This is a genomic window from Lachnotalea sp. AF33-28 (genome assembly GCF_003477885.1).
Classification (GTDB): domain Bacteria; phylum Bacillota; class Clostridia; order Lachnospirales; family Lachnospiraceae; genus AF33-28.
This window is the reverse complement of record NZ_QUEE01000002.1, coordinates 288,358-346,028: the sequence shown is the minus strand read 5'-3', so window position 1 is coordinate 346,028 and position 57,671 is coordinate 288,358. Positions and strand designations below refer to the sequence as shown.

Sequence of the window (57,671 nt, the reverse complement as noted above, 5' to 3'; positions counted from 1 at the left end):
ATACCCACCCCGGTGGAATCCGCGGTCATCTTCATAAGAGACTGCTGAACGGGGTCAGCCGCCGCGATATCATCCGCAACAACAATCAAATTACATCCGATCGCGCCTACCCATGAACACCCCACTTGTCCGTGAACCAGACGGTTATCAATCCTTGTCAATAGAATATTCGGCATAATGTCTTCTCCTTTCGTCTGCTTGACACCTTCTATAACCAAATAATAATATTATTACAAGCGTTTGTCAATATGTAATTACAAACTTTCAAAAAATATGTGAAACCTATTGATTATTTCTGCGTCTTTGTTATAATAAGTGCATAAAAGTTTGTTATTACAATACGCTGTTGTAGGCAGCAAACCCGTCAATTTGTATATCATATGAAGGAGAGTGTGAATTATGCCAGAAAATGTTAAGGAAACCATGCTGACCTATGTTCAGGAATCGCCGGAGGCAGTAGCCGCTAATATAGAAACCAGCGAAGCGCTGACTGCCCCGCTGGTGGAAGAATATCTGAAGGGCGATTACAGAAATATCTGGATTGTGGCCTCGGGTTCTTCTTTCAACGGTTCCCACTGCGCCCGCCCGTTTGTGCGCAGGTATCTGAAAACAGAGGTAAAAGTAATATCACCGTTTACTTTTATCTGCAGTGAACACGACTTTACGGAACAGGATTTTGTGTTTGTAGTATCCCAGAGCGGCTACAGCACCAACTCCATCGAAGCGCTGAATGTGATTAAGGCTGCCGGCAGGCGCGCGATCGGCGTTACCGGCAATGTTAACAGTGATTTCAAGGATTATGCGGATATGCTTGTGGACTACGGCGTGGGCATCGAGACCGTGGGCTATGTGACCAAGGGTGTTACCACCTTCGCTCTCTTTCTGATGCTGTTTGCGCTGGAAGCCGGCGTTAAAAAGGGCGTGCTGTCCGGCAAAGAGGCAGAAGAGGTAAAGGCGGATCTGCGCCGTGTGCCCGAACTGCATAAGCAGGTACAGGCTGCCACTTTAAGATTCTATGACGATCATTTCAAGGCTATGACCTCCATGACCAATGCGTATTCCTGCAGCTGCGGCGCTAACTACGGCACGGCTTTGGAAGGAGCTTTAAAGATCGGCGAGACCGTTCAGGTTCCGTCCGTGGCCTACGAATCAGAGGAATACCTGCACGGTCCGGATCTGCAGCTGACGCCGAATTACACAGTATTTTTTGTGGACGGAGGCAATTCCAGCGACCGGATCCATACCATATTTGCGGCATCCCGTCTGGTGACGGACAAAGCGTTTCTTCTGACCAACAACCCGGCATATGAAGGCGACGGCGTGCTCTGCGTTCCATTCGACCTGCCGGAGCTCATCACCCCTCTGTGCTTCCTGCCCTTCTTCCAGATCATCGCCTATAAAGTGACGGAGGATCTGCACAGATGGCCGAAGCACCCCCTGTACCTGGCTTTAGACAAGGCTGCTGCCAGCAAAACAGAGAACTATGTGAGCGGCATCGAACACTAGGAGGATTTATATGGCAACAAAGGAAACATCCAATATGTGGAGGGAGATCCACGAACAGCCCGAAGCGGTAAGAAACTGCATTGAAAAAAACAGAGATGTCATGAAGTCCATCGCCGAACAGGTAAAGCAGAGGGATATCAAAACCGTTGTATTTGCCGCCCGGGGTTCCAGCGATCACGCCTGCCTCGTGGCCCGCTATGTATTTGAGATTTACTGCGGCATGGTAGCGAGCATCGCATGTCCCAGCGTCGTTACCCAGTACAGCAATACGATGGATTATTCCAATGTGCTTTTGATCGGTGTATCACAGTCCGGAGGGGCGGCAGATGTTTATGAAGTAATGAAAAAATGCCACGAGGAAGGCGGTGTCTGCGTTTCCATCACCAACGTGCGGGACAGCCTGATGACAAAAACCGGCAGTTTCTATATGAACAACGAATGCGGCCCGGAATTAAGCATCACCGCAGCCAAATCCTATCTGACACAAACCGCCATGCTGATCGGTATCGCAGCTTACATCAGCGGAAACGATGAATTGATGGACCTCTTGACCAGACTTCCGGATATCGTAGCCCATTCCATGGAACTGGAGTCTCAGGTTGAAAGTATCCTGCCGATTTACCGCAATGTGGAGCATCTGATGATCTACGGACGCGGCTATCTGGCCGCTTTGGGAATGGAAACAGAGCTCAAGATTCAGGAAACCAGCTATCTGGATGCCCGCTGCTATGCGTCCAGCGACTACCGCCACGGCCCCATCGCGACGGCTCAGCGTTTTGTGCCCTGTATCTTCTTTATAGCGGACAAAGAGACTAACAAAGGTGTGATCGAACTGCATCAGCGCCTGAAAGAAGAAAAGAAGATATATTCCACCATCGTAACCAATGACAAAGAAATTGCCGCCATGGGAGACACTTCTGTGCTGATTTCCGGGGATTGCGACGGTCTGGCCGCTGTATTTCCCTGCGCCGTATTCTCGCAGATGTTCGCCTGCCTGTGCTCGATGAGCAGAGGCTACAATCCGGATAATCCGGACGGAGTGAGCAAAAACACAGTTACGATCTAGTGATAGAGCGGGAATGAATGCTTTGTTGAAAAGCCATTCATTCCCGCTCTTTTTGTCCATTAGGAAAATACGACTATGTATACTGCTATCTCACAGTGATCTTCATTACACTGCAGGCGGGGATCTCAAAGGAAATCCGGTTGCCCATACAGCTTACGCCGTCAAAGGCTTCTACTCCGACCCTGTTTCCCTGCGTGAAGTCATTATAAGTATCCATGCTGCCGGCAAGTATGAGCGCTTCCGCAGATACCGCACCTCTGCCGACAATCTCACATTCCAAGGGATATGCCTTGTCCGCCGACAGGTTCGCCGCGGTGATATGCAGCACGCCATTTGCATCCTCGGATACGGATGCGCTTAAGTTCGGCACCTGATGTTCCTCCGCCACCCCGATCTTTTCGGTGTCCAGATAGCTCTCCACAAGCGTTGCGTCCTGATGATCTTTGTACAGATCGAACACATGATAGGTGGGGGTAAGCACCATCCGGTTTCCTTCCGTCAATATTACCGCCTGAAGCACATTTACCATCTGAGCGATATTCGCCATGACGATGCGGTCGCTGTGCTCATTAAAGATATTGAGATTTACCGCCGCCACAATCGCGTCCCTCATGGTATTCTGCTGGTATAAGAATCCCGGATTGGTCCCCGGCTCCACGTCATACCAGGTCCCCCACTCATCCACGATCAGGCCCACTTTATGCTCTGGATCAAAACGGTTCATGATCTGCAGGTGGTTATTTACCAGTTCCTCCATATGAAGCGCTTTATGAAGTGTCAGATAATAGGTCTTTTCATCGAAATCGGTGGCGCTTCCTTTGCCGTTCCAGTCCCCCGGCACCGTGTAGTAATGGAGCGACAGCGCATTCATATGTTTCCCCGCGATTTCCATCACTTTTTCTGTCCAGCGGTAATCCCCGGAGTTGGGGCCGCAGGCAATCTTAAACACCTTATTGTCGCCGTAATTTCTGACATAGGTCTGGTACCTTCTGTACTCATCCGCGTAGTATTCCGGACGCATACAGCCGCCGCAGCCCCAGTTTTCATTGCCCACGCCGAAATATTTGATCTTCCAGGGCTCTTCTCTTCCGTTTTCCCTGCGCAGCTGGGCCATGGGAGAGATGCCGTCAAAGGTCATATATTCCATCCATTCGCTCATTTCCTGCACGGTGCCGCTGCCCACATTGCCGTTAATATAGGGTTCACAGCCCACCTGACGGCAGAATTCCAAAAACTCATGTGTTCCGAAGGAATTGTCCTCCACAACCCCGCCCCAATGGGTATTGACCATTTTTTTGCGGTTTTCTTTCGGCCCGATGCCGTCCTTCCAATGGTATTCATCCGCAAAGCAGCCGCCCGGCCAGCGCAGCACAGGGACCTTAATCTGCTTCAGTGCCGCAACCACATCGTTGCGCATGCCGTTTGTATTGGGAATTTCCGAATTTTCGCCCACATAAATCCCCTGGTAGATGCATCTGCCCAGATGTTCCGAAAAATGGCCGTAGATATTCTTGTTGATTTTACTCTTTTTATTCAGAGTGTTCACGATCAGTTTGCTCATATACGCTTCTCCTTTACCTGTTTGCCGGCCCGCGTTATGCGGCAGGCCGTTTATCTGTAGCATAACATCACAGGCGGTATTTTCAATGACATTTACTCCGATATATTTGACATTTCTTCCGGCCGTGCGCCTATGCAGACCGCAACGGAGCGCGGCTGCATGGTGAGGTTTCCTTCCGCGCGGGGCATATCCCGGTACTCCTCATAATAACAGCCTTCTCTTCCGGTATCCACCGCCTGAAGCCATATATATCCCCGGGGCAGTTCCGGAAGCTTAGGGTATTCCGTTTCCCAGTTGGCATTTACAGCCAGATAGACGATGTCATCCCCTCCGCCCTCCTCTCTCTTGCCGTCAAACAGCACCGCGATCATCCTGTCATCCCAGTGGAATTCATGCTTCCACGGTGTCCTTCCATGGGTGCTCATATCCGGAAATCCGCAGGAAGAAGGGGCGGTTTTTCCTCTAAGCACCGGATGCTCCTTACGGAAACGGATCATATAACAAAAGAAGTCAAACAGCTTCGCATTCTCTTTTTGCAGGCTCCAGTCCAGCCAGGAAATCTCATTGTCCTGGCAGTAGGTATTGTTGTTGCCATACTGGGTATTGCCAAACTCATCACCGGCCAGAAACATCGGCGTGCCTCTGCTGCACATCAGCACGGCGAACGCATTTCTGATCAGCTTTTCCCGCAGAGACAGCACCTGTATGTCCGAAGTCTCGCCCTCCGCCCCGCAGTTCCAGCTCAAGTTATTGTTTTCCCCGTCGGTGTTATTCCAGCCGTTGCCTTCATTATGCTTCACATTATAAGAATAGAGATCCTTCAGCGTAAAACCGTCATGACAGGTGATAAAATTGACAGATGCCGTTTCCCCCCGGTAGGCCGGATCGTAGAGATCTCTGGAGCCCATGATGCGGTTGAGCGCCGCCTGGGCCTTTCCTGCGTCGCCCTTTAAAAAGGCCCGCAAATCATCCCTGTATTTCCCATTCCACTCCGACCATCGGTTCCAGGCCGGAAAGCTGCCCACCTGGTACAGCCCGCCTGCATCCCAGGCCTCTGCAATCAGCTTCGTCGCGCCCAGAACCGGATCAAAGGCAAGGGCCTGCAGCAGAGGAGGTTTGCTCATAGGCGAACCGTCTTCATTGCGCCCCAGTATCGTGGCCAGATCGAATCGGAATCCGTCCACCCGGTACTCGGTCACCCAATAACGCAGACAATCCATGATCATGCGCTGCACGATGGGATGGCTGCAGTTTAAGGTATTGCCGCAGCCGCTGAAGTTGTAATACTGTCCGTCAGGCGTCAGCATATAGTAAATATTATTGTCAAAGCCTTTAAAAGAAAAGAAAGGCCCCTGTTCATTGCCTTCCGCCGTATGGTTAAACACCACATCCAGAATCACCTCTATGCCGTTTTCATTCAGGGCCCTGATCAGATGCTTCAGCTCCTCCCCCTCCCTGTTGTCCTCCTTCCTGGAGGCATAGCTGGTATTGGGCGCAAAAAAGCTGACGGGGTTATATCCCCAATAATCCAGCAGTTTCCGCCCGTCCACCACTCTGGCGTCCCGCATCTCATCAAATTCAAAGATGGGCATCAGCTCCACCGCGTTGATCCCCAGCCGCTTCAGATAAGGGATCTTTTCCTTCAGACCGTCAAAGGTGCCGGGGTACTTCACTCCGGATGAGGCATGGCGGGTAAAGCCTCTCACATGAAGCTCATAGATAATCATATCCTTCATATCCAGTCCCGGCTGTCTGAATTTTCCCCAGTCAAAATCATTGCTGACCACCCTGGCCCTGTAAGCGCAGTCACAGGCCGCCTTCTGTCCCCAAACGCTCTGGCCGGCCACCGCCCGGGCATAGGGATCCAAAAGAATCTTCTGCCGGTCAAAAATAAGGCCTTTTTTCGGGTCATAGGGGCCATCCACACAGTAAGCATACTCAAACTCCGCTATATCCAGGCCGAAGACAATCATAGAATACACATTTCCGATCCGGTAGGACTCCGGAAAGGGCAGCACTGCATAGGGATCGCACTCCGCCCGCCGAAACAGCAGCAGCCAGACAGCCGTCGCATTATGGGAAAAAACGGTGAAATTTACACCTCCCGGAAGTGCCATGGCTCCGTTTTCCAGATAAAAACCGGGGCGCACCGGAAAGCCGTTAATCGTATCCAGGGGTATCATCTGCATCCCGCTTTTTTGTTCCATTCCATTCTCCATTTCCGCGCTCGCTTCGGTGCGCACTCTTATTTTATGCAGCCTTTTGTTCATGATAGCACAGCTTTGCATTGCTGTATACAGGTTCACAGCTGCCGTAAACTTCCCGCGCATGGCGGGGCAGAGTGTGGTCCTCATTGGGACACGCTCTCGCTCCGTGAAGCGCGCAGCGGTTCTAACGCTGCAAACTACGCAGCGAAAGAACCGGCGGGCTTCAAGGGATCCCTATGAGGACCACACTCTGCCCCGCCATGCGCTGCTTTACCGGCAGCCGTGAATAGTAACTGTATACAGGTCCGCCGGAAGAATTTCCTGCGATTTATACTGGAAAAAACGGATGTATTCCGTTATAATAAAGGACAGCGGCTTACCTCCGGCAGTTTAAAGAGGCGGCCGCGTAAAATTAAGGAGCTGCGGGACAAACATGTTTGAAGAAATATTGACTACGGTTGTCACTTATCTGATTCATATCCTGGAATGCATGGGGATACTGGTTATTACCATCGGCGCGGTGAAAGCATTTGCGCTCTATCTCAAATCAGGCTTCCACTCGGATCACCATGACATCAAACTGGACTTCGCCAGAACGCTGGCATTTGCCCTGGAATTTAAACTGGGAGGCGAAATTTTAAGAACGGTTATCACAAAAACATTCAATGAGATGTATGTGCTGGCTGCGATCATCGTGCTGAGGGCGATTCTCACCTTTGTGATACATTATGAAATTAAATTTGATTCACAGAATTAAACGGAATTTAACCGGCACTGTCCAAACCGGAGGGGCTGCGGCCAGGCAAATTTGTTTTGCCTGGCCGCAGCCCCTTCTAATCTCTGAACTGTATCAGGCCTTCGTCAATGCTGTCGATAATCGCAAGAGATTTCAGATTCACACCGCGGCCGCGTATGATCTCCCCGCCGTCCTGAAATCCCTTTTCGATCACGATGCCGCAGCCGGCAAGCGCTGCGCCGGATTGGTCCACGATGTCGATCAGGCCTTTCAGTGCCTCTCCCCTGGCCAGGAAATCATCGATAATCAGCACTTTATCCGCGCCTGTTAAAAATCGGGCTTCAATCTGGACATCGAATACCGTGCCTTTCGTAAAGGATCTCACCTGAGTCATATAAAGTTCCCCGTCCAGATTTTTGGACTTCGCCTTTTTGGCGAATACAACGGGCACATTGCCAAAATACTGTGCTGCGATTGCTGCGATGCCGATCCCCGATGCCTCAATCGTCAGAATCTTGTTAATATCCGGGTCCGGGAAAAGCCTTCGAAACTCCCTGCCGATTTCCTGAAGGAGCCCGATATCCATCTGGTGATTGAGAAAATTATCCACTTTGATGATATTTCCCTCTTTGACCCTGCCGTCCTTTCGTATCCGTTCCTTTAATAATTCCATCTTCTTTTGTCCTTTCCGATCTGTGTTCGGCGAAGCTTATGATACCTGCACTGCCTGTTTTCTTTCATCATAACATCTGGGAATGCATAAGTCCAGCCTTGACTTTCGGATTTATCCGGCCTGTCAGGCGCTGCTTTATCGGCGCTCTAAGCAGTAACCGTGCGCCAGCCTGACGCGCAAATAAGCAGCGCAGACTACCGTCCGCGCTGCTTACCGCACTCTTCTTTCACACTATTTAGCTACAATATTGATAATCCTGCCCGGCACATAAATCTCTTTGACCACGCTGCCGGTCAGCCTGTCGCCCAGCGCCTCTTTTCCAGCGGCAATGGCATCCTCTTTGGAGATGTCTGCAGGCACGGTCACCACACATTTGGTCTTACCGTTGATCTGAACTGCGACCTCGATCTCATCATCCTTCATGGATTCCTCGTCGTAGCTCGGCCAGCTGTTGGTTTTGTCAAATACGCTGGTCTCATGTCCCAGCTGTCTCCACAGCTCTTCCCCGATATGCGGTGCGAACGGAGCCAGCATGGTCACCGCTGTTTCCAGCGTCTCCTTATCGATTCCGCCCTCTCTCTTAGCCAGGTCGATCATTTTATTGTTGTATTCCATAAATCCGCTGACAACGGTGTTGAGGCTGAATGCCTCCAGCCGGGTTGTGATGTCGTATACCATCTTGTGGCGGATTTTGATCATTTCCTTGGTTGCCTTAACGTTTTTCTCCCTGTTGTCCATCACCAGATTCCAGAACCGGGTGATAAAGCGGTAAACGCCTTCGATTCCTCTGTCATCCCATTCAGAATCCAGTTCCGGCGGCCCCACAAACAGCTCATACAGCCTTAGGGAATCACAGCCGTAATCTTTCACCAGATCGTCGGGGGATACGACATTTCCCTTGGATTTGCTCATCTTAATGCCGTTTTTGCCGGTGATCATGCCCTGATTAAACAGCTTCTTAAATGGCTCCTGGAAATCCACGGCACCGATATCATACAGGAATTTCGTATAAAATCTGGAATACAGAAGATGCAGCACCGCGTGCTCCACACCGCCGATGTACATATCCACAGGCAGGTATTTATCCGCCTTTTCCTTATCCACCAGCGCTTCTTTATTCTTATTATCCACATAGCGCAGGAAATACCATGAAGAACCCGCCCACTGGGGCATCGTATTGGTTTCTCTCTTGGCAGGCGCGCCGCAGACAGGGCAGGTTGTATTCACCCAGTCCTCGATATCCGCTAACGGTGATTCGCCGGTACCGGTAGGCTGATAGGATTCCACTTCAGGCAGCAATAACGGCAGCTGGTCCTCCGGCACCGGAACCGCGCCGCAGTGAGGGCAGTGTATGATCGGGATCGGTTCACCCCAGTAGCGCTGTCTGCTGAATACCCAGTCGCGCAGCTTATAATTGACGGTCTTTTTGCCGATGCCTCTTTCCTCCATGATATAGGGGGCCTTCTGCTTGATATCCTCGGAGTCCATCCCGGTCCATACGCCGGAATTGATCATGATGCCGGGATCCGTATAAGCTTCCTGCAGATTCTCTGCTTCCGCTCCGTCTTTGGCGATGACCTGTATGATCGGTATATTGAATTTCTTTGCGAATTCAAAGTCTCTGTCATCATGGGCGGGCACGCACATGATCGCCCCGGTGCCGTAATCCGCCAGCACATAATCCGAGATCCAGATCGGAATCAGCGCCTGATTCATCGGATTTATGGCATAGCTTCCGGTGAATACGCCGGTCTTCTCTTTATCCTGGAGTCTGTCCACGGAGGATCTCATGGAAGAACGGAAAATATAGTCATCCACCGCCTTTTCATTGTCCGCTGTGGCCAGTTTCTTCGCCAGAGCATGTTCCGGTGCCAGCACCATGAAGGTAGCGCCGTAAAGCGTATCGGGCCTCGTGGTATATACCTTGATCTTATCTTCCATGCCCTTTACTTCGAAATCAATTTCCGCCCCATAGCTCTTGCCGATCCAGTCGGACTGCATTTTCTTAACCTTTTCCGGCCAGTCCAGCTGATCCAGATCGTTTAACAGGCGCTCAGCATAACTGGTGATTCTTAACATCCACTGTTTCAGGTTTTTCTTCGTGACGGGAGCTCCGCAGCGCTCGCAGCAGCCGTTTACCACCTCTTCATTGGCCAGTCCGGTCTTACAGGACGGACACCAGTTAATGGGCATCTCTTTCTCATAAGCCAGCCCCGCTTTAAACATTTTCACAAAAATCCACTGAGTCCATTTGTAGAAATCCGGGTCCGTGGTATTTACTTCCATATCCCAGTCATAGATCGCTGAAATTTCGTTCATCTGGCGCTTGATATTGGCGATGTTCTCTGCGGTCGATTTGGCCGGGTGCACGCCCATCTTAATCGCATAATTCTCGGCGGGCAGGCCGAACGCATCCCAGCCCATGGGATGAATCAGGTAGTACCCCTGAAGCATCTTGTAACGGCTCCATACATCGCTGATTACATAGCCTCTCCAGTGGCCAACGTGCAGGCCGCTGCCGGATGGATAAGGGAACATATCCAGACAGTAATACTTCGGCTTTGTCCCGTCATCCACGTTGATTGGATGCTCCTGCCATTCTCTGCGCCATTTTTTCTCAATCTCCTTATGATTATAAGGTGTCATTTTTTTTCCTCCTGTTTTGTAATAAAAACAGCCCCTCTCTCTGCTGCTATAGAGACGAAGGGCTGAAATCCGCGGTACCACTCTATTTCATATCCGCCGCAAAGCGGATATGCACTTTAAAAATCTGTAACGGGATCCCCCGCCATGGCTTACTTGCATCTGCCGGCCGCCTCATAACCGGCGGTTCTTATAATGGTTCTGCCATGGAACTCCGAGGCGAGTTGGGCCGTTTTCGGCACTGCCTTTCACCCTCCGGCAGCTCTCTGAAACCTCTTGCGGCTTAATACTCCTCTTCAACGTCTTTTTCAATTCAATTTGACGACATTATACCATAAACGATACATTTGTCAAGACTGTCGACGTTTTACTTGAAATTTTGTTTCTACCATATTATAATGTGTTAGTGTTTTGTTGACTGCATTCTTTCATAAAGAACGTTTCCGCCCGGAATGACGGTGAAACGTATTACATAAAATGATAGGGCAGCGCCAGAAACCGGAGCAGGCAGCCCCTGCGGACCGGTATGCCGCTGTCAGAGTGTACCGTTAAGATAGGAGGTAGGCAGTTCTGCCGCAATTATATGAATAATTTTTACACATTAGGTATTGATATCGGTTCCACAACCGTTAAGATTGCCATCTTAGATGATCAGCACCGGATCCTGTTTTCCGATTATGAGCGCCACTACGCCAATATTCAGGAAACGCTGGCCGCTCTGGTGGAAAAAGCGGCCGATCATCTGGGCGATGTCACTTTATCCCCGATGATCACCGGATCCGGCGGTCTCACCATATCCAAACATCTGGAAATACCGTTCGTTCAGGAAGTGGTAGCGGTTTCCACCGCGCTGCAGGATTACGCTCCCAAGACCGATGTAGCCATAGAGCTGGGCGGCGAGGATGCCAAGATTATCTACTTCACCGGCGGCATCGACCAGCGAATGAACGGCATCTGTGCCGGCGGTACCGGTTCCTTCATCGACCAGATGGCCACGCTGCTGCAGACAGACGCAGCCGGACTGAATGAATATGCAAAGAACTATAAGGCGATTTATCCCATTGCAGCCAGATGCGGCGTGTTTGCCAAATCCGATATCCAGCCGCTCATCAACGAAGGCGCTACCAAGGAAGATTTGTCCGCGTCCATTTTCCAGGCGGTTGTGAACCAAACCATCAGCGGCCTGGCCTGCGGCAAGCCGATCCGCGGAAACGTGGCCTTTTTAGGCGGCCCTCTTCATTTCCTGTCTGAGCTGAAGGAAGCGTTCATCCGCACGCTGAAACTGACGGATGACGCGGTAATCGCGCCGGAGTTTTCCCACCTTTTCGCCGCCATGGGCGCCGCTATGAACTACAAGCAGGATACCAAAATCGGAATCCGGGATTTACATAAAAAACTGACTTCCCATATCAAGATGGAATTTGAAGTGAAACGCCTTGACCCACTGTTTCGCAATCAGGCGGAATACGACGAGTTCACGGCGCGCCACAACCAGCACTGCGTGGCCACCGCGGATCTTGACACCTATGAGGGTGACTGCTTCCTGGGCATTGACGCAGGCTCCACTACCACCAAAGTCGCTTTGGTGGGGGAAGACGGAACCCTGCTCTATTCCTTTTACTCCAGCAATGACGGGAGCCCTCTGGCTACCACGATCCGCGCCATGCGCGAGGTGAGCGAGCTGCTTCCCGACACCGCGCGCATCGCTTATTCCTGTTCCACAGGCTATGGCGAGGCGCTGATTAAAGCCGCGCTCCTTCTGGATGAGGGCGAGGTGGAAACCGTTTCCCACTACTATGCCGCCTCTTTCTTTGAGCCGGATGTGGACTGCATCCTGGATATCGGCGGCCAGGATATGAAATGCATTAAAATAAAAAACAACACAGTGGACAGCGTGCAGCTCAATGAAGCCTGCTCTTCCGGATGCGGTTCCTTCATTGAAACCTTTGCAAAATCCCTCAACTACAGCGTCATGGATTTTGCAAAAGAAGCGCTGTTCGCCCCCAATCCCATCGATCTGGGCACGCGTTGTACGGTTTTCATGAACTCCAATGTGAAGCAGGCCCAAAAGGAAGGGGCAACCGTGGCAGATATCTCCGCAGGGCTAGCCTACTCCGTTATAAAAAACGCCCTGTTTAAGGTCATCAAGATCACCAGCGCCGAGGATCTGGGCCGCCGCGTGGTCGTACAGGGCGGGACCTTTTACAACGATGCGGTGTTAAGGAGTTTTGAACGCATCGCGGGCTGTGAAGCCGTGCGTCCGGATATCGCGGGAATTATGGGCGCGTTCGGAGCCGCTTTAGTCGCCAGAGAGCGCTGGGACGGAACATCCGAAACCTCCATGCTGCCCATTGAGAAAATCCTGAATCTCTCCTATGACACTTCGATGGCGAGATGCAAAGGCTGTACCAATAACTGCCTGCTGACCATCAACCGTTTTTCGGGCGGACGACAGTTCATTTCCGGCAACCGCTGCGAAAGAGGCCTGGGCAAGGAAAAGAACAAAGACAATATTCCGAATCTGTTTGAATATAAAAACAAGAGGATGTTCCACTATGAGTCTCTGACTCCCGATGTGGCATCCAGAGGAGATGTGGGCATTCCCAGAGTCCTGAACATGTATGAGAACTTCCCGTTCTGGGCGGTTTTCTTCCGTGAGCTGGGCTATCGAGTGGTTCTCTCCCCCCAGTCCACCAGAAAGATCTATGAGCTGGGCATCGAATCCATTCCCAGCGAATCGGAATGTTATCCGGCCAAACTGGCTCACGGACATATTTCCTGGCTGATTAAACAGGGGATAGATTTTATCTTTTATCCTGCCATACCTTATGAGCGGAATGAAACGCCGGACGCACAGAACCACTACAACTGCCCCATCGTCACATCCTATTCAGAAAACATCAAAAATAACGTGGAAGAGCTGCATGACAAAAAAATCCGTTTTCTGAATCCGTTCATGGCATTTACCGATGAGGAGGTCCTGACACAGCGTCTCACGGATGTTTTTGTTGCGGAATGCGGCATCCCCGCCGAGGAGGTGCGCAAAGCCGCCCATGACGCGTGGGCCGAGCTCATCGCATCCAGGGAGGATATGCAGAAAAAAGGGGAGGAAACCCTGCAGTGGATGAAGGAGCATAACCGCCGGGGCATCGTGCTGGCGGGCCGTCCGTATCATGTGGACCCCGAGATCAACCACGGCATTCCGGAGCTGATCACCTCTTATGGCATCGCTGTGCTGACAGAAGACTCCGTCTCCCATCTTAGCAGACCGGAGCGGCCGTTAATGGTGATGGACCAGTGGATGTACCATTCCAGGCTCTATGCGGCGGCTAATTATGTAAAAACCCAGGACAATCTGGACCTGATTCAGCTCAATTCCTTCGGATGCGGCCTGGATGCGGTCACGACCGACCAGGTAAACGATATACTGACAAAATCGGGCAAAATCTATACCGTTTTGAAAATAGACGAGGTGAACAATCTCGGCGCGGCCAGAATCCGTATCCGCTCCCTCCTCTCCGCCCTGCGCGTCAGGGAGGGCAAACACATTGAGCGCAAGGTGATTTCCGCCGCCTATAACCGTGTAGAATTCACCAAACAGATGCGTAAGGACTATACGATCCTGTGCCCCCAGATGTCGCCGATTCATTTCAATATCCTGGAGGCCGCGCTGCGCTCTTCCGGCTATAATATTGAGATTGTTCCCGGTGACAGCAAGAGCGCCGTTGACGTGGGGCTAAAGTATGTGAACAACGACGCCTGCTATCCTTCCCTGATCGTTGTGGGCCAGCTGATGGAAGCGCTGCTGTCCGGCAGATACGATCTGAACAAAACAGCCGTGATCATGACGCAGACCGGCGGAGGATGCCGCGCTTCCAACTATGTCGGCTTTATACGGCGCGCGCTTGAAAAGGCCAATATGCCCCAGATACCGGTCATCTCCTTAAGTGTGCAGGGCTTAGAGCGCAACGAGGGATTTACCTATAACCTGCCCATGCTGATGAAAGCCATGCAGGCCGTGGTATACGGGGATATCTTTATGCGCGTGCTCTACCGGACCAGACCCTATGAAATCACTCCCGGATCTGCCAATGAGCTTCACCGAAAATGGGAAGCCAGATGCATTGACGCGGTTTCCGGCAAAAATGCGTCCTGGACTGCCTTTAAGAAAAATGTGCGGGGAATCATCCGCGATTTTGACAACCTTCCTCTCAACGAGGACCTGAAGAAACCCAGAGTGGGAATTGTAGGAGAAATCCTTGTGAAGTTCTCCCCTCTTGCCAATAATAATCTCGTGGAGCTGCTGGAAGCGGAAGGTGCGGAGGCCGTAATGCCGGATCTGCTGGATTTCCTGCTCTACTGCTTCTATAACAGCAATTTCAAGGCAGAAAACCTGGGAGCCAAATCCTCCACCGCCCGCTTCTGTAATATCGGCATACAGGTGTTGGAATTCCTCCGAAAGACAGCCAGAAAGGAGCTGGAAAAGAGCAGACACTTCGCTCCGCCCGCCCGCATCGAAAAGCTGGCGGATTACGCCAAGGACTTCGTTTCCCTGGGCAATCAGACCGGCGAAGGCTGGTTCCTTACGGGTGAAATGCTGGAGCTGATACACAGCGGGGCCACCAATATCGTATGCACCCAGCCCTTCGGCTGTCTGCCGAACCATGTGGTGGGCAAAGGCGTGATCAAGGAACTGCGCAGACAGTATCCCGGAGCCAATATCATCGCTGTAGATTATGATCCGGGCGCCAGCGAGGTAAACCAGCTCAACCGCATCAAGCTGATGTTAGCTACCGCGCAGAAAAATCTGAATAAAGCTCAATAGCCAGAGATTATTCATAACAGTCAGAAATGGGGCCGGCTGATCTTCATGGATCAGCCGGCCCCATTTCTGACTTTAGAATGTGTCCCCATTCCTCATTAAATTCAGTTCTGACTGTTGATATAATTAATCAGCCCGCCAGCTGTTATGATTTTCTGCATAAACTCCGGAAAAGCCTGCCCTTTAAACTGAGTGCCCCTGGTCCGGTTATAGATCATACCGCTGTCAAAATCTACCTCTACCTCATCCCCTGCCCCGATGCCGGCGGACGCTTCCGGGCATTCGATAATGGGAAGGCCGATATTAATAGCATTGCGGTAAAAAATTCTGGCGAAGGTTTCAGCGATCACGCAGCTGACGCCGGACGCCTTGATTGCGATGGGCGCATGCTCTCTGGAGCTGCCGCAGCCAAAATTCTTATCAGCTATGATGATATCACCTTTCTTTACCTTTTTAACAAACTCGGTATCTATGTCCTCCATACAGTGGGAAGCTAACTCCGACGGCTCCGATACATTCAAATATCTCGCGGGAATGATCACGTCGGTGTCTACATTGTCTCCATATTTAAATACAGTTCCCTTTGCTTTCATAAAACAACCTCCGTTCCTGTCACCAACCAAAGGTTGATGACCTACGCACACTTCAGTGTGCCTCCTATTTTTCCTGTCACCAACCGAAGGTTGATGACCTACGCACACTTCAGTGTGCTTCCTATTTTCCTGTCACCAACCGAAGGTTGATGACCTGTGTACAATTATCTTCCGCCAGATATCCCAGCTCATAGCTCACATGGACAGGATATCCTGCCGGTTACCGCGCTGGCTGCCGCAACAGCAGGGCTCGCCAGATAGATCTCCGAAGTCACATGGCCCATGCGTCCTACAAAATTGCGGTTTGTGGTGGAGACGCAGCGCTCGCCTTCCGCCAGTATGCCCATATATCCTCCCAGACAGGGACCGCAGGTAGGGGTGCTCACCACCGCGCCGGCCTCTACAAATATCTGCACCAGGCCTTCTTCAATCGCCTGCAGATAGATCTTCTGAGTGGCGGGAATCACGATGGTGCGAACGCCTTTGGCCACCTTTCTGCCCTTTAAAAGCCCCGCCGCAATCCTTAAATCCTCCATGCGGCCATTGGTGCAGGAACCGATCACCACCTGGTCGATCTTAATGTCTCCCACCTCATCAATCGTCCTGGTGTTCTCCGGCAGATGCGGGAAGGAAACGGTAGGCTTCAATGTGCTTAAATCCACGGTAATCACCTGTTCATATTCCGCATCTGGGTCCGCCTCGTATACCGTAAACTCACGCTTGGAATGCTCCTTCATATAGGCGGCAGCTTTCTCATCCACGGGAAAAATCCCGTTCTTTCCGCCCGCCTCTATCGCCATATTGGCAATGGTGAAACGGTCATCCATGGACAGATACGCGATGCCGTCGCCCACAAATTCCATGGATTTATACAGAGCTCCGTCCACTCCGATTTTCCCGATAATATGTAAAATGATATCCTTGCCGCTGATCCACTCGGCCGGTTTGCCGGTCAAAACAAATTTGATGGCGGAAGGCACTTTGAACCACGCCTTGCCCGTAGCCATCCCGGCAGCCATATCCGTGCTTCCCACTCCGGTAGAAAATGCTCCCAGAGCTCCGTAGGTACAGGTATGGGAATCCGCGCCGATGATCACATCGCCTGCCACAGTCAGGCCTTTCTCCGGCAGAAGGGCATGCTCAATCCCCATCTCTCCCACATCAAAATAATTCGTAATCTCATGTCTGCAGGCAAATTCACGGACACACTTGCACTGCTGCGCGGATTTTATGTCCTTGTTCGGCACAAAATGATCCAGCACCAGCGCTATTTTATCTTTATCAAAAACGGTCTGCTTTGTCATCTTATTTTCCATCTCCCGGATAGCCACAGGAGAAGTGATATCATTGCCCAAAACCAGATCCAGGTCGGCTTCGATCAGCTGCCCGGCTTTCACCTCCGGCAGCCCCGCATGTGCAGCCAGTATTTTCTGCGTCATTGTCATCCCCATAATGAATGCCTCCTTTGCGATTCCATTTTATCCACTGTTGCCATTTTAGCACCATATTTGATATAATTGAAATACATAATAAGAATATTTATTATAATCTTAAGTTATAAAGGAGTACGATATCATGGACCAGTCACTGTCTTCTTATCGGATTTTTTATGAGGTAGCCCGCACGGAAAATATCTCCCGGGCCGCCAAGGAACTCTATATCAGCCAGCCCGCTATCAGCAAATCCATCAGCAAGCTGGAGGACAGCCTGAACGTTCCGCTGTTTGTGCGCAGTTCCCGCGGCGCACAGCTCACAGAGGAAGGACGCGTCCTCTACGAACACGTCCGCGCCGCGTTTGAACAGCTGGATATGGGAGAACAGGAAATCCACCGCATACACACCCTGGGGATCGGGCAGATCCGCTTCGGGGTCAGCACGACCCTCTGCAAGTATATTCTGGTTCCGTATCTGAAAGATTTTATCCCCATGAATCCGCATATTCGGATCAATATTTTAAGCCAGTCCACCATGAAAACGCTGGATCTGCTGGAACAGCGTCAGATTGATATCGGTCTGGTGGCCGAGCCAAAGAATCTGAATGATCTGGAATTTTTTCCGGTAACAGAAATTGAAGACGGATTCGTGGTCAGCAAAAACTATTTGGAGAATCTAAGGCTGCGGGAACATACGGACGTCATGGATGCCGGCATATTAGAGATCGGAAACATCATGCTGCTGGACCGCCAGAATATAACCAGGAAATTCATCGAAGCCTATTTCAGCGAACATCATATTGAACCCGCACAGGTTCTGGAGGTCACCTCCATGGATCTCTTAATCGAATTTGCCCGCATCGGGCTGGGGATCGGCTGCGTGATCAAGGACTTCGTCAAAGAAGATCTGGCATGCAAAAATCTGGTGGAAATTCCTCTGACACCTCCCTTAGCAAAACGTACCATCGGTTTTGTTTACCGGAAAAATACGCCTCCCACCAGGGCGATGCATGCTTTTATTAGCTTTTACAGGGATAAATTTCCAAATATCCCGCCGTCTGAACGGTTATAAATATTTTTTTGTTTTGCAATAAAACCTCTTTCCCATGCATTACTATGATGTAATCAGATGTCGGACTTCCGAGCACTGAACGTATGAAGGAGATCTCCCATGATAGTAACTTTTTTATTAACAGCAATCCAAAATATCGGACACCCAGGAGGATGCAAACCCGATGAAGCGCTGATCTGCGCGGTCGCAGACGGCAGCATGGCCGCATTTCAGGAATTGTATGAGCAGGCTTCACGCGCCGTTTACGGCTATGCACTGTCCATCGTCAAAAACAGATACGATGCTGAGGACATCATGCAGGACACTTTTATCAAAGTCAGGGAAGCCGCGCATCTCTACCGTGCCCAGGGAACACCGATGGCCTGGCTGCTCACCATCACGAAGAATCTGGCCTATATGAAATTCCGCGCGGATGCCAGAACCGTATGTTCCGAACAGCCAGAGCCTGAAGATGAACCGGATCTGTCCGGCATCGGTGATGCGCTGGACCGGATGGTTTTAAAGGCTGCCCTGTCACAGCTGGATGAACAGGAACGGCAGATCGTCATACTGCATGCCGTATCCGGTCTGAAATACAGGGAAATCTCCGATATGCTGGGGCTTCCGCTGGGCAGCGTGTTGTCCAAAAGCCACCGCAGCCTGAAAAAGCTGCAGCAATATCTGTCATAGGGAAGAGAGGTAAAAAATGAAAAAAAGAGAAATAGAACAGCGTATCCGCTCCGCGGTAAATGACATCACACCGGATGTTTACGAAAAGGCGGCGTCAGCCGACCTGCACCGGGCGGCGCAGTCCGGACAGGTCCTACACAAAAACAGAAAGAGATTGCCGCGACGCATCCTGGCCGGAGGACTGGCAGCCGCCCTGCTGCTGTTGGCCCTGTTTGCGGGCGGCAGCCGTTTTATCCGCAGCAATGCGGAAGTATCCCGGATCGGCATCGACGTTAATCCCAGTCTGGAGATCACATGCAACCGCCAGGATAAGGTGCTGGATGTAATCGCGCTGAACGATGACGCGGACGTCATACTGGAGGATATGGATCTGAAAAAAGTGGATCTTAACGTAGCGGTCAACGCGCTCGTCGGATCCATGGTAAAACACGGGTATATCAACGAAATCAACAATTCCATCCTGATTTCCGTGCACAGCAGCGATAAGGAGAAAGAAAGTGCGCTGCAGGCCGCAGTTTCTGACGATGTTAATCAGATACTGGCGCAGAGCGCTTTAAATGCCACCGTAATCAATCAGGATTTAAGCGACGACGATTATATTCTGGATTTTGCGCAGACCTATCAGATATCCGAAGGCAAGGCAGCGTTTATCTGCCGGCTCCTAAAACAGGATCCAGGCCTGGATGCCGCTGCTCTGGCCTCCATGTCCATCGGCGAGATCACCGCTTCTGTCAGCCGCAATGCCAATGTCAATATGAACACCTTTGCCACCGATGCTTCCGCCTATATCGGCATTGACGCCGCCAGTGAAATCGCGCTGGCCAGGGTACCCGGCGCTTCGTTAAAGGAGATTGAGCTTGAATATGAATATCCCGTAACGGTATATGAGGGAGAACTGATCAGGGATAACATGGAATACGAGTTTAAAATAGACGCTTACACCGGAGAAATCGTAAAATGGGAAGAAGAAGTGAGTGATCATCATCAGTATCCTGCTGAAACGCCGCAGACAGCGCCGACCGCTTCCGAATCCGCACCGGTTGAGACGTCCGCACCGGCTGAAACACAGGGCAGCGTCAAGGTCACTGAAGAAAGCGTGCGCGCGCTCGTAATGGAAAAGCTGCCCGACGCGGTCATTAAAAACTTATCCTATGACTACGAGGACGGCAGACCGGTATATGAGATAGAAGCTTATGTGGGATACGTTGAATACGATATCGAGATTGATGCAAATACCGGCAGCATTGTGAAGTGGAAAGAGGAAACAGAGGATGACGCCGCCGTGCACCAGTCGAATGCCGCGGCAGGCAGTGCCGGAATTATCTCGGATGCAGATGCCAGAGCGCTTGTTTCGTCCAGGGTTCCGGAAGCTTTGATCACAGAATTAAAGCTGGACCACGATGACGGCGTGCAGCTCTATGAAGGAGAAGCAAAACAGGGGGTTTATGAGTACGAGTTTGAAATCGATGCTTATACAGGTGAATTCCTGAAATGGGAAGAAAAAATCGACGACTGATTTTTCATATCACAGGAAGCAATTTTGCAGGACTACTTTTGAAAAATGCGGTAGGGGATCCGCTGCGCGGATCCCCTACCGCATTTTATATTCTGTCTACCGACACGCGATGCGGCTTTTGCATCAGCCGGCATAAGAGATGGATCAGTTATCGATTAGTTTGTTCTTGTTGGTCCAGGACATCATCTTACGAAGCTCTTCGCCAACAGTCTCCAGCTGATGATTTGCCTCCATCCTTCTCATAGCGTTGAAATTCGGGCATCCGCACTGATTCTCTAACAGCCAGTTCTTCGCGAATACACCGGTCTGGATATCCTTTAATACCTGTCTCATAGCGTTCCTGGTATCTTCGGTGATGATCTTCGGTCCGGTGATGTAATCGCCGTATTCCGCCGTATTTGAAATGGAATATCTCATTCCCTTGAATCCGCTCTCGTTGATCAGGTCAACGATCAGTTTCATCTCGTGGATACATTCAAAATATGCACTTTCAGGCTCATAACCGGCCTCAACCAGCACCTCAAAACCAACCTTCATAAGTTCGGTCACACCGCCGCACAGAACCGCCTGCTCCCCGAACAGATCCGTCTCTGTTTCTTCTCTGAACGTGGTCTGTAAAACGCCTGCTCTCGCTCCGCCGATTGCCAGTGAATAAGCGAGCGCTTTTTCTTTGGCCTTTCCTGTATAATCCTGATGAACAGCCACCAGACAGGGAACGCCCTGGCCTTCCTGATACTGGCTTCTTACCGTATGCCCCGGTCCTTTAGGAGCGATCATCGTTACGTCCACGTTCTTCGGAGGAACGATCTGTCCGAAATGGATAGCGAATCCATGTGCGAACATCAGCATATTGCCTTCCTCCAGATTGGGCTCGATGGATTCCTTATACATCTTCGCCTGCTTCTCATCATTGATCAGGATCATAATGATGTCCGCTCTCTTAGCTGCCTCTGCTGCAGTATATACTTCAAAACCCTGTGCCTCCGCCTTAGCCCAGGATTTGCTGCCCTCATAAAGGCCGATGATGACATTGCATCCGGACTCCTTTGCATTGAGCGCATGGGCATGGCCCTGGCTGCCATAGCCAATGACAGCGATCGTTTTGCCTTCCAGCAATGATAGGTTACAGTCTTCTTGGTAATAAATTTTCGCCATGATTCTATCTCCTTATTTTTGATTTTCCGGCAGCAGCTGCTGCCTTATGTATTCAAAGGGGCTGCCTCATCTTCTCTCCTATTTCTGCCGGAGCGAGGCCCGGCTGCGAGTTTGGATGGAGTAACTGCCTAGAATTACCCTTGTTAAATGATGGACGGACCTTCTGTCTCTTCCAGATTCATCCCTCTGCCAAGACCTGTGATGCCGGTTCTCGCCAGCTCTAAGATGCGGTACTGTCCTAAAAGATGGATGAATGCATCCAGCTTAACCTGATTTCCCGTGAGCTCCACCATCATAGAATCTTCCGCCACATCCACAATCTTTGCTCTGAAGATATCCGCTACAGCAATAATCTGCTGCCGCTCTTCCGGTTTAGACTGCACCCTCACCAGTATCAGCTCTCTGGTAACAGAAGCGTGTTCCGGCAGTTCCTTGATGGATATTACATCGATCAGTTTGGACAGCTGCTTTTCAATCTGTTCCAGGATCTCGTCATCGCCTCTAGCCACTACGGTCATGCGGGACAGGTTTGGATCATCTGTCACACCTACGGTGAGGCTGTCGATGTTATAACCGCGCCTGCTGAACAGTCCGGCAATACGGCTTAGGACGCCTGCCGTGTTCTCTACCAATAATGATAATACAATCCTTCGCATTATGTAACCTCTTTTATATTTTTGGCTTTTATTCTATCACAATGAATTTTCAATTTCAACTACTAGCTTTAATTTCTGTCGAATATTCTGTTATCACGTTACTATTCACGGTTGCCATAAACTTCCCGCGCATGTCTGGACAGAGTATGGTCCTCATCGGGACACGCTCTCGCTCCGTGAAGCGCGCAGCGGTTCTAACGCTGCAAACTACGCAGCGAAAGAACCGGCGGGCTTCAAGGGATCCCAATGAGGACCATACTCTGTCCAGACATGCGCTGCTTTATCGGCAGCCGTGAACATTAATGTTATCACATATATTTCGTGAAATAATTATTTTTGATGTTATAAATATACAGCTGATGCGTTTCTAATGATAAAACAGCAGAGTATCTCTGTCACAAAAATATATCACGAAAGGAATGATTCTATGGCAATTCGCTGGCAGCTGCGGCGGGCTCGGGAACAGAACGGGCTGACGCTCAAAGAGGCCGCAAATAAGCTGAAGATCAGCTACAGCTGTCTGGTCCGGCTGGAAAACGGTGAAAAGCACAAGATTTCTGTGGAACTGCTGCAAAAGCTTTGTATACTCTATCACGTCCCTCCTCATATTCTGCTCGGATACAGACTTCCCGATTTCTGCTACCTGTTCTGTCACACACCGCATTTCATACGTCCGTCCTCTTTTTACTCTCCCCGCAGAAACCATCTTCTCTCCTATCTCGAAGGCAGGGATTATCTGGATATCAAACGGCTGATCCAGATGTTTCACTGTCTGGATCACCGCGGAAAATATTTCATCGCCTCCATGATAGAGAATGAATTCAACCGATGTAAGAATACATCTCTGCCAAACATCTGAAAGTCTATTTTCACTCTGCCCCGCATATATTTTATGAGTACTTCGGCAATAAACTGGTCCGCTGCCCGGCAGCATGAAGGAGGGGGATTATGAATGAACATCCAATCATCATCAACAGGCTCTCACTGACTGGTGAGCTGTGTTACCAAAGCACCACACTTCTGACCTATCAGATTGACTATCCTCAGATGAAATCTGTCCGTTATGCGCAGACAGTACCATCGATCAACCAATTCTACCAAACAGAAGCGACTGAATTCGAAAAGTACTGCCGGCTGGAACTCTATCCGGATGCGCTGAACCAGTTTCATTATTCACTGGAGCACGCGCTTACCGTAATACCATATGAGGCTATGGTGACTTATAAAGTAACCTATAACGCCAACGGAATCGTCAGCCTGTATTTCGACCGTTATCTGTTCACCGGCGGGGCTCACGGCACCACAAAACGCTATTCAGACACATGGGATCTGAAAACCGGCAGGCGGCTGAAACTAAAAGATTTTTATCCCGAAGGGACTGACTGCAAGGCGCGGCTGCTCGCTGAAATCGCTCTCCAGATATCCCGTGCGCCGGACCAGTTCTTTGAGGACTATCATAAACTTCTGCAGGAATCATTCAATACAGCAGATTTCTACATGACTGACGAAGGTATTGTCATCTATTTTCAACAATATGATATAGCACCTTATTCCAGCGGTATCCCGCAGTTTTTGATTCCGTTCGGGCAGAAACACTCTTGAATCTGTTGCAGCCTAACCGCTCCGCTGTTATAATGGGGTAACAACCGTTAACCGCATCTGCAGAGAGGATGGTTTCTATGAATTTTATACACAGTTCCAACAAAATTTCACTTTTTGACAGCGGCCGCCGCCTTTTAACGGAAGTGACTTTCCCTGATATTGACGACAATACAGTAGATATCAATCATACCTTTGTGGACGATTCCCTTAGAGGCCAGGGCATCGCAGGGCAGCTGATGTATGAGGCCGCAATAAAGCTACGCCGGGAGCATAAAAAGGCAGTGCTTTCCTGCTCCTATGCCTCCGCCTGGTTTCACAAGCACCGTGAAGAATTTGCAGACGTCTTAAAAGAGGACTGATAAAGAGCCGGTGCCGCACGCAGTATGACGTGCGGCACCGGCTCTTATCATCACTTTCTACTCTTCTTCCAGATATCATAACATCCGCCCAGCGCCATGCCGGTGCAGAGACCGAGCAGCGGGTTATTCATCGCAAAACCGGCCAGCAGCCCCAGGCACAGCCCCGCAAGCAAACCAATACACTGAATCCCCTTCATCACTTTCTCCTCCATAAATATCTATGAAACCGTTCAGGCGTTGTCACGAACCAGGCTCTTGCTCTTCCAGCGGCCTGAATAATAACGGACTACCGGGATGATACAGCCGCAGGCCCAGGATAACGGGGTTGCCAGCCAGATTCCCCAGACTCCGAACGGAATGGTTAACGTGTACGCAAATATGATTCTGCCGGCCAGTTCTGACAGGCCGGTCACCACGGTGACTCCCACATCCCCGGAACCACGGATCACATTCAGATAGCTGTTCATCACGCCGGCAATCATATATGCGATCCCTATGATAGACAGATACTGGCTCCCATAGGCGATGGAGGCGCTGTCCGTACTGGGATTTAAAAATATGGACAGAATCGGCAGTCGGAAGCAGAGCACCAGCATCGCCAGCACCACGCTGGAAGTCACCATCAAAAACAGCGTTTTGCGCAGCCCGTCACGGATCCTTTCAAAGTTGCCCGTGCCTATATTTTGTCCGGTGAAGACGGACATCGCCGCGCCTATGGAGGTGATGATCTGTATGGTTACCGAGTCGATCCGAAGCACCATTGTGTAGGCGGCCATAACCGTCGTGCCAAAGGTATTGACCAATCCCTGCACACTCATGCCGCCCAGGGAAATCATAGAGCTCTGCAGCGCGGTGGGAACCCCCATGCGCAGCAGGATCCGAATCATCGACCGGTCACTGTGAAGGTATTTTCTGCTAAGATGCAGCTGCTCTCTATGCCTGTAAATATGTACGATGCAGATCAGAGCCGAAAACAGCTGCGCGATCACGGTCGCATACGCTACGCCGGCAACTCCCATATGAAATACCAAAACAAAGACCAGGTTTAAAGAGATATTGGTAAAGGACGCGACAATCATCGCATACAGCGGGGTTTTGGAATCCCCAACGCTCCTAAGCAGCGCGCCTGACGCGTTAAATGCGGCGGAAAATACCAACATGGAGGCACAGATGCGCAGGTATTGAACCGAATCACCCAATATCTCCTCCGGCACCTGAATGAGCCGCAGGATTGACGGCGCGAATACCGTTCCGATGACGGAAACCACCAAGATTAGTACCGCTTCGATTTTGACCAGCGCCGCCACTGAGCGGTTCATATCTTCATAGCGTTTACTCCCCCAATACTGGGCGATGGTCACGCCCGCACCGTTGCACATGCCCATGATCACTGTGGAAAGAAAAAATATAACATTTCCGGTAGTTCCTACCGCCGCCAGCGCGTCGGAACTGATACAGCGCCCCACCACAGCCGTATCCACCAGATTGTATAGCTGCTGGAATAAGTTTCCGATCATCATCGGAATGGCAAAACGAATCAGAAGCTTCATCGGCTTTCCCTTTGTCATATCCATTACCATTTCTGATCACCGCTTTCATTATAATATCCCTTATTCAAGTCTGTTCCACCTTTCTGTCCATGTATTATAAATGTTCCTATCTGCAATGATACGGATCTATAATGCCGCAAAACGCACTATAAGCCCAATTTTGTATTATAGCATCTGTTCGAAGCGCATTCCATAGGAAATATCGACTATTTTATGTATTTAAACGACTTATTGCATTTTTTTCAAAATGTGATATTGTAGAATTATGCATGGCACAGTGAGCCAGCAATAAAGAATACGAAAGGATCCAACCATGTATTTCTGTTACAAAATTCAAACCATACCCAGGATTTCCCGAATGAACCGTACGGTGACAACCGGGGACTGGATGCTTCCCACCAGAGTACAGGACGAATACGTGATGATCATTTTAAACGGCGGACACCTTTATCTCCAGGAAAACAACCGCCAGGTATGCTTAAAGCGCGGAGATGTGATCACGCTGCGGCCGGGTACAGTCTACCAGAGCTACCGCCCGGGCAGCTGTGATTATTATTTCATACATTTAAACGGGGAAAGCTTTGAGGAACTCGACTGCGCAGAACATGTAAGCGTACATCAAATCATCGCCCAAAATCAGACCATGGCCTTTAAATGCGATCCTTTAAACGATGAACTCTATGAAAAATCCATGCTCTTTCTTCCAAAGGATATGCATATCCATGATGAACAGCTGATGGAGCGCATCGGCAGCAGTATGCAGAGGGCCATACAGGCCTGCGCATCCAGGGAGCTGAACTATAAGCTGGTCTGTTCCCTGAAATTTCTGGAAATACTGTCTGAACTTTCCGCAAGCTTTGCAAAACAGGTGTTAAAGGAAGACACCGATGGGCGCAGCCGCGCGCTTCTGCATACGACGGAGCGGACACAGAAGATCATCGATCTGTTGTATCGGGAATACCCGAACAAGATTACCGGCAATTCCATCTCCAGGGAGCTGGATATGAATTTTGATTATTTGAACAGGATTTTCAAGCAGCAGATGGGGGTCACCATATTTGAATATCTGAATATTGTGAGAATCACCAAGGCACGGGAACTGATGATCGACGGCAGCCAGAAGCTTTATGAGATCGCCGCCGCCACCGGTTTCTGCGATGAATATCATTTCAGCAAGGCCTTTAAAAAGATGATCGGATGCTCCCCCAGACACTATTTAAACCGTAAAGCGGCATCCGGCCAGTAATCATAAACATGCGGCGCCGGCCGGGAAGGCTTCGCAGAAGCTCTGGCCGGGCGCCGCTATGAGAGCCGCGTACAGGACGGCAACCGGTACGCCTGGGAGGAGCAGGGACTCTTTGCCGTACCCAGTTATGTGTGCGGCCGCCGCTCTGCAAAGTCCCAAAACGGCGTCATGGTATCCGCCCGGGAACTGGAGGAATTTCTAAGCTCGCTTAGGAATTAGCCCAGCACTACAGTGCAAACTGGCTCTGATACAGGTCTGCATAGAAACCGCCCTTTTTCAGGAGTTTCTCATGTCTGCCCTGTTCGATGATCTTTCCGTCCTTCATGACCAGGATCACATCCGCTGTCTGTATGGTGGACAGGCGGTGCGCAACTATGAAGCTGGTGCGTCCTTCCATCAGTTTTAAAAAGGCCTCCTGAATCTTGAGTTCAGTTCTGGTATCGATGGAGGAGGTAGCTTCATCCAGTATCAGCATCGGGGGCAGGCAGAGCATGACTCTGGCAATGCACAGGAGCTGCTTCTGCCCCTGTGACAGGCTGCCTCCATCCTCATTGATCCATGTATCGTAGCCGTTGGGCAGACGCTTGATAAAGCTGTGTGCGCGGGATTCCTTCGCCGCCTGCACGATCTCTTCCATGGAGGCATCCGGCCGGCCCATCGCGATATTTTCTCGGATTGTGCCGGTCTTAAGCCAGGTATCCTGAAGCACCATTCCGTAACCCCTTCTTAAGCTTTCTCTGGTCATATCGGTGATATCCACGCCGCTCACGCTGATGCGGCCGCTGTCCGGATCATAAAACCGCATCAGAAGGTTGATCATCGTGGTCTTACCGCAGCCGGTGGGTCCCACAATGGCCACCCGCTGTCCCTTCTGCACATGCAGATTAAAATTCTCAATCAGCTTTTTATCGGGTACATAAGAAAAACATACGCGGTCCAGCTCCACTCTCCCGTCATATTCCTTAAGCACCACCGCATGATCCGGTTCCGGCGTCTGCGGCTGTTCGTCAATCAGTTCAAAGATGCGCGCGGCACAGGCGATGGCGTTCTGAAGCTCTGTGATCACGCCCGATATTTCATTAAACGGCTTCGTATACTGATTGGCATAGCTTAAAAAGCTGGTCAGTTTCCCGACGGTGAGAAGGCCTCCCACCACAGAAACAGCGCCAAAACCGGCCACACCGGCATAAACCAGGCTGTTCACAAACCTGGTGGCGGGATTGGTGATGGAGGAAAAAAATATTGCCTTGACAGAACAGGCACTTAGACGGTCATTGATCTCATCAAACCTCTCCAGTGACTTCTCTTCACGGCCAAAGGCCCGCACCACCTTCTGCCCGTTAATCATCTCATCAATATAAGCGGTCTGCTCCCCTCTCGTCTCGGACTGCAGGCGGAACATCGTATAGGTCCTTTTGGAGATAAACGCCGCCACAAACAGCGACACAGGAGTCAGCACAACCACCACCAGCGCTATATAAGGGTTGATGGCAAACATAAATCCCAAGGTGCCGATGATCGTCATAACACCCGTGAAAAGCTGAGTGAATCCCATAATCAGCCCGTCAGCAAACTGATCCACATCGGCGATCACTCTGCTGACGGTATCCCCATAGGAATGGCCGTCGATATATTTGAGAGGAAGAATCTCAATCTTTTGGATTGCCTCGTTACGGATATCTCTCGTAACCTGATAGGCGATCTTGTTGTTACAGATATTCATCAGCCACTGGGCAGCGGCCGTGATGCCGATCACAGCGGCAATCTTAACCAGGATCGCCCATATGGCGGCAAAATCCACCTTACCGGCCTCTGTCATACAGTCAATGGTATCGCCGATCATGATCGGCAGATACAGGGTAGCCGCCACCGTTATGACCGCGCAGACCAGGGAAACGGCCAGATACAGTTTATATCTGGCAATTCTCTGAAGCACTTTCTTGACAGTTTCCTTTTGATAAGTATTTTTCATCACGCCTCGCCTCTCTTTCCTCCGGCCATTTTGTCAGGTGCGGCCGGATCCTGTTTGGGGAACTGTGAATAATAGATTTCCTGATATACGGCGCAACCCTTTAAAAGCTCCTCATGAGTGCCGATTCCCGCCATTTCTCCGTCCTCCAGCACGATGATCTGATCTGCGTACATCAAAGAAGCGGCTCTCTGTGATACAATAAACACGGTGGGAGAACCGTTCATGTCCCGGATGGACCTGCGCAGCTTAGCATCCGTAGCGAAATCCAGTGCGGATGCGCTATCATCCAGTATGAGTATCTCCGGCTTTTTTACCACTGCCCGGGCGATGGTCAGCCTCTGCTTCTGGCCTCCGGACAGATTTTTGCCGCCCTGTTCCACAAAGGAATCCAACCCGCCTTCTTTTTTCTCCACGAATTCTCTCGACTGGGAGATGTCAAGCGCCTCCATGAGCTCCTCTTCGGAAGCCTCCTCCCTGCCCCAGCGCAGATTGTCCCGGATGCTTCCCTTAAACAGCATCGCTTTCTGCTGCACGATCCCTACCTTACTGTTTAACGCTTCCCGCGTGTAGTCCCGCACATTTCTGCCGTCCAGCAGCACTTCTCCCTTTGTCGCATCGTAGAAACGCGGAATCAGGCTCACCAGAGAGGTCTTGCCGGAACCGGTGCCGCCGATCACACCGACAGTCTGCCCCCTCTTTACCCGAAAGCTGATATCCGTCAGAGATTCCTCACCCGCCTTCTGATAGATCAGACTGACATTTTTAAATTCCAGAACCGTATCCTGGCTGGGCGCTTCACTGGCGGCCGCGGCGGCCGTTCCTTCCGCCATGCTGCTCTTGACAGCGAAAACATCGTCTATGCGGTTTGCACAGGCTAAAGCTTTGGAAACGCTGATAATCAAATTGGCCAATTTAATCAGCTCCACCAGAATCTGGCTCATATAATTATAAAGCGCAACCATCTGCCCCTGTGTCAGATCGCCCGCATCCACCCTGAAGCTCCCGCTCCAGAGTAAAAAGATAACCGCTCCGTTTATGATACAATAGGTGAGCGGATTCATGAGCCCGGAAATCCGGCCCACAAACCGCTGCATACGGCTTAAGCTCTCGTTGGCCTGAAGGAACTTTTCTTCTTCCTCATCCTGCTGGTTAAACGCCCGGATCACTCTCGCGCCGGTCAGGTTCTCTCTAGTGATGCCCAGGATCCGGTCCAGCCCGGCCTGGACCTTCTTATAGAGCGGATTCGTCAGATACATGATCCCAAATACCACAACCGCCAGTATCGGTATGACTATGGCGAAGATCACAGCTTCTTTTACATCTATGGTAAAGGCCATAATCATGGAACCAAACACGATGAAGGGCGAACGCAGAAACAGCCTTAGCACCAGGTTCACACCGTTTTGCACCTGATTGATATCGCTGGTCATCCTGGTAATCAGCGTGGATGTGCCCAGAGTATCCATCTCCGTAAAAGAGAGGCTTTGTATATGGGAAAACAGATGATGCCGGAGGGCGGCAGCGCTTCCCACCGCAGCCTTCGCAGCGAAATACTGCGCGGTAATGGAGCAGGCCAGGCCGATTATAGCCAGACCCACCAGCAGCAGACTCATCTTCACAATATACGGGGTGTCGCCGCCGTCTATGCCGCGGTCGATGATGACCGTCACTACCAGGGGCACGAACAGCTCAAACAATGCTTCCAGCATTTTAAATGCCGGCGCCAGCGCGCTCTCCTTCTTGTAGGACTTCAGATACATCCATATTCTCTTCATAAAATTACCTGTCTTTCCTTCTGTAATCAATTGCACAGCGTTCCTATTATATCATCACTTTATCCATATTAATATTACTAAATTGATATATTTACCATATTGGTTTAATATAGTGGTAACAGTGTTGCCACAGAACGGAGGAAATTATGGAACTGAAACACCTAAGAAATTTTGTAGTCATCGCCAATGAAGGAAATATTTCGGGCGCCGCCCGCAGGCTGCATATGGCACAGCCTCCTCTCTCCACACAGATGCACCAGCTGGAAAAAGAACTGGGCTGTACGCTGTTTGAACGCGGGGCCCGTTCCATCACGCTGACGGAGGAAGGCAGGCTGCTCTACAGCCGCGCCAAGGCAATTCTTAATATCACGGATCTGATCGGCGAAGAGATTCATGATATCAAAAAATCCGCCTACCGCTTAAGGATCGGCGTCATTTCCTCCGCCAGTATGTTCCTTCCTCAAAGATTATTGCCGGATTTTCACCGGCAATTCCCGGACACCTTCTTTGATCTTCATGAAGGAAATACCTATCAGCTGATGGAACTTTTGCGTTCCGGCGTCATTGAACTGGCAATCGTCCGCACGCCGTTTGACCGCGAACAGTTTCACTGTCTCATGCTGGAGGAGGAAGGCATGTACGCCGTGGGAAAAGCTGCCTTTTTTGAACCGGCCGGCCCTGCGGATGCCATACGCCTGGAGGCGCTGGCCCATAAGCCTCTGATCCTTTACAGGCGCTGGGAACAGGTGGTGGAAAACCTTTTTTACCAAATTGGCACGGTGCCGAACTACCTGTGCAAAAATGACGATGCCCGCACAACGCTGTACTGGGCGGAGTGCGGCTACGGCATAGGCATAGTGCCCGCCTCCATCCTCCCGCGGGCCGAAGGAAAGGATCTTGTACGGCTCCGGATACTGGATCAGCAGCTGTCCACCAGCATCACCGTGATCTGCCTTAAAAATGTGCGGTTAAGCCCGATCGCAGAGAGCTTTCTGGAATATTGCAGACGCAAAAACACCGGCAGCAGTGTCTAACTGCCGTCGGTGTTCTAATGTCTATTTTTATTTTCTCCTGTTTTCCTGACTTGCGCCATTTCTGATTATGTATTATACTATTGAAAAGCATAAAATATAATAATATTATCATATGTGATCTATATCATATTTTTATATCAAGCCTAATTTTCAATAAGAATACAAATTAGAAATGAGGAGAACGATGTCCGCCAATTTTGAATACTATAAAGTCTTTTATTACGTTGCGAAATACCGGAGCTTTACTCAGGCCGCCGGCATACTGATGTCCAGCCAGCCTTCCATATCACGGACCATGAAGATCCTGGAGGATGAGCTGGGCTGTACCCTGTTTACGCGCACTCAGAAAGGCGTTGTACTGACAGCGGAAGGCCAGCAGCTCTATACCCATATCAGCCGTGCCTGCGAAGAGATCTTCGCAGGTGAAAAGCTGTTGGAAAGCACTATGGAGCGCAGGAGCGGCGTGGTGCGCATCGGCGCCAGCGAAACTGCGCTGCACGGATTTCTTCTAAAAAAACTGGAAAGCTTCCATAACGTTTATCCAGGCATTAAGCTCAAGGTGCAGAACAGCTCCACACCGGGAGCGATCGAGGATCTGAAGGAGGAGCGCGTGGATTTTGCCGTGGTCACCACACCTACAGGCGCGTCCCGCCCGCTGGTGGAGACGCACCTGTGCCCCTTCCAGAATATTCTGATCGGAGGCCATCAGTTTGAATCTCTGAAGGGAAAGGTCCTCCGCCTGGAGGATCTGAAAAACTATCCTCTGATCTGCCTGGCCAAGGGTACCAAAACCTACGCATTTTATGAGGAACTCTTTCTCTCCCACAAAGTCAGTTTAACTCCCGACATCGAGGTAGCAACAGCAGATCTCGTGCTGCCGATGGTAACTCACAATCTGGGCATCGGGCTGATTCCGGAAGGGCTTGCACGGCAGGCGCTGGAAAATGGGGAGGTATTTGCCATCCGTCTGGCGGAAACGATACCTCCCCGCAGCATCTGCATGGTGGAAAACAGCGAAAAGCCGTTGAGCATCACCGCTGCGCTTTTAAAAAACGCTATTCTTTCTCCATCAGAATTTCCATGATGTTATTTCTGTTGATCACAAATACTGCCGCCGCACTGCCCACCAGATAACAGACGAGAAAGCGGAGGGCGCTTTCCAGCACCAAAGATACCGTAAATCCCGCAGGATGAAGTCCCGCCGCAATCAGAATCAGGGCGGCCGCACAGCCGGCCAGAATGCCGGCAAAAGCCTGTAGAATCTGTTCAGCCAATATCATCGCAGAGGTATACAGCCGTCCGTTTCCCATGCTCCGGTACAGAGCAAGCTCCGCTTTCCTGGTGCGCACAGTCAGATAGGACACCACAAATCCCACGGCCAGCACCAGCACAATGAGCGCCGGATACAGCGTATTCATAAAAGTAATCTGATCGTTCAGGCTGGAAATGGTATCCGTAAGCGCCGTATCGTTGATCACGAGGGAAACTCTGGCACTGCCTGCCACCCCCACCGGTGTAACCCCCATCTGCTCCATTTCATCCCTGAATTCAGCCAGCTGCCCTGTCTGCTTCAAGTCATAATTGGCCGTCATCTCATAGCCCGCATCCGGAACATAGCCGGCTGGCGTCAGCAGATTGGTCACATATGGCACATAGATGCTGTCCCTGCCCTTAAGCGGCAGAAAGGTCCCGGCGATCTTAACATCCAAGACGCTGGAAAAGTAATAGTCAGAGAGCAGGATCGTTTCTATGCAGATGCTGTCCCCGATTTTAAGCCCATATGTATTTAAAAAGTTTTCTGTCACCAGACATTCGGTATGTTCTGCGGCAAATTCCTGAAGCTTTTCGGCCGCCTCATACATCTTACTGCGGTTCCCGGTACTGGCATTCCTTTGCTCAATAAGCTCCGCCGGAACCGTGATTCCAAAATTCACAGGCTCTCCATCCTCACCGTAACTTACTTCCGGTAACAGGTTATTAAAAAACTCCGGAGCGCGCGCCATATCCTCGGTAAAGTATATCTTATCCGACCATTTACGCACATCTGCCCTCCTGCGCTCCTGCGCATACGGGCTCATTCTATAGAATGCCTCCGCCACATCTATTCTTTCTGCATCCGTTATCTCATCGGACTTTCCAACATAATCGTAATACAGGCTGCCCGTTTTATAGGTGGCTAAGATAAAGGGCGATTCATCCATATAGGACTTAAGAAACTCCGGCAGAAACATCATCGAATAGCCGGTGCCGCCGTTTGTCGCAAAATAAGCGGTCACCGGCACATCCTCATATACTGAATCCAGGCGTGACTGGCTGGAAGCAAGAAATCCCGCATAAACCGCCAGAAATAATGTGATGACCATGGCAATCAAAGCCGCCAGCATACAATGGCGTTTATTTCTGACCATTGAACGCAGAATCTGTTTAAAAAAGAATCCCGCCCGCAGACTCTTTTTCCCACTCAGCGCGGCATAATCTGAAGACTGTTTAAGCACAGCGGCAGCAGTGGACAGTTCTTCCGGCTGCGGTACGGCCGCCGGTGCGGCATTCATCTTAGGGGCGGACGGTTTCTTTTTTTTATTTTCAAACCAGCCGCCGGATGCTTCCTGTCTGCGTATGAAAAGAGCCGCCAGGACGCCGCCGATCACAAGTGCAGCTGCCAGGATCAGAGCTGCGGAGACTGCCGGGATATATCCCGCGATATGAATCTGTTCCGACAGGGTACGCTGTTCGCCTATAGTTTGGATGCTGTAGCGCAGATCCTGGCTGTGACGGGCCACAGCTTCTGCGTATGCCTGTCTTGCGAGTTTTTCCGACAGCCACGCACCCAGTCCGCCTCCAAACAGACAGCCTGTAAAAGCAGTTATCCCCGTACAGCCCACCAGATATCGCCAGGTTTTCTTCCTTCCGCTGCCTAAGGACAGCATGATCTTCATAGTTTCCTGCTGTTTACCGACGGATATACCGCCAAACAGCGCCAGAACCGCAAGACCGCACAGCGCGCAGACTGCGGTCAGGATCCAGGCGGAACGCTGCAGGGCAAGAATCGGAGCTGCCGCCTGGGCATATCCCTGATCAAATACGCTAAGCTTATATTTTTCCGGCAGCCTTCCGGTATTCTCAGCCTGATATTCCCTGGCAGTCCGGTTATCCAGCCTCACCGTGCCCATATAATAATGGATGCCCGTATCCGGCAGCGGACACAAAGGCGTTCTGGGAATATAGACACAGGTCTCCACATCGGACCGGTATGACTGATAAATTCCCACAATCGTATATTCCTCCGGCTTTCCTGCTTCTCCCAGGCAGCCGCCGTAGAAAAACAGAGGGTCTTCGGAAGGGATGAGGTCCATAGTCAGTGTATCGCCGACTTCCAGCTTCAGCACCCCGGCCACATTCGTACTCACAATACAGACATTTCCTTCTTCACCGTATTCTTCCGGCGTAAACATCCTGCCGCTCTTTACCGTCTTCTCTCCCAGATAAAAGCCCGGATAGAGGGAAAGATCGTCCGCAGCTGCCACCGGCAGAGAGCGGTTAGCGTTCTCATAGAAACGCACGACCTGCTGCCAGTACGGCCAGGATGGAAGCGCAGTGATATCCGCAGTATCCGTCACATCCATGATGCAGGATGCCTCCGGCTCATCTATACGGTCCGCAAATTCGACCTCCATAGGCTGGAAATAATAGCTCCCGCTGATCCTTTTCATCTGGCCGTGGGCAAGATAGATATGCCCCTGTTCATAATTAAATCCGCCGGGCTGGTCCGCATCCGCGGGCAGTATATCAAAATTAATCTCTTTTTTATCGTCATAATAGTAGGCACTTCTTACCAGTGTTGCGCGGACATTTTCTCCGTCCACATACATCACCTTGAAACGAATCACGCTGCGCTCCAGATAAGGCATGGAGAAGTTAACATTAGGCTTCAGCCCTTCTATGCCGGCCAGTCCCGTTGAAATACCCGCATATCCTTTCACCGTGTCATCCTCAAGGAAGCTGCTAACATTCAGCTCTTTTATATGATCCGCCGTTTCCTCATCAAAGGAGGTCTCATCCGGATAAGCTCCGCCCACATATTCAAGCATTCCCACTGTATTAAAAATCTGATCCGCCTTTTTAAGAAGCTCGCTGCTTCCCTGCAGGAGACCCAGACCCAGAGTCAGAAAACAGGTGGTGAGTGTGATCAGCAGGATGAACAGAACCGTCTTTCCGGGAGTCCTTACCGTATATTTGACGCAATTTTTTCCGACCATACGATTCTCTCCCTATTGTCCGTTTCTGTTTAAGGTTTCACCGGCAAGGCAGCCATCCTGCATCCGGATTACCACATCTGCCTTCCCCGCTATATCCGGATCATGAGTCACCACGATCACACAGTATCCGCGCTTATGACAGAGATCAAACAGCAGATCGATCACACGGTCAGAATTTTCCACATCCAGATTGCCGGTGGGCTCATCCGCGAAAATGATTTTAACATCCGCAGCCAACGCTCTGGCAATAGCCACTCTCTGACGCTCTCCGCCGGAAAGCATGGCCGGATATCTGCGGTAAACCACATCGGTCAGCCCCACTGCTGCAATCATCTCCTTCGCACGTTCCTTCGCCTGCTGTCCGCCGATTCCCCGCAGTTGTAGAGGATACATCACATTCTCCAGCACATTCAGCATCGGAAACAGATTAAAGGTCTGGTAAATGACCGCCACCTCATCACGGCGGTAGCGGTCCCTGTCCATGTCTTTCGTGCTCCTGCCATTATAATAAACCTGTCCCTCCCCAGGCAGGGCCAGGCCCGCCATCAGGGACAGGAGTGTGGTTTTCCCGCTCCCGCTTTTACCTACTATGGCATATACCTTTCCCCGTTCAAACTCATAATTCACATTTTTTACCGCTTCCACCGACTGGTATTTATTTTTATACCGGTAAGTTACACCCTCAAGCTTCAAAATCGGCATACTCTTTCCCTCCTTATGCCTGCCTTATAATCCGTGTTCTGCAAGGCCGCAAAGTATTATTATTTTATCATATATGCATCCATATTGATATGACAAACTGTATTCTCATTCTCCGCTTTTCAGGCATACCAATTAATGGTATATTATAGCTAAGGAGGACACAGAATGAAACATCCGGACATTCTTTATAAGATCGAAACTCTGCGATGTGAAAGAGGCTGGAGCATATACCGCTTAAGCAAGGAAAGCGGAGTCCCTGCTTCCACCATATACAATCTCTCCCGATGCAAGACGGAGCCCCGGCTGCAGACGCTGGAAGCTCTCTGCACCGCTTTCGGTGTCCGTCTGTCAGATTTTATTGCAGAGACATCGGCCAACACTGAACTTTCCGCCAAGCAGCAGCTCTGTCTCAAATACTTTGACGCATTAGACAGCGCTAAACAGGAAAAACTGCTGGCCTATATGGAGGGGCTCACCTGGAGTACTTACCAGTAATAGACATAGTCCTGCATTTCTTTCTGAAAACCGGCTTTTTTTAAAGCTTCCGCCGCATCGGCGGGATACTCTTTCACCATCAGCCTTTTGGCACCGGCATAGATCCGACCGCACCTAAAGTCATGTACAAATGCCTCCATCGCCCGGTCAAGCAATGCCCCGTCAAAGACGCGCAGCACCCGGCCCTGGCGCTCCATCACGGCGATCACCTCTCCGCCGGCCAGCGCCACAGCAGTGCCGGCCACATTCAGGAAACTGCGGCCGGCCCGGTGGGGCAGCGATTTTCCCCATACCTGAGCCGGGTCGGACGCCGTCAGCCAAATGATCTCTTCCTTCTCCTCGCGTTCCAGAGCAGCGGTCACTCCGGCAAAATCCCTGTCTCTGATAAACTGTGCTCCGGACATCCCTTCAATATAGTATCCGCGGCGGGCTCTTCCTGTATATTCCCAGACACGAAGTGTTTCCAGAGCTTCCTGCCACGGCAGGTCCTGCTGTGCGGCAGTTTCCCGGCAGAGGATCACCGCCCTGTCAAAGGCACGGTCCAGCAGCTGATCCATGGACTGTCTGCCAAGGGGCCTGACCACATCCCACCTTCCCGCATTCATGGCTTTTACGCGGGCGCTCACCCTTTGTTTAGCCGGGGATTTTTTCATCGCGTCCTGTTTGAGCCACTGCCTCACCGGCTGGAAACTGTCGGCACAGACCAGACCTTTTTTGGCAAGCTCCATCAGTATGTCGAAAGGAGAACGTTCCTTCGCAAAGCCGGCAAGGGACTGCAAAAAGCTGGCTCCCCGTTTAACAAGAGCCCGGTAAACCGCTCTCTCCTCTTCATCCGCAAGTTCCTCTGAACGGTCAAACTCAACATCCCAGTCAAGCTCCTCAAAGGTATGGAATTCCAGGTTTCCGTCCCGGCCCATCCGCCAGAAAAACTCACCGCAGGAAAGAATTTCATCCAGCACAGCCCCTCTGTAATCGCGCACGCGCGCGGGAAACAATACGGTCTCCCACAGCGCAGCCGGACAGGCGCTTCCGCTGAACATCTGAAGCGTTTTTTTGAGCTGTTCCCTGGGGGAAGCCGCCGTTTTTACGCGGCCGGCCATGAGTGCGGCATAGCGTCTTCCCGGCAGAGTGCTCACCTGCCTGCGCCTGTTCTGAATGGTTCTCTGGCGCGCACGTCCATAGAGCTCCCCGTGATAATATACGCCGTCCTGCTCCACCGCCGCACTCATCCGGCACAGCTCCATAAGCAGCGTCTCCGCTTCTTCTTCTGTAACAGCATAGCGCTGGGAAGCCTCCTTTGCCGTATGAGGACCGCGGTAACGCAGCATACGTCTTAGGATATGCAGAGAGGCCTCTCTGTCCCTTTCCTCCAGTGCTCTTAAGTATTCCTCCTGCTGCTCCATCGCTATCCAGAGACCTGGTTCGATATAGGCGGCTCTTCCCCTGCGGGTCAGCTCTTCCAGCCATTCAATCGGCACCTCCAGTTCTCCTGCGGTCAGATCGCCCTCAGCCATGAGCAGGGAATGCAGCTGCCTCTCATCCTCCGGCAGCCGCTTTCTCTCCGAAACGGTGGCCAGATCCTCCGCTTCGGGACGGATCATGACGGCATTTTCCAGATCTTTTGCGGATGTCTCGATCACCGAGGGCAGCGTGGGGCTGTATTCGTACATCTGAGCCGCTTCCACCTGCCACTGCAGGGGCAGGGACATCGGTGAGGGGATCTCCACATGGACTTCATGCACTGTGATCATTCCTGAACGGATGCCGTTTAACACATATTCCAGCCCGGCGATGTCCCATTGGTCTTCCACACATTCGCGCCTGGTCTCCCGGACAAGCGGATGACTGTTCTTGGCAATGATTCCGTCCAGCATATCCGCGCTGCGGATCCGCTGCAGCCACAGGGGCTGCCTGCCGTTTCTCCTCATCCCCATCATCAGCGCTCTGGCTGCGTTGTAGCGGAAGGTGATATTAAACAGAGAGGTCTGAGGCAGGATCGCTTCCAGAACCGGCCTGGCATTTTCCGGAGAAAGCTCATAGAGCAGCCCCTCCGGCAGTTCGTCCTCCCCGTAAGGGTATAGAAGAAGGCCGTTTTCCTCATCCACGCATCCCACGTTCAGCCCGGTTTTCCGGCAGGCTGCCTGCTGCAAAAGCAGCGCCAGAGGCGCGTTTATCTGTCTGCCGAACAGCGAATGGACCATCATCTGATGGCTGCCCGTATGGTCACAGAAATGTTCCACCACGATCGTGCGGTCATCCGGCAGCACATCCGTGGCCTCCATCTGCCGTTCCAGAAATCCGGCTGTGGCTTTTGACGCGTTTTCATCCAGCCCCAGCTCTTGAAGCGCTTCCCTAAGCCTTCCCTCTTCTCCCGCCGCGGACAGCTCCCGGAGAATTCTGCCGAAAGCCAGACTGGTCTTTAACGGACGCCCTTTTATCTCCCCTTTCCAGAAGGGCACTCTTGCCCGCTCCGGGGAGGTGGGCTCCACGATCACCTCGTCTTTTTTTATCTCCGCGATCTTCCAGCCAAAGGTGCCTAAAAGAAAGGCATCTCCCTTTCTGGATTCATAGACAAATTCCTCATCCAGCTCCCCCAGCTTGACTCCGCCGGCTGTTTTGACGGCGTAGAGCCCCTTATCGGGGATCGTGCCTCCTGCCGAAACCGCAAGCATCCGGCTGTAGGGATCTCCCTCCACCCGGCCGTGAATCCGGTCATACAGCACTCTGGGGCGCACCGGTATATCCTGTTCGTGTTCATAATCGCCGGCTAACATGGCCAGAACGGACTCCACATCCTGTTTGGTCACACCGGCAAAGGGATAGGCCCTGGGAAGGATCTCCATCACCTCATCCACCGAATATCCCGGTCCCACAGCCATGGATACCAGGTGCTGGGACAGTATGTCCAGACACTGCATCGGCGGATGGGCGTACTCCACCCCTCCCTCAAGGGCTGTCCTGGCGGTCATGCCGCAGAACAGGCTCTCCGGAGCAGTCCGGGGGAACATGTACATCACGCTGACCCGGCCCGGATTATGGCCGGCCCGGCCCAGCCTCTGCATCGTGCTGGAGATCGTAAACGGGCATCCGACCTGAAACACCTGATCCACCGCTCCCACATCGATGCCCAGCTCCATGGAGGAGGTTGCACAGAGAAGGCGCAGCCTCCCGCTCCTTAGATCCTCTTCCACCGACAGCCGCTGCTCTTTGGCGATGCTGCCGTGATGGGTCCTGGCAAATTCTTCCCCCGCCGCCTGATTTACGTAATAGGCCAGCTTTTCCGCATTGCGCCGTCCTTCCACAAAAGCGATGACGCAGCGGCTGCTCTGGCAGCGGCGGTATACATCCAGACCCAGGTTCTCCCATACCGCTTCTTTGCGCGTATTCCCGCTCTCATCCGCAAACGGGCCGGTTACTGTGATCCGAATCTCCTTCCCCATCTTCGGCGCGATCACCGTCACAGGATCCGGTGCCAGATAGGCAGCTGCCACATCCAGGGGTTCAATGGTGGCCGACAGCCCGATTCTCTGGAGGTTACGGCCGCACAGCCTGTCCAGGCGCGCCAGAGACAGCATCAGATGCGCCCCTCTTTTGGTATCAATCATCGCATGCAGTTCGTCCAGTATCACAGCCTTTGCTGTGGAAAGAAGCTTCTGCCCCCGCTGTCCGGTCAGAAGCAAAAACAGGGATTCCGGTGTGGTAAGCAGGATATGGGGCGGATGGCGCAGCATCTTCTCACGCTCGCTCTGGGTCGTATCCCCCGTGCGCAGGGCCACCTCAATCGGATAGCTCTCCCCTGCCTCTTCTAACGCCGCCAGGCCGGAAAGGGGCCGCTTCAGATTTTCCCGGATATCCCCAGCCAGGGATTTCAGCGGCGATATATAGATCACCTGCAGTTCCTGCCCCAGTTCACCCGCCCTGGCCTGCTGCTTTAACCGGTCGATGAACACCAGAAAGGCGGACAGGGTCTTGCCCGTGCCGGTAGGGGCGCTGACCAGCGTGTGCTCTCCCCTGGCGATGGCCGGCCACGCCTGCTCCTGCACCTTCGTTGGCCCGCCAAAGGTCTCTTCAAACCAGCCTGCGGTAATATGTGACAGCCCCCACCGTCCCTCTAAGGCTTCAATATCATAATCGGATTTCATAGTAAACGGCTCCTTATCCATATTTCTTTCATATATTTTAGCATATAACCGCAGCGAGACCAACTCCTAACTTTCTGCCAGTTTCTCTCTAAGCAGCCGGATAAACAGCTCCATAGCCGGACTGATCCATTTATTTTTATGGCGGCTTATGGCAGCCGATATCCGTTCATTCTCCATCTGTGCCGGCAATTCCTGCAAAAGCCCGCTGTCCAGTTCCTGCTCAACCGCGAATCGCGGCAAATACGCGATACCCAGATTGCTGGCCACACTCCTTTTCGCCGCTTCGACACTCCAGATCTCCATAAAACCTTCCAACTGTATGTTTTTCTGCTTCAGATACCGTTCAAATATATTCCTGTATATACTGCCTGGATCATTGCTGATCAGGCACACCTTCTTTCTCTGATTTTTCTCTATAAAATTCCGTTCCCCATCCTCTAGCAGTGGGGAGGATACAAGAGAGAGCGGATAAGCGGCAAGCCGCTCTGTAATCATCGGGGCAGGGCAGCTGCCGATATCATAGTGAATGCCGATATCCGTACTTCCGCTGACAATGCTGTTTCTGATCTCATAGCAGTTAAGAGTCTGCAGGGACAGTCTGACATTTGGGGCCTGCAGACGAAATTCCTGTAAAACAGGTTGCATTTTGTATATTAATAAAGTTTCCGGGACAGCGATATTTATCGTTCCGCTCATTTCATCGGCGGTCTTTCCGGCATCCATAAGCTGCTCCACTGCCTGAAGCGCGGCATCAATATATGGCAGAAGCTCTTTTCCCGCCTGGGTAAGCGCCATTTTTCTCCCTACTTTTTCAAATAGCTGCACTGACAGCTCCTGTTCCAGCTGCCGGATCTGAAAAGTTATTGTGGATTGAGTATAGTTAAGCCTACGGGCGGCATTTTGGAAACTCCCCGTTTCCAGTATTGTTTTCACCGTATACAGATATTTTATTTCCACTTTTTTCTTCACCTCATACCATTCAATTTTATTAAATTGCATTTTTCAATATATCAATTTGATTGAATGTTATTCTTATGGTACTATAAAGAAAAACAATCAACTTGTCAAGAACAGCTAAACTGTGGGAAAGGACAGATTACCATGTTAGAAATAAAGAAATTCGAACGGGAAGATCAGGATGAGATTATTAAACTGGTGCTTCATTGTCAAAATGATGGAAGCAGACCGTTTGTCAGCATTCTCAACCAGCCGGAGCTGCTCTGTATTCAGGAAAAATATCTGGATCCAGGCGGCTGTTTCTGGACAGCAAGGGATGGAAAGCGAATCGCCGGCAGCATTGGGTTAATGAACTGCGGCAACGGCATCGGGGTGTTGAAAAAATTCTTTGTATATGAAGAATACCGCGGAAATCCACATCATCTGGGCCAAAAGCTGTATAAAGAGCTGCTCAAGTTCGCGCGGGATCACCATTTTAAGGTCATTGTGCTCGATACTCCTAAGAATACGGACCGTGCTCATAAGTTTTATGATAAAGCCGGTTTTATAAAGGTAAATGAAAGCGATCTTCCGATAAAATACGATTATCCGTATAAAGACAGCGATTTTTACCTTTTAAAGCTTTCATAATGGGGCTGCCACACCTATGACTTTTCAATCACTGGTGCGACAGCCCCATTCTATATCCATGCAGTTAATTGCAGACAAACAGTTCCTTCAGCTCCTGGCCGCATTTACCAAGCCTTACGCCGCCCTCCGCCGTTACGCAGTACACATCCAGGCAGCAGTACGGATCCTTGTTCTCCGGCTTCACATTCGGTCCCACCGCCAGAACCATTCCTTCCTTAAGGGGCACCTCCCACCATCCGGGCACCGCCATCGGATATTCTGACCATGCATTGCCCACGCTATAGATCCAATTGCTCTGATCTGCCAGAAAACCGGCCGGTTCCAGTACCGCAGCATTTACCTGATCCATGATCTCCCTGATTGTGGCGCCCGGCTTTAGCAGAGCCGCAGCCGTCTGCTGCGCCTTTACCGCAGTCATCCAGCATTCCTTTGCCTCATCGGATGCCGTTCCCAGCACATAGCATCTTCCGAGAGAGACCTGCCAGCCGTTGTTCATGGAGGCGTTCACCTTTATATTGATCCGGTCTCCCATATCCATCGCGTATCCGGGATAAAGCAGCGGCTCGTTTACTGACATCCCGGTATCCGGCGCAGATATCATTTTCACATCCAGACACTGACTGCTGTAGTCCCAGCCGCTCGCACCGCGCTCCAGCATCTTCTTGCGGATCGCATAAACCGCATCTCTTTCCGTCACATTTGGCCTAAGCACCGTGCCCATCGCGGCAAAAACATGGTCCAAATCCCGGCAATCCTTACGGATTAACGCGATCTCTTCCTCTGTTTTCATCGCCTTAAGCATATGAACTGCACGGCTCACATCCACAAACTCCGTATCCGGCGCATACTTTATGATAAACTCCCGCACAGAAAGCAGCAGTTTGCTGCCGTTTACCAGCCCCAGCCTCGGATTTTTTTCCAGCATGGCCCTGAAATAGTCCCCATAGTATCCCGTACAGTTTATGTAATAGGGCGTATCCGCCTCCCCCGGCAGAGCGTGCGGCAGATACGGATCCTCCGCCCCTGCCTCTATCAGCTGCGGAGTGGAGATGCTCAATATCTTCTCTCCCCCTGCCACCGCTAAAAGCGCGGTATCCATATAGCTGACCTGCGCGGACTTTACCGTCTGTCCGGTCAGCCACTGGTCATAACCCTCTTTTAAGGGCCTCAAGAATAAGATTCCCGCTAAATCCATCTCTTTCATCAGTTCCTGCAGTCTATTCAGACGCACCTTCATATACTCTGTGTTTTCCATATATTAACATCCTTTCCGTGTCACCGGCCCGCTCTTTGTGCTGCCGGCTGCGCCTCTCTCAGTCCAGATCAATCTCCGTCAGTCCCAGAGGATACTTCACCAGGGACTTGCCGCCTTCCGGGGTTACCACATAGGTATTCAGTTCCCAGGCCTCTTCCCAGACGCCTCCGCCAAGCCAGGGCATGAAGCGGTTGCTGATCGGGTGGCAGTGAAGCACCGCTCCGTCCGTCAGCGGCCAGTCATAGGAAATATCATTTACACCGAACTGCTCCCCATAGGTTGCGGTAGAAAGCCCATGCATCCAGCACATCCGCTTCAGATTATGCCCTTTCAGCGTCACATAGCTCCTGGTGTCCGCCACAATCCGACGCAGCGTATTTCCCGGTTTCATCCTGGCCGCCGCATATTCGTTGACCTCCACTGCAAAGCGGATCGCCTGTTTATATTCCTCCGCAGCCTTGCCCAGGATAAATACGCGCCCCATGGCCGTACAGTGTCCGCCATAGCTGTTGCTTTCATACAGCGCAAAGAAACGGTCTCCCTCCCGGATAATCACATCATCTGAGTAGGGATCAAAAGGCGGCGCGATTTCCATCTGATTGCCCAGATTGATCAGCATGCAGTGCAGGAAACCGCTGGCCCCCATGCTCACGATCTGGTCGCGCACCTCCGTGCGGATCTCTTTCAGATGCCTGCCCGGACGCAGCATATGCTCCAGGGCTTCCATCATCTGGCTCTGGGCAGCGCCCGCCATACGGATGCATGCCAGCTCCTCTTCACTCTTTCTGGTCTTTTGAGAATCCACCTCCATGGTCAGATCTATATATTCAAGCTCCGGCAGCTGCTTTTTAAGCGCTTCTTGGAGCGCCCAGGTCATAAAGCCCGGATTGATGATGCCGAGCTTCTTTCCTCCAAACGATGCGATCAGCTTTGCAATCCCGTCCTCGGAAACCGGATGGATGAAGCGTACGCCATCAGCGGAAGGTGTAAATGCCTTTTGATGGACATACCGCTTAAAATCCACGGTATCCGTATCGTCCTCATAGCCGCTTTCGTCGATTTCATCCAGCAATACGCCGATGATATCCCCGTCGGACGGAACAATCACATACTCCAGAAATTCCTTGCCGGTCAGCCAATGGTCATAGGATTCCTTCGTACAGTCCGGTATCAGCAGCACATCCGCTCCCTTTTTTACCATTTCAGAGCGGACCAGTGCGGCCCTCCTGGCATATTCCTCCTTCGAATACATCTCGACCTGCTCATAGCGGTCTCTCATTTTCTTACCCTTCAATATCATTTTTTTCCTCCTCTTCCAGACTGTCTGTCTCAGCACAGCATGTATCCTGTCCGGTTACGCTTTTCATGTATTCCGTAGGCGTCATGCCGTAAAATTCTTTAAACACTCTGATAAAATAGCGGCTGTCCCCATAACCGGATCCGGCAGCGATCTCTTTGAGCCTGCCGCCCCTGGTGCGCAGCAGAAAAGCCGCCCTCTCCATGCGCAGTCCGGTCAGATATTTCATCAGGGTGGTATGTTCCTGCCGGTGAAACAACGAGCTCAAATAATTCGGAGTAACATTCAGAAGCTCCGCTACCTGTGCAGCGCCGATATCTTCTGTATAGTGTGCCTGTATGTACGCCTTCGCCGCATTGATCAGCTCACCGCGCCCGCTGCACTCCTTCCGCTTATTGGATGCCAGCATGTCAAAAGCCTGCTGTTCCAGCCGCTTAAGCATATTCTCTGTACTATCCTCTCCTGCCCCCATAAGACTTAGGTATTTCTGCAGGACGCCGTCCTTTTCCGCATTCAGGGATGTACTGTTTATAAGTGTGCGAAGTTCCTTTAAATCCTGCATGAAATTCTGATAATCGCCGGATTTGAATCCGGCCATAAGGCTTTCGGCACGCCGGCACACGGACGCCTCTGCCTCGCTCAAACCGCTGCACCGTTTTTCCAGGGTCTCTTCTGTATAAAATCTTCCTATTCCAGCAAGCAGACGGCAGTAAAACAGGTTTTCCAGATTCTTCAGGCTGCCGACCAGTTCCTTCTGCGACTGTTTGCCCGACAGCCCCACCGCGCTGATCACCAGCTTTTCATCGGATATCCTGCGGATGCCCCGTTCGGTGGCCTGATACAGCCCTTCGCGGATCAGTTCCCGCTGGTTTCCGATCCGTTTCGAAAGCTTAACCGCGGCCACCAGCCCTCCCTTCGGTGAAATAAACATTGTGCTGCTGATACCGCCCATATGAATCCCATCCAGACAGTGTTTCATCCTCTCAAGAAGCATACTGTGATATCCGAGCTGCTCGGCGGCATTCTGCGCGCCGTCGTATTGAAATGCCACGGCCATATATTCCCAGCCGTCTTCTTCTGTCACCTCATCCACGCCTCTGTCATGTTCCGCTTTGTCGATCAGTTCCAGAAGCGCATTGCGGAACTTCAGACAGTTTTTCTGTATCCGTTCCTTCACCGCTTCCTCCGCCATCATCACCTTCTCCCGCAGTATCTGCGGATTCACAGGTTTTAGCAGGTAGTCCAGCACGCCTAAGCCGATCGCTTCCCTGGCATAAGCGAATTCTGAAAAACCGCTGACTACAATCCAGACCGTATCCGGACAGGACTGTCTCGCCAGACGTATCCCGTCCAGCCCGTTTAAACCGGGCATCTTGATGTCCACAAAGACCAGGTCCGGCCTGGCAGCTTCCGTCATTCTGGCCATTTCCTGCCCGTTTCCCGCCTCCCCCACTATCTCCAGCGGCAGATCCAGTTCTTTCAGCATGCTGATCAGCGTCACCCTTGCCCAATATTCATCATCTGCCACCGCAATTCTCATCATAGTGCAGCTCCTCCTTAGATATCCGCATGATCACCGAAGTTCCCCTGTATCTGCCGCTGTCGATCCGAAACAGCGCATTCGGATAGATATAAGCCAGCCGGTATTTCACGTTCTGAATTCCGATTCCCCGATTTTCCCCAAGGGTTTCAAGATCAAAGCCCGTGCCCGTATCTTCTATCCGGATCTCTAAAAAGGTCTTTTCGCCTTCCGCCAGTTCCGATACATCCACCGTAAGCCTTCCGCCCTCCAGCTTATTTTCTATACCGTGAATGATAGAGTTTTCCACAATGGGCTGAATCAGAAGCTTTGGAATCAGGCACTTTCCATACCGGCTGTCCCAGTTGATTTCAAATTCCAGCCGTTCTCCAAAACGCAGCTTCTGCAGCCGGCAGTACTGCTGTATGATATCCAGCTCGCGCCCAAGGGTCGTTCTCCTGTCCTTGCCAAGCACATAGCGCAGTATCTCTGCCAGAGACATAACAGACTGCTCCAGCAGTTCCTTTTCCCCCATCCGGTTCAGCCCGATAAAAATATTCAGCGTATTATAGATAAAATGCGGCTGGATCTGAGACTGCAGCGCCGTATACTCCATATCCTTCTGCGCGACAATCGCACGGTATTCCCGTTCCACCAGTTCATCCATCCTCGCCATCATCTCATGAAAGGATTCATCCAGCTTAACAATCTCCTCCGGCGCACGCGTATCGGGCTCCTGCACACTGCACTCCTCTCCGATCTGAATGGTTTTCATGGTTTCCACCAGCTTCTTCAGCGGATTGGTTACGGATCTGGAAAAAGTATAAAAGAGCAGAAAACCCACACAACCCGCGATCACGGCAATGACTCCGGCCAGTATGTATACGAACTCCGATTTGCGGCGCATCTCCCCGCAGGACAGAAATACCGCTATCTTCCATCCGGACAGCTTCTCCTCCCGAACCACCGCCTCATACCTGGAATGCCCGTCCGACACCAGCCTTGCGCCGTCTGCCGCCTGGGCCAGCATGTCCTCGCTGATGTCCCGGTTCGTATAAACCGGCTTCCAGTTCTGATCCAGTACGGCCGCATAGGAGCTTGCATTTAAATCGGCGCTGTCTATGATATCCTTTAACATGGCTGTGCTCATATCCGCCATGATAATTGCTAAGGGCTCATGGTCCTGCGGATCCCGTATCAGCCTTGCAACGGAGAATACACCGCTCTCATTCGGGAGCGTGACATACTCCTGGGCATGGTTGCCGACAAACACGGAACCTCCTGCGGCATTCACTGCATCCTGATACCAGCCCTGTCCCGCATAATCATAATCCTTGCTGTAATACTGATTGCTGAAGGTGGAAAATAAATAGACCGAACCGTCCAGAGGCAGCAGCAACAGCTCCGTCACATCCCGATGCATCATCTGAAAATAATGGGGAAGTTCCTTTTTCAGGATCGCATTGATCCGATAGGTTTCCTCCCCGGACATACTCTTTCCCGCATATTCCTTCTTCTGTTTCAGCGCTCCCAGCATTTCATCGCTCATATATGGGATGATTGTGATTTTCTCTAAATCGTTCATGTAGATCTCCAAATTGGAACACAGCGCCGAAACAGTCCCCGCCGTCATCTGTGTGGAATTATCCTCCACCACACCGCTGATATAATGCGGCATAATCAGCACCATGATCAGCATCTGCACAAAAACCGCCGCAAAAAAGATTCTCAGCAGCCTTATCTGCAGCGTATTCCTCTTTTTCTTCATTCACCTGTCCCCCTATCCAGTCCGCATGGCAGACAAAAAATCTCTCAGATATAATGTCCGACAATTATATCACAGACAGGCACTGATATGCATCAGGGCAGGCACACATTTTACTTCACAGCCCCTTCCGTCAATCCTTTTATGAAATATTTCTGGAAACAGAAGAACACAATCAGCAGCGGGAGCACGTTAATGATGCAGCCGGCAGCCATCCATCCCAGCTCCAGGTGATATTCGCTGAAAAATGTGGACAGCGCCAGCGTCATGGTCTGTTTCTTCGGCGACTGCAGATAAAACAGCGCGTTGCCGTAATCATTCCAGGCTGACGATCCGGTAAAGATCACCACTGTGATTGTGGTGGTGCGCAGCAGCGGGAAAATCACCCGGAAAAATACACCGGCATGTGAGCAGCCGTCTATCCGGGCCGCATCGTCCAGTTCCTTCGGTATGGTGGATATAAAGCCGGTATAGAGGAAAATAACGATCGGCAGGCTGAAGGTTGCCGTAATCAGTATCATTCCCCAATAGGTATCGATGGCTTTTATATCAATCATGATCCTGTATAGCGACACGGATATGGACAGGGACGGCACGATAATCAGCGATACAATGAAGGTATAAATAAAATTGTTCAGCCTGCTCTTATATCTGGCCAGCGGGTAGGATGCCATGGCTCCCAGCACGATAACAAGTGCGACGGATCCGGCGGTTATGATCAGGTTATTGCATATGCCCCTGGGTATATTGGCCGACTGCCAGGCATTCACAAAATTTTCCAGTGTAAAATAGTCCGGCAGGAACCATTTGGATGAAAAATCATCGCTGCGCTTTAAGGACATGACCACCACCATGTAGAACGGCACCAGGTATACCAGCGCTGCCAGTGCGATCAGTATCCTGGCAGCCGCATGTTTCTTTTTCATCAGGCCTCCACCTCCTTTTTACGCAAAATCGTCAGCGCCGTCATGCTGACCAGAACGATCAGCAGGAACATCACATTGCCAAGAGCCGCGGCGAGGCCCGCCTGTTCCTTGCCGAAATACATGCGGTACATCAGCGTGGACAGAGATTCCGTCGTGCTGGCAGGGCCTCCGTTGGTCAGCGATTTGATCATATCGAACAGCTTGAAACCGCCAATCAGATTCAACACCACATTAAACTCAATGGAAGGAATTAAAAGCGGCAGCGTAATATGAAAAAATTTCTTAGTACCCGTGGCCCCGTCCAGCTCAGCCGCCTCATAATAGGAGGAAGATATGTTCTGCAGGCCGGCCTGGTAGAAAATCATGGAGGTGCCGGTGGCCTGAAATACATTTACCGCAACGATAATCCATACCGTAATCTTTCCCTGGGCCAGCAGGTCTCCAAAATTCGCTCCGAACAGGGCAAACAGCTCCGGCAGCGCCCCTCCGTTTTTCTTTAACATAAAATACCAGATGTAGCCCATGATCAGACCGCTGATCATCGTGGGCAGATAGATGATGGTCCGCACTGCGTTGCTTCCCCGGATCTTTTTGTCCAGCAGCAGCGCCAGCATCAGGCCAAACAGGTTCTGGAACAGGGTGCTGCCAAAACCGTAAATGCATGTATTGATTATCGTATTCTTAATATCCGGCTCTTCAAAAATGCGCCTGTAGTTGTATAGTCCTACAAATGTTTTGCTCTGGGAATAGCCGTTCCAATCCGTAAAAGAAATCCATATTCCCCTCATAAAAGGGTATACGATGAAAAACAGAACCAGAGCAAGCGCGGGTAAATACATCAGATTTACCGCATAACGCTTAAAGAGCCCGCGTTTCTTATCAGCCATATTGCCACCGCCGCCTTTAATTGTGATTATCAAAATATTTTGCTGTTACTCTGCCTTAAACAGTCTGTCATATTCCGCCTTAATCAGGTCCGTGGCCTCATCGGGCGTGTAGCTGCCCATCAGTACCTTCGAGGTAGCGTCCGCCCAGGTATCGTAAACACCGTTAGGCATATAGGTCCGGTCAAACTGTCCCACATTCTTGACATCCTTCCACATGTTATAATACTCATTCAGACTGCCCAGATCCGCCTCGATATTCAGGAAACCCGAGGGTGCAAAAACTGCCGCACACAGTGCTTTTACATTTTCTTCCTGCGCCAGGTATTCGAGGACTTTCCGCGCCGCATCCACATTCTCGCTGTCTTTCCATATTCCATATGTGATTTTTTCTCCGTTTACCAGAGCCGGTTCCGTGCAGCCTAATTCCGGCATGGTCGGATAAGGCATAAAGCCCCAGCGCAGATCGGGAGCCGTGGCGGAAGCCGCCGTCATCACAGCATTGCCGAGATAGATGAACGCGCATCTGCCTTCCACAATCGCCTGGATCATATCCGGCACCTGGGCGGTCAGGTAATCATCGTTAAGATAGCCGTTATCCGCCATCTTCTTCAGCTCTGTAAGCACGGCTGTAATCTGGCTCCAGTCGAACTCTTCTCCGGTTGTCAGCGCATCCGCACCCGATACAGGGCTTCCCCCGATATTCGTCGCGGCCAGGGAATTCATGAAAAAGCCGATAATGCTGGCATCCGAACCCGCCATGTAGACCGGCACCACTTCCCCGCCGCTTTCGGTCTTAATTTTCTCCAGCGCAGCTTCAAACTTCTCCATCGTTTCCAGATCATGGATATCAATATCATATTTTTCAATCACGTCCAGATTGAACTGGATGCCTTCATTGGCCTGTGCAATCGGCAGCGCGCATAGCTTTCCATCGGAATCCCTTATTATGGATTCTATGGCCGGATCGATTTCGGAGGCCCAGCTCTCATTGCTTAAATCATACAGATATTCATCATATCTTCTCACAGCCCATCCATGGGTGCCGAAAATATCCGGCAGATTATTGGCCGCCATCTTCGTCTTCATGAGATTCTCATAATCGGAAGGCGCCGTAAGCTCCACCGTAATGTTATCCGTATTGGTTTCATTATAGGTGTTTATAATTTCCTTCAGCACGGCCAGCTGTTCATCCGTTTCGCAGGACAGAAACTCCAGTTTGATCTCCCCCTGTCCAGTGGCTGCGTTCTCTTCTTTTGTTCCCGCCGGTCCGCCCGTATCGGTTACGCCGGAAGGCTTTGAACTGCAGCCGGGAACAGCCAGCATTGCAGTCAGAACCAGACATAAAATAACGTGTAAGCCTTTTCTTCTCATAGATGTATTCTCCCTTCTTTTGCAGATTGAGGTCCGCTGTTTTTATAATGAAATTATACTGTGCATATTCACTGTGTTCCAGTTCAAATAACTACACTTTATGTGCATATTTTTAAACTGGATCGGAAAGGGCATGTGCCCGCCGGGTACAAAACTAAAAAACAGAAGCATCTGCAAACCTTGCAAATGCTTCTGTCTTTCACAGTATAGATAACTTCTTAAAATTCAGTTGTTATGGGGTGTGGTCCGTATATTCCTGTTCCTGAAGATGCTCCATCTCACTACAAAATATGAGCGAAATATACAATGGCAAGCGCAAAAAAATGGGCGACTTTTTTGTAAAATACGACATTTCCAGTAAGTATATTTTCCCATTCACCACATGGAAAAAGCTGCAGCCCTCACAAGTCCGCATTCATGCGGGTTTGAAGCGCTTACTGTTTTTCAGATAAAAGTACCTGTACATCATATTGTATCTTCTCGTCCGGCTCGAGAAATTTCAGCATGCCGGTCCTGCGCATCACATCCCTGCCGTCCGGATAGCAGTTCCCGCATTCTAACCCCAGCACATAATCCCGGATTCCCATCATCTTCCATTCCACAAAGCCGTCCAGTTTTTCGCTGTCAAACCGTATTTCCAGTCCAATCCCCAGCTTTGGCTGAAAGATGGAAGCCCTGCCCTCCCTCCGGTCAAACCTGTGATAATAACACCGTTCCTGATAGCCCGCTGCGGGTGTCTCCATCCGCATCCAGTTCTTTAGATCCTGTGCCGCGTGATCATCCCGGGGGATCACTTCTTTTGCGGGAATCTTAACGATGCTGTCTTCATCCAGAAGCGGATATCCCATGTTCATATGATAGAGAATCTCTATAGGTTCCCTTCTGTCTCCGGTATTATGTATTTCATCATGCACCGCGAATTCGCCGCTCATCTTTGAAATCTCAACTGTGCGGCTTAACACAAGTTTCCTGCCGAAAATCACTTCATCCTTTGTCAGGGTATGGATGAGTATCCTGGAATCGTCCTCCTCCCAGTAGCTGTGTTCACAGGGCAGGTTGGCGATGGAACCGTGCAGCGGCAGTTCCTCCCCGCCGTCCACACAAGGAGTTCCCACCGCCTGCAGCCCGCAGGTGGTCAAAAATCCCGCTGTAAAGGATTTCAGCCAGCTGTTCCCCCTGCTTTCATAGTAAGCCGGCGCCACATAACCGCAGGGTGAGAAATAGCTTAAATTGATCCCCCGGTAGCGCAGTCTGGCTATATCCCCGTTTCGGTCCGGACAGATGACCATCTCCAGCCCTTTTGTGTTATTCACTTCATAGATCCGCATGCCGTCGCCTTTGCCCCCCACCAGCCGGTGCTCTTCCACGCCGCCTATCTGTGAGCTGTGTCCGATATATGGATTCATTTTTACCTCCTCTTAGCGCACCTTTATTCTTCCAGATTTCGTGTATACCGCTAATCCTGCCTGATAAACTTTCCTCAGCTATTTCCCTTCAGATATTTTGCCACCTCGGCGGCCACGAGCTGTGTAAGCTTCTCCAGATCCGAAGCGCTTAGAGAGCCGAATGCCGGTTCCCTTCCGGCTCTGCCGTCACTGCCGAAAAGCTGTATCTTTTTTATGCTCTCCTGTTTTACCGCTTCCACCGCCGCAGGAATCAGATCAATGATGCCTTTGTTCATATCCGTGAATTTTTCCAATTCCGCCTTTACTGCGGCGACATTGATATCCGTAAAGATATTTACTTTGCTGATGCCTTCCCTGATAGCCTGTTTAAAGTCCTGATCTGTCAGGCCGGAGCCGCCGTGCAGCACAAGCGGCACATCCACCGTGCGGGCAATTGTCCGGATCCGTTTAAAGTCCAGCTTAGGCGGCAGTTTATACGCGCCGTGGGCATTGCCCACCGCAATGGCCAGCGCATCCACGCCTGTCCTTTTCACATAGTCTCTGGCCCTTTCCGGATCCGTATAGTATTGGGAAGGATCCGTAAGGCAGGAACTGCCTTCCGCAGAACCCTCGTTATCCCCTACATGCCCCAGTTCTCCCTCAATGGTCGCTCCGTAAGAATGGGCGATGTCCGCCATCTCCTTCACTTTACGGATATTTTCCTCATAGGGATCTATGGAACAGTCGTACATAACAGAACTGAAGCCGAGCTTTAAGGCCCTGATACAGGTATCGTAATTTAATCCGTGATCCAGATGTATCACGACAGGTACTCTTGCCTTTTTGGCCATAGGAATCAGGTAGTACGAAACCTCCTCTAAAGGTCCGTAGGGAAGCAGCACCTCCGCAGTTCCCATGATCACCGGTGACTGCATGGTTTCCGCCGCATTTATGATGCCCCTGGCCAATTCCAGATTAACGGCATTAAACAACCCGACCGCATACTGATCCCTCTTGGCGGGCAGAAGTACTTCATTCATATTTACCAGCATTGTTTGACCGCTCCTTTATTTATACCATAAATTCAGATAGTTTTTAACCATCTCTTTCATCACGCCAAATATAATTTCCTGCCGCGCAGTTGTCGTGCAGACACCGAGTGAAGAAACCTCACCCGTGAGGCACTTATCCGTCAGATAGCCTTCTTCCGCCAGACGTTTTACAGCATCCGGGCCTGCGGCCTTTGAGGCATTTCTGACCAGGAACTCTGTCAGCGCCGGTGAAGAATCGCGCTCCAGAGCAGTCCAGATATTTACCTTGCAGATTCCGTCCTGATAAAGCCCGCCAATCTTTTCATTGGATACGGAGGAGGTACCGTGCAGCACAATCCTGTGACCGATACGGTCACGGATCGCGGCGGCGGCCTCCCCGTGATAGCACAGATTCTGACCGGATGCCCTGTGCTCCGTGCCCAGATTGGCCACCACCATATCCACGCCGCTCTCCCTCATATAACGCTCGCATTTATCCGCCGCGGTGATCTCACAGTGCTCCTCGCCGGAAGCATCCACGATCTCATCGCAGGCTCCCTCGATCAGAATCTCACTGCCTTTCTTCTCCGTAAATGCCCGCGTCTTTTGGATATTCTGGTCCAGAGGCAGGGCGGAGGCATCGTACATGACGGAGGAATAACCGGTGAGGTCCGAATCCAGCAGCTCTGCATCCAAATCATACTGCGCATGGTCCAGGTGAAGCAGCAGATCCACATTGTCAAAGGCCTCTGACGCGATTTGGGCATCCGCCCGAAACAGCTTCAGTCCCAGGTCCCATCTCCCCGTCCTTGTATAGTTGACCGCCTGGGGACGGTGCTCATAGCGCACAGTCATGGCCAGCGTGATGGGAACCCGTGCCAATCGGTTCTCCCTGGCATATTCGCTGGCCGCCGACAGCACCGCCTCCGTGGTGGTCAGGTTTTCCGTGCAGAAGCATGGAATCACCCATCCTCTGTTCGCTGCCTCTTCATATATTTTCTTTACATTCTCTCTGCCTGTTATAATCGGCATCCTGTGTTCCTCCTGTATTCTTAATTCTTAGTTCACTCCAAAATCTACGGATCTATCGGCGGTTGTTTATGTATCCCCTACCAAGGGCCTGACCGCACCGTAAAGCTTCCGGTACCTCATATAAAGCTCTTGGTACTTATCATGCATATCCGCTCTGGGATAATAGGTTTCCCGCATCTGTACCATATGGCCGGCGGCATCCTTCAAATCCGCAAAGCAGCCTGCGGCAATGCCGGTCAGCATGGCGCTGCCCACAGTCCCGGCGTCCTCTGTTATCAGGGCCGTGACAGGAAGGTTCAGCATATCCGCCTTCATCTGCAGCCATTCTCCGGAACGGGCGCCGCCGCCGGTGGCATGAAGCTTTTGAATCTGAATGCCCGCCTGCTGCAAATATTCCATATTGACCATCATCTCATATACCACACCCTCCATACAGGCGCGGTACAGCTCTCCCACCGTAGTATCCGCCGTCAGTCCCACAATCACTCCCTTAGAGCCCGTGTCCATGTAGGGAGTGGCCGCTCCCGCCAGATGCGGCAGCACCAGCAGGCCGGTCGGACCGGCTGTGCACTTCTCCAGATACTCATTTACAGAGATACCTGCTTCCTTCGCGAATTCCCTTTCCTTCTTCGCCAGCGTTTCGATACACCACTGTATCAATGCCCCTCCCATGTAGGAAAACGCATAGCATACATATTTTCCGGGGATCACATAAGGAACCACGGCAAAATTCCCTCTGGCTGCCGCTTCCTGATCGGGAATCCCATCCATTACCGGTGTGATGCATTCCACCGTCCCTGCGCCGTCCACCGCTGCACTTGAATCAAACACGCCCGCTCCTACGGCCGCCGCCACCTGGTCATGGCCGATGCATGCAACCCTGGTACCCGCCCGCAGGCCGGTAGAAGCCATCGCCTCCTTAGTTACCGTACCGGCCACAGTCCCTGACGGGACACACTCTGACATAAGGCTCCTGTCGATTCCGGCTGCATCAAAGATCTCCCTGCTCCAGGCAAGTCTGTGTATATCAAACGCCATGGTTCTGGCCGCCAGCGAATAATCGATCCGCGCGTTTTTAGTCAGCGCGTATATCACCAGATCCTCCATCAGAAAGATATGTCTGGCCTTCTCATAGAGATGAGGCCGGCTGCGCTTCAGCCACATGATTTTGGATATGCTGTACATCTGATGCGGATTCACGCCTGTAAGTGACAGGAGTTTTTTTCTGCCGATCTTCTGCACGAGCTCTTCACATTCCGTAAGCCCCCTCGGATCCGTATAGAGCATGGCCATATGCAGAGGCCGGCCAGATTCATCCGCCAGCACAAAGGTCTCCCCAAAGCTGGTCACCCCAAGTCCTTCTATATCCGGATGCGCCTCTGTCACAGAACGGATCACTGCAAATACCGCCTCCAGGATAGCCGAAGGATCCGTCTCATGCTCTCCGAAGGACCGCCTGACGGGATAATCACGGTAAGCCTTATCCAAACAGTTTCCCTGACTGTCAAAAACGGTCAGCTTACACCCGGTTGTGCCGATATCCAATCCCGCAATCTTCATAGCCGTCATCCCATCCTTTCTCTTAGGCCTTACTCATCGATATCCGTCCAGTCATAATGCAGATAGGTGGTAAAGGCCTCTTTTAAAATCTCTTTCATATGCCCGACCCCTACAGAGGTGTGATGCTTAAATCCGCCTCTTGCCAGCCGGATGAGCTTATTCTGCAGATCGGGTATCCTGGCCACGCCGCCGCATCCAAAGAACCCGTCCTCGATCACATCCTCCGTAAACTCGCCTTCGCTGGCATAGATCACAATCCTTCCGTCTTTAGTCTGGCAGTTGGAATAGGTCATGGAAAACGGCCGGATCCTGCCCTCATTGCTGCCCCAGCCGGATCCCGGATCCCCTTTGGCAAACATCTTATGTTCCGTAACAGTGCCTTTCGCTGTCATCAGGCTCTGAGCCACCGGTCCGCAGTGGAATAAAATCACCTTATCCTCATCATCTCCATAGTTATTGTTCCAGTCCAAAACCGCGGTCGGCTGTTCACTGGCCAGATTCATCGCCCGCATGGTGAGTGCCGAGCACATGTCGATCTCGCAGGACGCCGGGATACCCCTGTCATTGAGCTCGCTAAGCAGTACACAGGGACATATTCTTAGGACCGTCTCCATT

At 51.3% G+C, this 57,671-nt stretch carries 44 protein-coding genes and 1 other annotated feature (2 of these 45 only partly in view); of the genes, 15 read left to right on the top strand and 29 right to left on the bottom strand.

What is annotated here, in order from left to right; all coding sequences use genetic code 11:
- A protein-coding gene (gene agaB / locus DWZ56_RS03965; protein WP_118555088.1) for a PTS galactosamine transporter subunit IIB crosses the window boundary here: on the bottom strand, nucleotides 1-176 show its 5' portion. It extends 301 nt beyond the left edge of the window; 176 of the gene's 477 nt are visible here — the first part of the coding sequence; the start codon lies at nucleotides 174-176; the stop codon falls past the left edge of the window.
- Between the two features lie 223 nt (nucleotides 177-399).
- Between agaB and DWZ56_RS03960 the strand changes: the two genes are divergently transcribed.
- Together DWZ56_RS03960 and DWZ56_RS03955 are read left to right on the top strand one after the other, a co-directional pair.
- A complete protein-coding gene (locus tag DWZ56_RS03960; RefSeq protein ID WP_118555087.1) occupies nucleotides 400-1,506 on the top strand; it encodes an SIS domain-containing protein in 1,107 nt (368 codons plus the stop codon).
- Between the two features lie 10 nt (nucleotides 1,507-1,516).
- Nucleotides 1,517-2,572, top strand: coding sequence for an SIS domain-containing protein (locus DWZ56_RS03955; RefSeq protein ID WP_118555086.1), 1,056 nt, complete (start codon nucleotides 1,517-1,519; stop codon nucleotides 2,570-2,572).
- A gap of 85 nt (nucleotides 2,573-2,657) precedes the next feature.
- Here DWZ56_RS03955 and DWZ56_RS03950 read toward each other — a convergent pair whose 3' ends face one another.
- Both DWZ56_RS03950 and glgX read right to left on the bottom strand, forming a co-directional pair.
- Nucleotides 2,658-4,133: an alpha-N-arabinofuranosidase gene (locus DWZ56_RS03950; RefSeq protein ID WP_118555085.1), complete on the bottom strand. Its 1,476-nt coding sequence runs from the start codon at nucleotides 4,131-4,133 to the stop codon at nucleotides 2,658-2,660.
- Nucleotides 4,134-4,225: 92 nt separating this feature from the next.
- Nucleotides 4,226-6,340, bottom strand: a complete 2,115-nt coding sequence (gene glgX, locus DWZ56_RS03945; RefSeq protein WP_118555224.1) for a glycogen debranching protein GlgX — start codon at nucleotides 6,338-6,340, stop codon at nucleotides 4,226-4,228.
- Nucleotides 6,341-6,773: 433 nt separating this feature from the next.
- Between glgX and DWZ56_RS03940 the strand changes: the two genes are divergently transcribed.
- Entirely contained in the window at nucleotides 6,774-7,097 is a 324-nt protein-coding gene (locus tag DWZ56_RS03940; protein WP_118555084.1) for a DUF1622 domain-containing protein, read from the top strand.
- Between the two features lie 76 nt (nucleotides 7,098-7,173).
- Here DWZ56_RS03940 and DWZ56_RS03935 read toward each other — a convergent pair whose 3' ends face one another.
- A complete protein-coding gene (locus DWZ56_RS03935) occupies nucleotides 7,174-7,749 on the bottom strand; it encodes a xanthine phosphoribosyltransferase (protein ID WP_118555083.1) in 576 nt (191 codons plus the stop codon).
- Nucleotides 7,750-7,980: 231 nt separating this feature from the next.
- Nucleotides 7,981-10,395 (bottom strand): leucine--tRNA ligase, encoded by a 2,415-nt coding sequence (leuS, locus tag DWZ56_RS03930; protein ID WP_118555082.1) that lies wholly within the window; start codon nucleotides 10,393-10,395, stop codon nucleotides 7,981-7,983.
- 47 nt (nucleotides 10,396-10,442) lie between these two features.
- Nucleotides 10,443-10,701, bottom strand: a binding site (T-box leader).
- Between the two features lie 274 nt (nucleotides 10,702-10,975).
- On the opposite strand from leuS, the gene DWZ56_RS03925 reads away from it, so the two are divergent.
- Nucleotides 10,976-15,217 carry a 2-hydroxyacyl-CoA dehydratase gene (locus tag DWZ56_RS03925; protein ID WP_118555081.1) on the top strand — a complete coding sequence of 1,414 codons (4,242 nt, stop codon included), beginning with the start codon at nucleotides 10,976-10,978 and terminating at the stop codon, nucleotides 15,215-15,217.
- A gap of 101 nt (nucleotides 15,218-15,318) precedes the next feature.
- Here DWZ56_RS03925 and leuD read toward each other — a convergent pair whose 3' ends face one another.
- Together leuD and leuC are read right to left on the bottom strand one after the other, a co-directional pair.
- A complete protein-coding gene (gene leuD / locus DWZ56_RS03920) occupies nucleotides 15,319-15,807 on the bottom strand; it encodes a 3-isopropylmalate dehydratase small subunit (RefSeq protein ID WP_118555080.1) in 489 nt (162 codons plus the stop codon).
- Nucleotides 15,808-15,995: 188 nt separating this feature from the next.
- Nucleotides 15,996-17,258, bottom strand: coding sequence for a 3-isopropylmalate dehydratase large subunit (leuC, locus tag DWZ56_RS03915; RefSeq protein ID WP_118555079.1), 1,263 nt, complete (start codon nucleotides 17,256-17,258; stop codon nucleotides 15,996-15,998).
- 124 nt (nucleotides 17,259-17,382) lie between these two features.
- On the opposite strand from leuC, the gene DWZ56_RS03910 reads away from it, so the two are divergent.
- From DWZ56_RS03910 to DWZ56_RS03900, 3 genes are all read left to right on the top strand, one after another.
- Nucleotides 17,383-18,312, top strand: a complete 930-nt coding sequence (locus tag DWZ56_RS03910; RefSeq protein ID WP_118555078.1) for a LysR family transcriptional regulator — start codon at nucleotides 17,383-17,385, stop codon at nucleotides 18,310-18,312.
- A 99-nt stretch (nucleotides 18,313-18,411) separates the two neighbouring features.
- Nucleotides 18,412-18,981: an RNA polymerase sigma factor gene (locus DWZ56_RS03905; RefSeq protein WP_118555077.1), complete on the top strand. Its 570-nt coding sequence runs from the start codon at nucleotides 18,412-18,414 to the stop codon at nucleotides 18,979-18,981.
- Between the two features lie 16 nt (nucleotides 18,982-18,997).
- Nucleotides 18,998-20,497 (top strand): PepSY domain-containing protein, encoded by a 1,500-nt coding sequence (locus DWZ56_RS03900; protein ID WP_118555076.1) that lies wholly within the window; start codon nucleotides 18,998-19,000, stop codon nucleotides 20,495-20,497.
- Nucleotides 20,498-20,641: 144 nt separating this feature from the next.
- Here the strand turns inward: DWZ56_RS03900 and ilvC are convergent, their stop codons facing one another.
- The gene (ilvC, locus tag DWZ56_RS03895) at nucleotides 20,642-21,652 is read right to left on the bottom strand and encodes a ketol-acid reductoisomerase (RefSeq protein WP_118555075.1); all 1,011 of its coding nucleotides are present in this window, start codon (nucleotides 21,650-21,652) and stop codon (nucleotides 20,642-20,644) included.
- A gap of 143 nt (nucleotides 21,653-21,795) precedes the next feature.
- A complete protein-coding gene (ilvN, locus tag DWZ56_RS03890) occupies nucleotides 21,796-22,308 on the bottom strand; it encodes an acetolactate synthase small subunit (protein ID WP_118555074.1) in 513 nt (170 codons plus the stop codon).
- Between the two features lie 427 nt (nucleotides 22,309-22,735).
- Here ilvN and DWZ56_RS03885 point away from each other — a divergent pair, with 427 nt between their 5' ends.
- The 3 genes from DWZ56_RS03885 (at nucleotide 22,736) to DWZ56_RS03875 (ending at nucleotide 24,269) form a co-directional block, all read left to right on the top strand.
- Nucleotides 22,736-23,167 carry a helix-turn-helix domain-containing protein gene (locus DWZ56_RS03885; protein ID WP_158584435.1) on the top strand — a complete coding sequence of 144 codons (432 nt, stop codon included), beginning with the start codon at nucleotides 22,736-22,738 and terminating at the stop codon, nucleotides 23,165-23,167.
- 89 nt (nucleotides 23,168-23,256) lie between these two features.
- Complete coding sequence (locus DWZ56_RS03880) at nucleotides 23,257-23,910, top strand: DUF3298 and DUF4163 domain-containing protein (RefSeq protein ID WP_118555072.1); 654 nt, start codon at nucleotides 23,257-23,259, stop codon at nucleotides 23,908-23,910.
- Nucleotides 23,911-23,987: 77 nt separating this feature from the next.
- Nucleotides 23,988-24,269, top strand: coding sequence for a GNAT family N-acetyltransferase (locus DWZ56_RS03875; RefSeq protein WP_118555071.1), 282 nt, complete (start codon nucleotides 23,988-23,990; stop codon nucleotides 24,267-24,269).
- A 50-nt stretch (nucleotides 24,270-24,319) separates the two neighbouring features.
- Here the strand turns inward: DWZ56_RS03875 and DWZ56_RS22670 are convergent, their stop codons facing one another.
- Together DWZ56_RS22670 and DWZ56_RS03870 are read right to left on the bottom strand one after the other, a co-directional pair.
- Nucleotides 24,320-24,466: a hypothetical protein gene (locus DWZ56_RS22670; protein WP_158584434.1), complete on the bottom strand. Its 147-nt coding sequence runs from the start codon at nucleotides 24,464-24,466 to the stop codon at nucleotides 24,320-24,322.
- 33 nt (nucleotides 24,467-24,499) lie between these two features.
- Nucleotides 24,500-25,849, bottom strand: a complete 1,350-nt coding sequence (locus DWZ56_RS03870) for an MATE family efflux transporter (RefSeq protein WP_118555070.1) — start codon at nucleotides 25,847-25,849, stop codon at nucleotides 24,500-24,502.
- Between the two features lie 328 nt (nucleotides 25,850-26,177).
- Here DWZ56_RS03870 and DWZ56_RS03865 point away from each other — a divergent pair, with 328 nt between their 5' ends.
- The gene (locus DWZ56_RS03865) at nucleotides 26,178-27,065 is read left to right on the top strand and encodes a helix-turn-helix domain-containing protein (protein WP_158584433.1); all 888 of its coding nucleotides are present in this window, start codon (nucleotides 26,178-26,180) and stop codon (nucleotides 27,063-27,065) included.
- 226 nt (nucleotides 27,066-27,291) lie between these two features.
- Here DWZ56_RS03865 and DWZ56_RS03860 read toward each other — a convergent pair whose 3' ends face one another.
- Nucleotides 27,292-29,037 carry an ABC transporter ATP-binding protein gene (locus DWZ56_RS03860; protein WP_118555068.1) on the bottom strand — a complete coding sequence of 582 codons (1,746 nt, stop codon included), beginning with the start codon at nucleotides 29,035-29,037 and terminating at the stop codon, nucleotides 27,292-27,294.
- On the bottom strand, nucleotides 29,037-30,812 hold the full coding sequence (locus tag DWZ56_RS03855; protein ID WP_118555223.1) for an ABC transporter ATP-binding protein: 1,776 nt from the start codon (nucleotides 30,810-30,812) through the stop codon (nucleotides 29,037-29,039). Before DWZ56_RS03855 ends, DWZ56_RS03860 begins: the two co-directional genes overlap by 1 nt.
- A 146-nt stretch (nucleotides 30,813-30,958) precedes the next feature.
- Between DWZ56_RS03855 and DWZ56_RS03850 the strand changes: the two genes are divergently transcribed.
- Together DWZ56_RS03850 and DWZ56_RS03845 are read left to right on the top strand one after the other, a co-directional pair.
- On the top strand, nucleotides 30,959-31,846 hold the full coding sequence (locus DWZ56_RS03850) for a LysR family transcriptional regulator (protein ID WP_118555067.1): 888 nt from the start codon (nucleotides 30,959-30,961) through the stop codon (nucleotides 31,844-31,846).
- Nucleotides 31,847-32,030: 184 nt separating this feature from the next.
- Nucleotides 32,031-32,930, top strand: a complete 900-nt coding sequence (locus tag DWZ56_RS03845) for a LysR family transcriptional regulator (protein WP_118555066.1) — start codon at nucleotides 32,031-32,033, stop codon at nucleotides 32,928-32,930.
- Here DWZ56_RS03845 and DWZ56_RS03840 read toward each other — a convergent pair.
- Nucleotides 32,902-36,102: an FtsX-like permease family protein gene (locus tag DWZ56_RS03840; RefSeq protein ID WP_118555065.1), complete on the bottom strand. Its 3,201-nt coding sequence runs from the start codon at nucleotides 36,100-36,102 to the stop codon at nucleotides 32,902-32,904. The two genes, DWZ56_RS03845 and DWZ56_RS03840, sit on opposite strands and share 29 nt — an antisense overlap.
- A gap of 12 nt (nucleotides 36,103-36,114) precedes the next feature.
- Nucleotides 36,115-36,804: an ABC transporter ATP-binding protein gene (locus tag DWZ56_RS03835; RefSeq protein WP_118555064.1), complete on the bottom strand. Its 690-nt coding sequence runs from the start codon at nucleotides 36,802-36,804 to the stop codon at nucleotides 36,115-36,117.
- Nucleotides 36,805-36,969: 165 nt separating this feature from the next.
- On the opposite strand from DWZ56_RS03835, the gene DWZ56_RS03830 reads away from it, so the two are divergent.
- Entirely contained in the window at nucleotides 36,970-37,299 is a 330-nt protein-coding gene (locus DWZ56_RS03830) for a helix-turn-helix domain-containing protein (protein ID WP_118555063.1), read from the top strand.
- Here DWZ56_RS03830 and DWZ56_RS03825 read toward each other — a convergent pair.
- Nucleotides 37,290-41,441 carry a DEAD/DEAH box helicase gene (locus DWZ56_RS03825; RefSeq protein ID WP_118555062.1) on the bottom strand — a complete coding sequence of 1,384 codons (4,152 nt, stop codon included), beginning with the start codon at nucleotides 41,439-41,441 and terminating at the stop codon, nucleotides 37,290-37,292. The genes DWZ56_RS03830 and DWZ56_RS03825 overlap by 10 nt on opposite strands.
- A gap of 66 nt (nucleotides 41,442-41,507) precedes the next feature.
- A complete protein-coding gene (locus tag DWZ56_RS03820; protein WP_118555222.1) occupies nucleotides 41,508-42,398 on the bottom strand; it encodes a LysR family transcriptional regulator in 891 nt (296 codons plus the stop codon).
- A 144-nt stretch (nucleotides 42,399-42,542) separates the two neighbouring features.
- Here DWZ56_RS03820 and DWZ56_RS03815 point away from each other — a divergent pair, with 144 nt between their 5' ends.
- The gene (locus tag DWZ56_RS03815; RefSeq protein ID WP_118555061.1) at nucleotides 42,543-43,028 is read left to right on the top strand and encodes a GNAT family N-acetyltransferase; all 486 of its coding nucleotides are present in this window, start codon (nucleotides 42,543-42,545) and stop codon (nucleotides 43,026-43,028) included.
- A 64-nt stretch (nucleotides 43,029-43,092) separates the two neighbouring features.
- On the opposite strand, the gene DWZ56_RS03810 is transcribed toward DWZ56_RS03815, so the two are convergent.
- The 12 genes from DWZ56_RS03810 to DWZ56_RS03755 all read right to left on the bottom strand — a co-directional run.
- Nucleotides 43,093-44,283, bottom strand: a complete 1,191-nt coding sequence (locus DWZ56_RS03810) for a M24 family metallopeptidase (RefSeq protein WP_118555060.1) — start codon at nucleotides 44,281-44,283, stop codon at nucleotides 43,093-43,095.
- A gap of 58 nt (nucleotides 44,284-44,341) precedes the next feature.
- Nucleotides 44,342-45,583, bottom strand: a complete 1,242-nt coding sequence (locus DWZ56_RS03805; protein ID WP_118555059.1) for a M24 family metallopeptidase — start codon at nucleotides 45,581-45,583, stop codon at nucleotides 44,342-44,344.
- Entirely contained in the window at nucleotides 45,567-47,123 is a 1,557-nt protein-coding gene (locus DWZ56_RS03800; RefSeq protein WP_118555058.1) for a response regulator transcription factor, read from the bottom strand. Before DWZ56_RS03800 ends, DWZ56_RS03805 begins: the two co-directional genes overlap by 17 nt.
- On the bottom strand, nucleotides 47,098-48,867 hold the full coding sequence (locus DWZ56_RS03795) for a cache domain-containing sensor histidine kinase (RefSeq protein WP_118555057.1): 1,770 nt from the start codon (nucleotides 48,865-48,867) through the stop codon (nucleotides 47,098-47,100). The genes DWZ56_RS03800 and DWZ56_RS03795 overlap by 26 nt, the downstream gene beginning before the upstream one ends.
- Before the next feature lie 110 nt (nucleotides 48,868-48,977).
- Entirely contained in the window at nucleotides 48,978-49,790 is an 813-nt protein-coding gene (locus tag DWZ56_RS03790; RefSeq protein ID WP_118555056.1) for a carbohydrate ABC transporter permease, read from the bottom strand.
- Nucleotides 49,790-50,677 (bottom strand): carbohydrate ABC transporter permease, encoded by an 888-nt coding sequence (locus tag DWZ56_RS03785; protein ID WP_118555055.1) that lies wholly within the window; start codon nucleotides 50,675-50,677, stop codon nucleotides 49,790-49,792. Before DWZ56_RS03785 ends, DWZ56_RS03790 begins: the two co-directional genes overlap by 1 nt.
- Nucleotides 50,678-50,722: 45 nt before the next feature.
- The gene (locus tag DWZ56_RS03780; RefSeq protein ID WP_118555054.1) at nucleotides 50,723-52,048 is read right to left on the bottom strand and encodes an ABC transporter substrate-binding protein; all 1,326 of its coding nucleotides are present in this window, start codon (nucleotides 52,046-52,048) and stop codon (nucleotides 50,723-50,725) included.
- Between the two features lie 434 nt (nucleotides 52,049-52,482).
- A complete protein-coding gene (locus tag DWZ56_RS03775) occupies nucleotides 52,483-53,454 on the bottom strand; it encodes an aldose 1-epimerase family protein (protein ID WP_118555053.1) in 972 nt (323 codons plus the stop codon).
- Between the two features lie 74 nt (nucleotides 53,455-53,528).
- A complete protein-coding gene (locus DWZ56_RS03770; RefSeq protein WP_118555052.1) occupies nucleotides 53,529-54,485 on the bottom strand; it encodes a class II fructose-bisphosphate aldolase in 957 nt (318 codons plus the stop codon).
- A 15-nt stretch (nucleotides 54,486-54,500) separates the two neighbouring features.
- Nucleotides 54,501-55,496 carry a class II fructose-bisphosphate aldolase gene (locus tag DWZ56_RS03765; RefSeq protein ID WP_118555051.1) on the bottom strand — a complete coding sequence of 332 codons (996 nt, stop codon included), beginning with the start codon at nucleotides 55,494-55,496 and terminating at the stop codon, nucleotides 54,501-54,503.
- 66 nt (nucleotides 55,497-55,562) lie between these two features.
- Nucleotides 55,563-57,056, bottom strand: coding sequence for an FGGY-family carbohydrate kinase (locus DWZ56_RS03760; protein ID WP_118555221.1), 1,494 nt, complete (start codon nucleotides 57,054-57,056; stop codon nucleotides 55,563-55,565).
- Nucleotides 57,057-57,085: 29 nt separating this feature from the next.
- A protein-coding gene (locus DWZ56_RS03755; RefSeq protein WP_118555050.1) for an L-fucose/L-arabinose isomerase family protein crosses the window boundary here: on the bottom strand, nucleotides 57,086-57,671 show its 3' end. It continues 818 nt past the right edge of the window; 586 of the gene's 1,404 nt are visible here — the last part of the coding sequence; the start codon falls outside the window, past its right edge — the gene reads right to left on this strand; the stop codon is at nucleotides 57,086-57,088.

Bases quoted from the DNA above. Each gene is read 5' to 3' on its own strand.
- DWZ56_RS03960 (WP_118555087.1), top strand. From the start codon at position 400: ATGCCAGAAAATGTTAAGGAAACCATGCTGACCTATGTTCAGGAATCG.
- DWZ56_RS03955 (WP_118555086.1), top strand. From the start codon at position 1,517: ATGGCAACAAAGGAAACATCCAATATGTGGAGGGAGATCCACGAACAG.
- DWZ56_RS03950 (WP_118555085.1), bottom strand. From the start codon at position 4,133: ATGAGCAAACTGATCGTGAACACTCTGAATAAAAAGAGTAAAATCAAC.
- glgX (WP_118555224.1), bottom strand. From the start codon at position 6,340: ATGGAACAAAAAAGCGGGATGCAGATGATACCCCTGGATACGATTAAC.
- DWZ56_RS03940 (WP_118555084.1), top strand. From the start codon at position 6,774: ATGTTTGAAGAAATATTGACTACGGTTGTCACTTATCTGATTCATATC.
- DWZ56_RS03935 (WP_118555083.1), bottom strand. From the start codon at position 7,749: ATGGAATTATTAAAGGAACGGATACGAAAGGACGGCAGGGTCAAAGAG.
- leuS (WP_118555082.1), bottom strand. From the start codon at position 10,395: ATGACACCTTATAATCATAAGGAGATTGAGAAAAAATGGCGCAGAGAA.
- DWZ56_RS03925 (WP_118555081.1), top strand. From the start codon at position 10,976: ATGAATAATTTTTACACATTAGGTATTGATATCGGTTCCACAACCGTT.
- leuD (WP_118555080.1), bottom strand. From the start codon at position 15,807: ATGAAAGCAAAGGGAACTGTATTTAAATATGGAGACAATGTAGACACC.
- leuC (WP_118555079.1), bottom strand. From the start codon at position 17,258: ATGGGGATGACAATGACGCAGAAAATACTGGCTGCACATGCGGGGCTG.
- DWZ56_RS03910 (WP_118555078.1), top strand. From the start codon at position 17,383: ATGGACCAGTCACTGTCTTCTTATCGGATTTTTTATGAGGTAGCCCGC.
- DWZ56_RS03905 (WP_118555077.1), top strand. From the start codon at position 18,412: ATGATAGTAACTTTTTTATTAACAGCAATCCAAAATATCGGACACCCA.
- DWZ56_RS03900 (WP_118555076.1), top strand. From the start codon at position 18,998: ATGAAAAAAAGAGAAATAGAACAGCGTATCCGCTCCGCGGTAAATGAC.
- ilvC (WP_118555075.1), bottom strand. From the start codon at position 21,652: ATGGCGAAAATTTATTACCAAGAAGACTGTAACCTATCATTGCTGGAA.
- ilvN (WP_118555074.1), bottom strand. From the start codon at position 22,308: ATGCGAAGGATTGTATTATCATTATTGGTAGAGAACACGGCAGGCGTC.
- DWZ56_RS03885 (WP_158584435.1), top strand. From the start codon at position 22,736: ATGGCAATTCGCTGGCAGCTGCGGCGGGCTCGGGAACAGAACGGGCTG.
- DWZ56_RS03880 (WP_118555072.1), top strand. From the start codon at position 23,257: ATGAATGAACATCCAATCATCATCAACAGGCTCTCACTGACTGGTGAG.
- DWZ56_RS03875 (WP_118555071.1), top strand. From the start codon at position 23,988: ATGAATTTTATACACAGTTCCAACAAAATTTCACTTTTTGACAGCGGC.
- DWZ56_RS22670 (WP_158584434.1), bottom strand. From the start codon at position 24,466: ATGAAGGGGATTCAGTGTATTGGTTTGCTTGCGGGGCTGTGCCTGGGG.
- DWZ56_RS03870 (WP_118555070.1), bottom strand. From the start codon at position 25,849: ATGGTAATGGATATGACAAAGGGAAAGCCGATGAAGCTTCTGATTCGT.
- DWZ56_RS03865 (WP_158584433.1), top strand. From the start codon at position 26,178: ATGAACCGTACGGTGACAACCGGGGACTGGATGCTTCCCACCAGAGTA.
- DWZ56_RS03860 (WP_118555068.1), bottom strand. From the start codon at position 29,037: ATGAAAAATACTTATCAAAAGGAAACTGTCAAGAAAGTGCTTCAGAGA.
- DWZ56_RS03855 (WP_118555223.1), bottom strand. From the start codon at position 30,812: ATGAAGAGAATATGGATGTATCTGAAGTCCTACAAGAAGGAGAGCGCG.
- DWZ56_RS03850 (WP_118555067.1), top strand. From the start codon at position 30,959: ATGGAACTGAAACACCTAAGAAATTTTGTAGTCATCGCCAATGAAGGA.
- DWZ56_RS03845 (WP_118555066.1), top strand. From the start codon at position 32,031: ATGTCCGCCAATTTTGAATACTATAAAGTCTTTTATTACGTTGCGAAA.
- DWZ56_RS03840 (WP_118555065.1), bottom strand. From the start codon at position 36,102: ATGGTCGGAAAAAATTGCGTCAAATATACGGTAAGGACTCCCGGAAAG.
- DWZ56_RS03835 (WP_118555064.1), bottom strand. From the start codon at position 36,804: ATGCCGATTTTGAAGCTTGAGGGTGTAACTTACCGGTATAAAAATAAA.
- DWZ56_RS03830 (WP_118555063.1), top strand. From the start codon at position 36,970: ATGAAACATCCGGACATTCTTTATAAGATCGAAACTCTGCGATGTGAA.
- DWZ56_RS03825 (WP_118555062.1), bottom strand. From the start codon at position 41,441: ATGAAATCCGATTATGATATTGAAGCCTTAGAGGGACGGTGGGGGCTG.
- DWZ56_RS03815 (WP_118555061.1), top strand. From the start codon at position 42,543: ATGTTAGAAATAAAGAAATTCGAACGGGAAGATCAGGATGAGATTATT.
- DWZ56_RS03810 (WP_118555060.1), bottom strand. From the start codon at position 44,283: ATGGAAAACACAGAGTATATGAAGGTGCGTCTGAATAGACTGCAGGAA.
- DWZ56_RS03805 (WP_118555059.1), bottom strand. From the start codon at position 45,583: ATGATATTGAAGGGTAAGAAAATGAGAGACCGCTATGAGCAGGTCGAG.
- DWZ56_RS03800 (WP_118555058.1), bottom strand. From the start codon at position 47,123: ATGATGAGAATTGCGGTGGCAGATGATGAATATTGGGCAAGGGTGACG.
- DWZ56_RS03795 (WP_118555057.1), bottom strand. From the start codon at position 48,867: ATGAAGAAAAAGAGGAATACGCTGCAGATAAGGCTGCTGAGAATCTTT.
- DWZ56_RS03790 (WP_118555056.1), bottom strand. From the start codon at position 49,790: ATGAAAAAGAAACATGCGGCTGCCAGGATACTGATCGCACTGGCAGCG.
- DWZ56_RS03785 (WP_118555055.1), bottom strand. From the start codon at position 50,677: ATGGCTGATAAGAAACGCGGGCTCTTTAAGCGTTATGCGGTAAATCTG.
- DWZ56_RS03780 (WP_118555054.1), bottom strand. From the start codon at position 52,048: ATGAGAAGAAAAGGCTTACACGTTATTTTATGTCTGGTTCTGACTGCA.
- DWZ56_RS03775 (WP_118555053.1), bottom strand. From the start codon at position 53,454: ATGAATCCATATATCGGACACAGCTCACAGATAGGCGGCGTGGAAGAG.
- DWZ56_RS03770 (WP_118555052.1), bottom strand. From the start codon at position 54,485: ATGCTGGTAAATATGAATGAAGTACTTCTGCCCGCCAAGAGGGATCAG.
- DWZ56_RS03765 (WP_118555051.1), bottom strand. From the start codon at position 55,496: ATGCCGATTATAACAGGCAGAGAGAATGTAAAGAAAATATATGAAGAG.
- DWZ56_RS03760 (WP_118555221.1), bottom strand. From the start codon at position 57,056: ATGAAGATTGCGGGATTGGATATCGGCACAACCGGGTGTAAGCTGACC.